This window comes from Rhizohabitans arisaemae (assembly GCF_025996515.1).
Taxonomy (GTDB): domain Bacteria; phylum Actinomycetota; class Actinomycetes; order Streptosporangiales; family Streptosporangiaceae; genus Rhizohabitans; species Rhizohabitans arisaemae.
On sequence record NZ_BLRH01000021.1, the window covers coordinates 238,361 to 295,623 of the forward strand.

The window sequence follows — 57,263 nt, forward strand, 5'->3', positions numbered from 1 at the left end:
GCAAACTGGTCAGTCACGCGTTCACCCCGAAGGTCGTCGCCGATCTGGAGCCGCGGATCGGCGAGGTCACCCGCGAGCTGCTCGACGCGGTGGCCGGCCGGGACCGGATGGAACTGGTGGAGGACCTGGCCTACCCGCTACCGGTGATCGTCATCGCCGAGCTGCTGGGAATACCCGCGAGCGACCGGTCCATGTTCAGGAAGTGGGTCGATCGGCTGTTCACCGACCCGGAGCAGTTCTCCCTCGCCGAGCCGACGGAGGAGCAGCAGCACAGGCTCGACGTGGCCCTGCGGGATGTGCGCAAGCTCAAGGCCTATCTGACCGAGCATGCGGCCGAGCGTCGCCGCAGGCCGCGGGCCGACCTGCTCACCCGGCTGGTCGAGGCGGAGGTGGACGGCGTCCGCCTCACCGAGGACGAGGTGGCGAACTTCGCCAATCTTCTCCTGGTCGCCGGGCACATCACCACCACGCTCCTGGTCGGGAACACGGTGCTCTGCCTGGACGCCAATCCGGAGCAGCGGGCCAGGGTCCGGGCGGACCGCTCGCTGGTGCCGGGCGCGATCGAGGAGTCGCTGCGGCTGCTCAGCCCGTTCGCGGCACTCTCCCGGGTCACCGACGCCGAGGTCGAACTGGGCGGACAGCGGATACCGGCCGGTCGGCTTCTCCTGGTGTGGATCGCCGCGGCCAACCGCGATCCCGCCTGGTTCCCGGATCCGGACGTGTTCGACCCGGCCCGGGATCCCAACCCGCATCTGGCTTTCGGCCGGGGCATCCACTTCTGCCTCGGCGCCCCGCTCGCCCGGCTGGAGGGGCGGGTCGCCCTGAACATCCTGCTAGACCGCTACCCGGGCCTGCGGACCGACCCCGGGGAGAGCCCGACCTTCAGCCCCAGCCCCGGTCTTACCGGGGTGAGCAGACTGCCGCTGCTGATCGGCGACTGAAGCCCCGGCTCTTCCGAGATAGGGGGGATGGGTACGGCCCGCGGATGCCCCTTCCGCGGGCCGTACCTTTCGTTCGGGACCGCGCCGTGTCCCCCGCCACCGTGACGTCGAGGGATTGTCGGGCTGAGAACGGGGGAGTACCGTCTTGGTTGACTTGACAATTTACTTGATGTAATCACGCGGAGGTGGGGGTCCTCGCGTGGCCGAGGGCCGACTCACTCCCTCTCCCGCCTTCCACGAGCGGATACGGCCACGGGTGGACAGCTGAGCGGAAGGGCGTGTCATGACCACGATCGCCGACAAATGGAATCTCCACGCGGATCATTTCTGGCTACGGGGCCGACGACCGGATCGGCCCGTGTGCTTCAACACGGTCACCGGGATGTGGAACGTCTACGGATACGCCGAGGCGCTGCGGGTCATCGGCGAACCGAGGACGTTCTCCTCGAACACCGGCAGGGTGATCCCGGAGCGAGACGAGTTCAGCGAGGGCAACCTCGTGCAGATGGATCCGCCGCTCCACGGCAAGCTGCGCAGACTGGTCAGTCACGCGTTCACCCCGAAGGTCGTCGCCGATCTGGAGCCGCGGATCGACGCGGTCGCCCGCGAGCTGCTCGACGCGGTGGGGAACCAGGGCCGGATGGAACTGATCGGCGACCTCGCCTACCCCCTACCGGTGATCGTCATCGCCGAGCTGCTGGGTGTGCCCGCCGACGACCGGTTCATGTTCAAGGCCTGGGTGGACAAGCTTTTCAGCAGCTCGGAGCAGTTCTCCCTCACCAACCGCACCGAGGAGCAGGAACGCAGATTCGAAGAGATCACCGGAGAGGTTCGCAAGCTCACCGCGTATCTGGGTGAGCACGCGGCCGAGCGGCGGCGCAGGCCGCGGGCCGACCTGCTCACCCGGTTGGTGGAGGCGGAGGTGGACGGGGTCCGCCTCACCGAGGCCGAGGTGGTGAACTTCGCGAACCTGTTGCTCATCGCCGGGCACATCACGACCACGTTGCTGCTGGGCAACACGGTGCTCTGCCTGGACGCCCATCCGGAGCAGCGGGCCAGGGTCCGGGCGGACCGCTCGCTGGTGCCGGGCGCGATCGAGGAGTCGCTGCGGATGCTCAGCCCGTTCGCGGTCCTCGCCCGCGTCAACGAAGAGGAGGTGGAGCTCGGCGGGGCACGCGTCCCTCCCGAGCAACTGCTGATGGTGTGGCTGTCCGCGGCCAACCGGGACCCCGCCTGGTTCCCGGATCCGGACGTGTTCGACCCGGCCCGGGATCCCAACCCGCATCTGGCTTTCGGCCGGGGCATCCACTTCTGCCTCGGCGCCCCGCTCGCCCGGCTGGAGGGGCGGATCGCCCTGAACATCCTGCTCGACCGCTACCCGGGCCTGCGGACCGACCCCGGGGAGAGCCCGACCTTCAGCCCCAGCCCGAACATGACCGGCGTGACCAGGCTGCCGTTGCTGCTCGACGACTGAGAACCGGGCTCGCGCCGCGATCGGTGGATGACGGGGACGGCCGCGGCCGTCCCCCCACGGCTTCACCGAGCCCATTTCCTCACGGTCCGGCCGACCTTGTGGCGTGCTCTCCACATGGCTGCGGTGACGCGTGCCTTGCGCAGCTGGGAGGGCCGGCGCGCTTCGCGTGCCGGTTTCGTGCGCGCCAGGTCGGTGAACAACTCCTCATATCTGACGGCGATCGGTTCCGGGTCGAAGCGGGTCGAGCCCTGGAGCGCCGCCTGGCCCATCCTTCGCCGCTCCCGCTCATCGCCGATCAGACGCAGCAGGGCCCGGGCGATCGCGTCGACGTCGCCTCGGGGGACCAGAAGACCGTCCACCCCGTGGTGGATGATCTCCGCGGGGCCGAGTGGGCAATCCGTGCTCACCACCGGCAATCCGCAGCGCATGGCCTCCACAATGGTCATGCCGAACGATTCGGCGTCCGACGTCGTGGCCGCGATGGAGGCGGCAGCCCACTCCGCTTCCAGTGAGCCGCGCACTCCCATCAGCTGAGCCCGGCCGGTAAGACCGAGGGCGTCGATCCGGCTGCGCAGTCTGTCCTTCTCGCCGCCACCCCCGTAGATTCGCAGCCGCCATTCGGGGTGTTCGCCGGCCACCTTGGCGAACGCTTCGATCAGCAGGTCGTAGCGCTTTCCCGGAGCCAGGCGCCCGGCTGCCATCACGATCGGTTCCCTGTCGGCATCGAGGGCGGTTCGCGGCCGCGGCACACTGTTCGGCACGGCCAGCACCTCGACTCCGGGCAGTCGCATCCTGCGACGGTAGACCGCGGCGTCCGCCTCGGTCGTCGTCACCAGCGCGTCGAGGGCGCGATAGCTGTGCGTCAGCACGGCCCTCAGCGCCCTCGAGTGGACGTCGTGGGTGAGGTGTTCCTGGCCGATGCGCAGGAGGCCCGCCGGCCCCATCCGCGCGAGGCATACGTTCAGCCCCGGCCGGGTGCCGATCACCACCTGCGCGTCCGTCGTCGCCAGATAGGCGGCGATCCTTTCGTCGGTCAGCCTGCTGTACTGCTGATACGGCTTGTCCGTCATGGGGAACACCACCGACGGCACCGCGTGGGCCGGGTCCCCGGCGTCGCCGGTCTCGCTGTTCTTGCGGAGGTCGATCAGGGGGTGCAGGCGTATTCGCGGATCGACCTTGAAGACGGGTTTGTCACGGCGTCGGAAGATCGAGGTGATGACCGTCTCATGCCCCCGCTCGGCCAGGGCCGTGGCGAGGTTGAGTGTGGCGCGGATCGTCCCTCCCACCCCGTATGCGTGATGCATCAAGAAAGCGATCTTCATAGAGGCCCCCGGAAGTCGTGGATGCGAGACCCCCCGCCCATGCGGGCGCACCGGTGGCCCGAAACTCAGGACGCCCTCGGGGAGCCGCGCCTGTCATGATCCGCTTGGGCTGATAACTCTAACTTCGACAGGGAATCGGCCAGTCAGAAAGTGTCGTAAATGTCATGGTTAAGTGAGCAAGGTCGGTAAACCGGTCTTGATTGTGCAAGCAGGCCGCCGCACCTTCCACCCGGAACGGGGTGTCGCGCCGATCCGCTGGTACGGCGTCCGTGCGGCCGGGTTCGCCTCCGACCTGGGTGCCCCCGGCACCCGTGGAGAAGTCGCTTCCCGGATCAACGGGAGATTCATCTCGGGATTGGGCTATCATCGTGGTATGGCGATGAATCGTGAAGGTGGTCGATGTGTGAGCGCCGACATCGCCGCCGGGGTCTCCCCGGCGGCGGCGCTGTTCCACTCCCTGGCCGATGAGACCCGGCTGCGCATCGTGCGGCGGCTGGCCCGCGGTGAGGTGCGCGTGGTGGACCTCACCGCAGAGCTCGGGCTGGCCCAGTCGACCGTGTCCAAGCACCTGGCCTGTCTGCGGGACTGCGACCTGGTCGACTACCGCGCCGAAGGCCGGCAGTCGTTCTACTCCCTGACCAGGCCCGAGCTGATCGATCTGCTGACCTCCGCCGAACACCTGCTGGCCGCCACCGGCCATGCCGTCACGCTGTGCCCCCGCCACGGCGCCGGGGCACCGGAACCCGGCAGGGAGCCGGTGTCGTGACAGTCCTGCCGAACCTTGGTCCGGCCCCGGCCCGCCGCGCCCTGCTGCGCCGCCGGATCCGGCTGCTGACGGGGGCAACCATCGCCTACAACACGGTCGAGGCCGCGGTGGCCGTCACCGCCGGGGCCGTCGCCTCATCCGCCGCCTTGATCGGGTTCGGCCTGGACTCGATCGTCGAGGTGACCTCGGCCGCCGCGGTGGCCTGGCAGTTCTCCCGGCCCGATCACGAGAAGCGGGAGCGGGCCACCCTGCGCGTCATCGCGATCTCGTTCTTCGCCCTCGCCGCCTACGTCACCGTCGACGCGGTGAGCGCCCTCGGCGGTGGCGGCGAGGCCGAGCACTCCACGCCCGGTCTGGTGCTCGCCGGACTGTCCCTGCTCGTCATGCCGTTCCTGTCGGCCGCACAGCGCCGCGCGGGCCGCGAACTCGGCTCGGCTTCGGCCGTGGCCGACTCCAAGCAGACGCTGCTGTGCACCTACCTGTCGGCGGTGCTGCTCGCCGGGTTGGCGCTCAACAGCCTGTTCGGCTGGTCGTGGGCCGATCCGATCGCCGCCTTGACGATCGCCGCGGTCGCGGTCAAGGAAGGCCGCGACGCCTGGCGCGGTAAGGCCTGCTGCGCCGTACCCGCCGCGGCCTCCGAGGCCGGTACCTGCTCGGACGGCTGCTCCACATCCCCTCAGGAGGTCAATCGATGATCGGTCGCCCGATGCCCGCCGCCGTGCGGGCCGCCTACCGCGCCGAGATGGGCGCGGCCCGTACCGCCGCCGAGCCGGCCGCGCGGTGGCGGCACCTGGAACGGGCCCACATCCTGTCCCAGCCCTGGCCGTGGCCGCACACCCGCAACCACGTCGCCATGTTCGCCCTTGCCCTGCGGCAGCGCGATCGGCGCGAAGCGCTCGGCCAGGTGGTCCGCATCATCGTGGCCGCCCCGGGCTCGGCACTGGGCCGTTACCCCGAAGGCAACACCGGCCGGGCCGGCGTCGGACTCACCGTGCCCATGCCGGTGCCCGAAGACCTGGCCGCGGTGCTGGCGACGGCCTGAGCCGGGCCGGTGCCGACCGGGACATCAGCTTTCGGTCGTGGCCTGGGCCTGGATCGGAATGCGCTTCCCCTCCGGCTTGGGCTCGCCGAGTTTGACGCTGACCTCAAGAACGCCCTTGTCGTAGGTCGCCCGGACATCCTCCTCGTCCACCCCGGCCGGCAGGGTGAGCGAACGCTCGAAGGATCCGTAGCGGAACTCGGTCCGGTGCGGGTCCTTGTGCTCGTCCCGCCGCTCGGCCCGGACGTTCAGCACACCGTTGGTCACGGTGATCTCGACGTCGCGTTCCGGGTCGATACCCGGCAACTCGGCTCGGAGCACGTACCGCCCGTCGTCCACGTAGTCCTCGAACTTGATGGGCTGCGTTTCGGCGGTCCGCATCGCGGCGAACGGAAATTCCAGCCAGTCGAACAGCTCGGGCATAAGTCCCCGCTGCTGACGAAGCATCGGCATACTCATGGGAACCCCCCCTGTCTCCTCGTGGTACTCCCACCTTCCATTACACCGCGCGACCCTCCTTGATCGCAGGGTCGGAGGTCCCGACCTCGGAGGACCTCCGACCGAGGGGCAAAGGGTGCCGCTCCCGAATCAGTCGTCGCCCACGAAGTTGGCGCCGATGTCGAGGGCCATGGCGCCGTTGCCGGCCAGGAGGCCGCCGTCGACGGGCAGGTCGATCCCGGTGATCCAGGAGGCGCGCTCGCTCACCAGGAAGGACACCGCCTGGGCCACGTCGTCCACGGTGCCCACCCGGCCCATCGGGTACCAGGCGGCGGCGCGGTGCAGGGTGTCCGGATCGATCGAGAGACGTGCCCGCCAAACCGGGGTGGCGATCGTGCCGGGGGAGACGGAGTTGACGCGGACGCCGTACCGGCCGTACTGGACGGCGAGGCCGCGGGTGAGGTTGAGCAGCCCGGCCTTGGCCGCGCTGTAGGTGTCGTTGCCGACGTACCGGTGGCCGTTGACCGAGGCGATGTTGACGACGGCGCCGCGCCGGGCCTGGCGCATGCCGGGCATGACCGCCTGGCAGAGCCGGATCGCGCCGCCCAGGATGACGTCCACGTCCGCCTGCCAGTCCGGCTCGGGCGACGACTCGAACTCCCCGTTGCTGCAGACGGCCGCGTTGTTGACCAGGACGTCCAGCGGACCGTGCCTGTGGATGATCGAGGTGATCGCGGCCCGCACCGACTCGGCGGAGCGGACGTCGAGCGCGACGGCCTCGGCGCCGTCGATCCCGGCGGCGACGGCGCGGGCCGCGTCCAGGTCGAGGTCGCTCACGAATGCCCGGTACTCGGGAGCGAGCGTACGGGCGATGGCCGATCCGATTCCGCCTCCGGCACCGGTGATCAAAGCGAGACGGGGGGAACCCGAGGTGGACATGGATCTCCTCTCCGCGGCTCAGCCTTGTGAGCGTGCCCGCGATCTGCCCCGTGGTGATCTTTCGATGATCGCAGATTGCGGCGCTTCGTGTCCTCCACGGCGGTGTCCCGGTCCGCAGACCGTCCCGAGCGGCCCTCACCCACCAAGACCGAGAGCAGGGGAATCCCCGTAGAGCGCGGCCAGGTCACCGGAAACGCGTCGGACCGCCACGCGGCGGCGGTGATGAGGTCCGGATGGAAGCCGTTCGCCGAGAAGCGCGCACGCATCGCCCGGTCCGTCAGATGCCCTTGGACCCTGGGCGAGGCGACGGGCTCCCTCCGGGCGGACGGTCAGGTCCGTCTCGGCGGAACCGCCCGGATGAGTGTGGCCGGCGAAGGCGTCTCAGTCGAAGTCGACGACCGCGGTGCCGATGTCCACGGCCATGGCGCGGCTGCCGGCCAGGAGGCCGCCGTCGACGGGCAGGTCGATCCCGGTGATCCAGGAGGCGCGGTCGCTCACCAGGAAGGCCACGGCGTCGGCGACGTCCTGGACGGTCCCGACCCGGCCCAACGGGTACCAGGGCACGGCTCGGTCGAGGGTGCTCGGATCGGCCTCCAGGCGTTCCCGCCAGACCGGGGTGGCGATCGTGCCGGGGGAGACGGAGTTGACGCGGACGCCGTACCGGCCGTACTGGACGGCGAGGCCGCGGGTGAGGTTGAGCAGCCCGGCCTTGGCGGCGCCGTAGGTGTCGTTGCCGAAGTACCGGTGGCCGTTGACCGAGGCGACGTTGACGACGGCGCCGCGCCGGGCCTGGCGCATGCCGGGCATGACCGCCTGGCAGAGCCGGATCGCACCGCCCACGATGACGTCCACCTCGGCCTGCCAGAGCGGCTCGGGCTGGGATTCGAATTCCCTGTTGCTGAAAACGGCCGCGTTGTTGACCAGGACGTCCAGCGGACCGTACCGGGTGTGGACGGATTCGATCGCGGCCCGGACGGATTCGGTGGAGCGGACGTCGAGCAGGACGGCTTCGGCGCCGTCGATCCCGGCGGCGACGGCGCGGGCCGCGTCCAGGTCGACGTCGGCCACGAAGACCGTGTGGCCGGTGCGGAGCGTGCGGGCGACGGCCGATCCGATCCCGCCTCCGGCACCGGTGACCAATGCGAGACGGGGGGAACCCGGGATGGACATGGATCTCCTCTCTGCGGCTCAGCCCTTGAGCGCGCCCGCGGTCAGCCCCTTGGTGATCTGCTTCTGCAGGAGGGCGAAGCCCAAGAGTACGGGGGTCACCGTGATCATCATTCCCGCGAAGAGGGTGGACCAGTTGGTGCCGTAGTCGGCGGCCTGGCCCAGCTGGAAGAGCCCGAGCGGCAGCGGCATCCTCTCGGGTGAGTGGATCAGCAGCAGGGCGTAGAAGAACTCGTTCCAGTTCTGCAGGAAGCTGATGATGGCGACCGAGGCCAGCCCGGGCCCCATGAGAGGGAGGATCACCGAGACGAAGGTACGGGCGGGGCCGGCTCCGTCCATCGCCGCGGCCTCCTCCAGCTCGTACGGGAGGGTCTTCATGAAGCCGACCAGGACGAACACGTTGAACGGCAGGTTGTAGGTCGCGTAGACGAGGATGAGCCCGAGGCGGCTGTCGAGCAGCCCGAGATCCTGCATGATCAGGTAGAGCGGGGCGAAGGTGACCATCCACGGGATCATGAGCCCGAGCAGGAAGAGGCCGAGGATCAGGCCGCTGAACCGGAAGGGGATCCGGGCCAGCGGATAGGCCGCGAACACGGCGAGCAGCACACCGATCACGGTCGAGGCGACGCTGACCACGACGCTGTTGCCGAAGAACAACCCGATGTTCGCGCGGTCCCAGGCGTCGGCGTAATTCTCCCACCGCCAGGACTCGGCGACCTGCCAGGGCGGGGTGGAGATGAATTCGGTGTCGGTCTTCATCGAGACGTTGAAGACCCAGGCGTAGGCGCTGATCGAGGAGAGCGCGACGGCGCCGAGCAGCAGGTAGAAGAAGAGATGGTACGGCCGGAACGGCGCGCGGGGTCGGGGTGGGTTCCCCTTCCGTCGCCGGCTGGGGGAAGGCGGAAGGGGCTTCGGGGAGACGGCGGGGCCAGGACCCTCGATCAGCTCAGTACTGGAGGTCATCGCGCTTCATCACCTTGTTGAGGAGCCAGGCCACCGACAACATGACCACGACGAGCGCGACGCCGATCGCCGCCGCGTAGCCGAAGTCGGCGCGGTCGAAGGCGACCCGGTACATCAGCGTGCCCACGGTGTCGGTGGAGCCGAAGGGGCCGCCGCCGGTCAGGATGTAGACGAAGGCGAACGTCTGCAGGCTCTGCACCGCCCACAGGATGGCGAGCATGCGCATCAGGTCGCGCAGCATCGGCAGCATGATGCTGCGGAACACCCGCCACTCGCCCGCCCCGTCGATCCGCGCGGCCTGCAGGACGTCGGTCGGCAGGCGTTCGAATCCCGCGCAGAGCAGGACGACCCAGATCCCGATGCCATGCCAGACGGAGACGAAGGTCACGGCGGCCAGCGCGGTGGCCGGGTCGCCGAGCCAGGTCTTGGCCAGGGCGCCCAGGCCCATGGACTCCAGGGCGGGATTGATCAGTCCGAGGGTGGGGTGGTAGAGGAACTTCCACATCAGCGAGACGACGGCGACCGACAGGACCACAGGGGCGAAGACCACGAACCTGAAGAAGCGTTCGCCGTGGATGCGCTGGGACAGGGCCCAGGCGATCGCCACCGCGGGTGGGAAGAGCATGCCGCTGCCGATGAGGGTGAGCAGGAACGTGTTCTTGAGGGAGTTGAAGAAGTCCGGGTCACCCGCCAGCAGACGGTACTGCTCGATCCCCGCGAACGTCGTCGCCCCGGTCCTGGAGAACTCGTGCAGCGACAGGTCCACCGTCTTGACCAGCGGGTAGAGAAAGAAGACGCCCAGCAGCGCGAGCGCGGGCAACAGGAACGGGACGATGATGCGTCGCTGGGCCGCCTTGTGCATGTGGCCTCCGGGGTCGGCGCCACCCGCGGGCTCCGGTACGGGCGGAGCCCGCGGGGTGGGCGTGGTTGACGGGGTTCAGTTGCCGTGGACCCGGCGCAGCCCCTTGTCCAGGTTCTCCAGGGTCTGTTTGGCGTCCTGCTTGCCGAAGAGCAGCTTGGCGATCTCGGGGTAGACGACGTCCTTCGCCTTGGACTGCAGCAGGCCGTAGTAGGCGGCCTGGAGCCGGTCGGCCTTGCCCACCACGTCGGAGATGCCGGGCAGTCCGGGCGGGCTCGGCACGCCCTTCACCGCGGAGACCTCGCCGATCCGCTCGGCCCGGCGGCTCTGGGTCTCCACACTGGTGACCCGGCGGATCCACTCCAGCGAGAGCGGGATGTTGCCGCTCTTGGCCGAGATCGACATGAGCTGGGCGGCGGCGAGCATGGCGGATTGATCGCCGGTTCCGCCGGTAACGCCGGGGAAGGGGAGGACGCCGAGCTTGAAGTCCGCCGGGATGGCGTCGGCCATCTCACTCACCAGCCAGCTGCCCATGAGGATCATGCCGGCTTTGCCCTGGAAGAACTGGGCCTGCGCGGCGGTGAAGTCGGTGCCCTCGAAGCCCTTGAGGAAGCTCTTCCTGTCGCGCAGGTCCTGGAGCATCTGGAGGCCGGTGAGGAAGCCCGGATCGTCGGTGATCGCTCCTTCGCCCTTGGTGAGGACGCCGTAGGCCTTCTCGTATCCGACGGTGCGCAGCCAGAGGTTGTCGCTCCACATACCCATGTAGGGCTCGAAGAGCCCGGTGACCGCGATCGGGTCGACCCCGGCGGCCTTGAGCGCGTCGGCCGCCTTGGTCAGCTCGTCCCAGGTGGCGGGCGGGGTGATGCCGTGCTTTTCGAAGAGTCCCGCGTTGTAGAAGAGCACCTGCAGGGAGAGTTCGGAGGGGACGCCGTAGATCTTCTTGGTCGCCGGGTGCTCCATGAACTGCAGGACCGCCGGGCTGAACTGCTCCAGCCAGGGCTTGCCGGTGGTCGAGTCGACCTGGTCCAGGTAGGGCTTGAGATCGAGCAGGGCACCGCTGTCGGCCCACTCCAGCAGGGCCGGGTTGGTGCCGTCGAACATCGTGTAGTCGACGTCGGGCGCGTCGCCGGCCCGCCACCTCTGCTCCAGGGCGGGGCGGGCCTTGGTGTTGGCGAAGGTCTGCTTGACGTCGGCTCCGGCGTGGTCCTTCTCCAGCCCGGCGGCGACCTCCTCCAGGAACTTCAGGGACGGGGTGCCGACGGCGGGGAGCACGCCGACCTCGATCGGCCCGCCTTTGATCTCCTGCTGCCAGGTCTTGGCGTCGGGGGCCTTCTCCGCGGCCGGAGCGGGTGCACCGCCTCCGCCGCACGCTGTCAGAGCCAGGCAGGGAACGACGATCAGACCGACCAGCAACTTGCGGGCAATTTCCACCACGGGACCTCCGTCCTTAGTGATATCGGGTTCTTTATCAGCATTTCTAGGGGTTTCTAGGGATCTGTCCTGTTGGTTGATCGTGTCAGGGCAGATCGGGCAAGAGGTCCGCGAACTCCGTGAGGAACACCTCGATGCGGCGGAGTTCCTCCGCGTCGAGCACATGGGCAGGCTTACGGCAGTAGGGGCTGGCGATGAGGCCCCGGCGGAACGAGATCTGCTTCTCCGCGGCGATGATGAGCTCGGTGTCGAGCATCCAGTACGAGATGTAGGGGAGCAGGCGCCGGTGCAGGTCCTCGCCGCCCGCCTCGTCGCCGGTGCTGAGCCGCCGCCAGATCTCGACGTAGATCTCGGTGAACGAGCAGCCCGGCTGGGTGCCGACCGCACCGCGCCGCCAGGCGTCGGGCAGCTGGACGCCGGCGTAGCCCTCCAGGGCGGTCACCGGCGGGTCGAGGGCGGCGAGTTCGGCGATGAGCCGTCCGGGCGGGCTGGACTCCACCTTGACGAGCCGCAGGTTGGGGTGGGCGGCGACCAGGCCCGCCACGGTGGCGGCGTCCAGGCTGCTCCCGGTCTCGGCGGGGGCGTACTGCAGGACCACGGGGGTGGGCGCCACGGCGGCCAGGACGGCGGTGATGTGCTCGATCTGGGACCGGCGCGAGGGGTTGAGGAAGTGCGGGGCGAGCAGATTGATCAAGTCGGCTCCGGCGTCGACGACTTCACGGGCCCGGGCGACGGCCATCCGGGTGGTGTGGTCCTGAACCGCGACGATCGCGGCGAAGTCGTCCCGGCCGGCGGTACGGCTCAGCAGGATCCCGGTGAGCTCGCGGCGTTCATCCTCGGTGAGCTTGTAGTACTCGGAGGCGAACCCGGGGAACATCGCGCTGGTCACACCGGTGCCGAGGACGTAGTCGACGACCCGGTGGAATCCCGCGACGTCGACGTCACCGGTGTCGGTGAAGGGGACCGCCAGAACGGGCGAGACCCCCCGGACCAGGTCCGAGGCGTCACCGCGGCCACCGCCCAGAGGGGTCGTCGCGGGAGCTGCACTCGTCTGGATGTTCATTCGCCCTCCTATCAAGATATCTACGAAATATCGAAAATATTTTTCTAATAATGAACGATATGTGCCCAGGTTCGGGGAAAACAAGGGTTCCGAGCGGACTTACCCAGGGTCGAGGCGGATGTCAGCCCAGCAGGCGCAGCAGGGTTCCGCCGAGCACCTCGCCCCGCGCGTGCTCGTCCAGCGGCCAGTCCTGTACGCGGCGCAGCTCGGCCGCCGGGACGGTGTACGGCGCGTCGGTGGAGAAGACCAGCCGGGAGGGGCCGATCTCCGGGTCCCGGCCGAGCTCGTTCAGCACGGTGTCCCAGGGTGCGTAGCAGGTGTCGCCGTACAGGTTGGGCGCGTACCGCAACGCCGGCGCCGCGTCGATCCAGAAGTCGGTGGCGCCGCTGCGGCCCATGATGAACGGGGTCTGCGGATAGCGCCGGGCCAGGCTCGCCAGTGGCATCGGCAGGGCGCTAGGCGGGGTGCCGGTGCGGACATAGACCGGCCAGCCCGCCTCGGCGGCGACCTCCAGCAGCGGGTCGATCAGCCCGTCCAGCAGGTCGAAGCCCTGGAGCACGCTGTCCACCGCGAGGGCCCGCGCCCCGCCGTCCCTGGCGCGTCTGAGCTCGTCCACGGCGTCGGGCCCGCGCCACGGATTGGCGACCGCGTACGGGATCAACCGGCCTCCGGAGGCGGCGGCGGCCCGGGAGACCAGCTCGTTGCCTTCGCGGTTGTCGTAGGCGAGGCAGCGTTCTCCCGGCGCCACCAGCGCCTTGTCGATGCCGAGCTCGTCCATGGTCCCGATCAGCCGCCAGGCGCTCAGTTCGACCTCGCGGCCCCAGCCCAGCCGCACGTGCGCGTCGACGATCATCGGGTTCTCCCGGCGGTCAGGCCGAGTGCGGAGAGCGCGTCGGCGTGGATGATCTGTTCGATGAGTTCGGACGGGACGCGCGGCAGCGCCGTACCCGCCAGGATGTCGTTGACCCGGCGAAGCCCGGCGATCGCCTCCCCGGTGTTCGCGATGGGAAAGTCCGAGCCGAGCAGGAGTTTGTGGGCGCACCCCCACTCGACCGCGGCCAGCAGGGACTCGTAGCACACCCAGGGCCGCAGGTAGATCGAGGAGACGTCGGCGTAGACGTGGGGATGTTTGCGGATCGTCGCCACGGTCTCCTTGCCCCAGGGATGGCCCATGTGGGCCATCACGATGCGCAGTTCGGGGAAGCGGAGCGCCACCTCGTCGGTGACCAGCGGATAGGTGTAGCGCAGCGGTGCCTCGCGGATGGGGGAGGCGCCTTGGTGGAACAGGATGGGCAGGGCGTTGCGCTCGCAGTAGGCGTAGAACTCCAGCGCGGGCTCGCCGAGCGGGTCGAAGTTCTGGTAGTTCGGGCCGAGTTTGACACCGGCCAGCCCCAGGTCGCGGCAGCGTTCGGCTTCGTCCAGGCAGCCGGGGGAGGTGGGGTCGACGGACATGAAGCCGATACGGCGTGCGGGGTCGTTCGCGACGAACTCGGCGGTGGCGTCGTTGGTCCGCGCCGGGTCGTGCGGGATGCCGGTCGTGGCGGCCGGGTCGGCCACCGCGATGTTGAACACGATCGCGATGTCGGCCGCCGCCATGGCCCGGTCGAAGTCGGCCCAGGTGTTGGTGACGACCACGGGCCGGTCGGTGCGCCAGGAGGTGAAGACCCGCCGCTCGTCCTCCGGTACCGCGTCCCGGTGTGTGGGTGTGTGGGCGTGCACGTCGACGATCATCGAAATTCCTTCAGCAGGTCTTCTTGGGGCCGGACCCCGAGGCCGGGCGCGTCGCCGAGCCGGACGCGGCGGCCGTCGCTCTCCAGCGGTTCGGCGAGGACGTCCTCGCTGTAGTAGTGGGCGCCGATGATGTCGGAGGGGAAGTCCCGCGACAGCGCGGGCAGGGCGCAGGCCACGTGGAGCTGCGCCGCGGCGCCGATGCCCAGCTCGCCGTTGGAGCCGATCAGGGTGTCGACCCCGAAGGCGGCGGCCAGCCGGCCCATCTCGACCGCACGGCCGGGCCCGCCGCTCTTGCCCACGTAGAGGCTGACGCAGTCGGCGGCCTCCGCCCGTACCAGCGCGGTCAGGTCGGCCAGGTTGAAGACGGACTCGTCCGCGATCACCGGGAGGCCCAGCCCGCGGAGTCCCCGCAGGCCGTCGAGGTCGTCCGGGGCCAGGGGTTGCTCGACGAAGGCGACGCCGTGGCCGACCAGCCGGGGGACGGCCCGGGCCGCCTGACTGCGGGTCCAGCCGCCGTTGGCGTCGGCGCCGAGGAACGCCGCGGGCCCGGCGAGCTCCCGGGCGCGGGCGACCCGGGCGAGGTCGCCGTCGACGCCGAGCCCGACTTTGACCTTGAACGCGTGGAACCCGGCGGCGACGGCCGTGTGGAAGACCGAGTCGAGGGCGGGGCCGTCCCCGGAGAGGGAGAGCTTGATCGGGATCTCGTCGTGGTATGGGCCGCCGAGGGCGACGGCGAGCGGGACGCCGAGGCTCTGCGCGTAGGCGTCCCACAGGGCGGTCGAGACGCCGGCCTTGGTGAAGGGGTTGCCCGCCAGGAGCCGGTCCATCAGCCGTTCCAGGGCGCCGACCGGGGTGAGGGACCGGCCGATCAGGGCGGGGGCCAGGATGTTCCGGATGAAGTGGTCCGCGCTGGCGCCGTCCTCACCGCTCCACAGCGGCGTCGCGCTGACCTCGCCGAAGCCTTCGAGCCCGGTGTCGGTCACCACCCGAACCAGCAGGAAGTCGGAGCGGTCGTGTGTGCCGCGGGCGCCGGCCACGACCAGCCCGGGATGGACCTCCAGGCTGAGCCGCGCGGTGTGGATCGCGGTGACGACCGGCCTCATCGGTCGGCCGCCAGCAGCGCCCGGGGGTTGTCGACCAGCATCGCCCGCCGCTGGGCGTCGGTGATCCCCCAGCCGTCGATCTCGGCGACCCGGGCCACCGCGTAGTCCTGGCTCTTGCGGTCGGACAGCCCGGCGTCGGTGCCGAACAGGACCTTGTGGCCTGGGGCGCGGGCGAGGATCTCGCGGGCGGCGTACGGCGGGGTGCCGCAGATGCACAGGTAGAGGTTGTCGGTCTCGACGGTGAGGGCGAGGGATTCGCGCCAGGTGTCGTGCAGACCGCCGTGCCCGAGGACGACGGGGAGGGTGGGATGGCGCCGGGCGAGGGCGGCGATCTGGCCTGCGGTGGAGTAGGGCGGGGTGCCGTCGTGGCTGAGCAGGATGCCGCCTCTGGCGGCGAGTGCCTCGCAGATCGGGTCGAGGGCCAGTTCGTGCATGCTGAAACCCTGGAGCCAGGGGTGGAGTTTGAGGCCGCGCAGGCCGAGCCGGCCGAGCATCCGGTCCACCTCGTCGGCCGCGTCCGGTTTGCGGGGGTGGACGGTGCCGAATCCGGTGAGCCGGTCGGGGTGGCGGGCGACGAACGCGGCGAGGTCGTCGTTGGTCTCGGGGGTGGCGTCGAAGAGGCCGTCGTGGCTGAGGACCAGCGCGTGCTCGATGCCGGCGGAGTCCATGAAGGCGACGAACTCGTCGGCGCCGAACGGGACGCCGCCCAGCCAGCTCTTGGTCCGCCAGGAGGGGGTGTGGGTGTGGAAGTCGATCACAGGGTGCTCGCAAGTTCGACCAGGCGGCCGGCCGCCTGGGTGATCAGCTGGTCGAGCCGGCGCTTGCCGTCGCCGGTCCGGGCCAGCTCGGGCCGGTCGGTGTAGCCGTCGATCCCCCGCCACACCGCCGCGGCGTGCAGGTCCACCCCGGGGACGGCGAGGGTCGCCGGAGCCCGTTCGCGGGGTGGGCGCGGACCGACCAGGTCGGGCCGGACGGCCAGGACGATCGAGGTCTCGTACTCCCCGGCGTGCCCGGGGACCGGTGCCTGCGCCTCGGGGGAGGCGAGCCGCCAGTAGTCCAGGTGGGCGACGGAGAGGCCGTGCCGGGTGGAGCCGGCGGCGGACGCGGCGTGGCAGACACCGGTGTTGCCGCCGTGGCCGTTGATCAGGACGACCCGCCGCCCGCCCTGAGCGGCGATCGAGCGGAGCAGGTCGTCCAGGACGGCGAGGAGGGTTCCGGGGGAGAGGGAGAGGGTCCCGCCGAACGCCAGATGGTGGTCGGAGGCGCCGAAGGCGAGGACGGGGGCGACGATCAGGGTACGGGCGCTGCGCCCGGCTGCGGCCTGTGCCGCGCCTTCGGCGACGGTCTCCGCGATCAGGGCGTCGGTCGAGGTGGGCAGGTGGGGACCGTGCTGTTCGGTGGCGCCGACGGGGATGAGGACGAGGGCCTCCGGGAGGTGCCGGTTCAGCCGGTCGCGGTCGGCCGCAGTCCAGTGGAGGGCGATCGACACCATTCAAGATCCTTCGATATATCGTATTTATTTCCGATGTATCGAATCTTAGGGAGTGGCGGACTCGAAAGGCAATGATCTGATCCGGGATCCGAGCCGCCGCGAGATGAGCAGACCGAGCCGGACCAGGCCCGCGGCCGCGGCCTCACGTCGCTCTCCTACCAGGTCCCGGGCGAATCCGGTGACCCCGACGGATCCGGCGACCCGGTCCTCCGCGTCGAAGAAGGGCGCGGCGGCGCACGAGATCTCCGCCTGGTCCTCTTCCTCCTCCAAGGCGTACCCGTCGGCCCGGACCCTCGCCAGTAGCTCCGTGAACGGCTCCGGGCCGGTCTCGCGGGCGCGCGGCCCCTGGCCCGGTGTGAGGCGCCGCAGCAGGGGTGCCAGCTCCTGCGGGGGCAGGTAGGCGGAGATCGCCCGGCCGAGCGCGGTCATGTCGAAGGGCGCGACCTTCCCCGGGTAGGTGTCGAACTGGATGAACCCCGGGGTTGCGGCCTTGGCCACGTAGACCACCGAGGCGCCGTCGAGCACCCCGATGTGCACGGGCATCCCGATCTCGTCGGCGAGCGCCCGCATCTCGGCGGTCGCGATCTGGGAGAGGTCGACCTTGCGGACCAGCTGGCTGGCGAGGCTGTAGAGCCGGAGCGTCGGGTGCCAGAAGTGGCTGCGCCCGACCACCCGCCGGGCGGCGTACCCGCGGTGTTCCAGGGTGTAGACGATACTCGCGCAGGTCGCCAGGGGGATCCGCGTCACCTTGGCCAGCGCCGTGAGGGTGAGCTCCTCCTCGGCCATGACCAGCTGCTCCAGGACGGTCAGGGTGCGGTCCACTCCGGGGGACGCCGGGCGATCCGACCCGCCATCGCTCTCAGGCATCGGCCTGTTCCACCTCTCGTTTCGTGTCTCCACCGTGTCGGCGACCCGCAATTGAATATTCTGGGATTCCGATAGTTTTTTCATCATATCGAAAAGATGGTGCTGTGGGCCCTGGATAGGAGACACCTCTGGCCGGTGTCGTGGCCATCGCCCGCCTCCGCGAAACCGAACCCGACGACGCCATTGTGACCGCCCTCCGGGACGGTGGTGTCCGGCTTGCGGAGATCACCCTGACCAGTCCCGGAGCGCTCGCCGCGATTCGCCGGTGGAGCGCCCGCGACGACGTGGTCGCCGGAGCCGGAACCGTGCGCACCGCCGCCGACGCGCAGGCGGCGATCGAGGCCGGAGCCCGGTTCCTGGTCACCCCGGTCACCGTCCCGGACGTGCTCCAAGCGGCCCGGGACGCCGGGGTGCCGGTCGCGTGCGGCGCGCTCACCCCCACCGAGATCGAGACGGCCTGGCGGCACGGCGCGGCCGTGGTCAAGGTGTTCCCCGTCTCCGCCCTCGGCGACGCCGCCTACCTGCGGGCCGTCCGCGAACCGCTTGACGACGTGCCGCTGCTGCCCACCGGCGGGGTGCGCTGGGAGGACGTCGCGGGCTACGCGCGGATCGGCTGCGCCGGGGTCGGCGTCGGCGGCGCACTCGTCTCCGAGGAACTGGTGGCCGACCGCCGCTGGGACACGATCACTCAGCGTGCGGCCGCGTTCACCGCCGCGTGGCGGGAAGGGCTGGTACGGCACGATGCCTGACGTCCTCACCCTCGGCGAGACCATGGCCTGCCTGCGGGCCGGCGGGCAGATCCGGCTCGGCGGAACCGCCCAGGTGAGCGTGGCCGGAGCCGAGGCCAACGTCGCGATCGGCCTGGCCCGGCTCGGGCATGACGTCGCCTACACCGGTGCCGTCGGCCCCGACCAGTTCGGCGAGCTCGTCCGGCGGACCCTGCGCGCCGAAGGCGTGGACATCCGCGCGATCCGGACCGACCCGGCGCCGACCGGCATCGTGGTGTTCGAACAGCGCCTGGCCGGGGTGGTCCGGGTCGACTACCACCGGCTCGGCTCCGCCGGGAGCCGACTCGGCGTCCCCGACGTGGAGAAGGCCTTCGCCGGATCCACCTGCCCGCCGCGGATTCTGCACGTCACCGGGGTGACCCTCGCCCTCGGTGCGGGACCGGCGGAAGCGGTGCGCACCGCCATCGGCCTGGCCCAGGCCGCCGGAACCCTGGTCTGCCTGGACGTCAACCACCGCAGCCGCCTCTGGCCCGAGGACCTGGCCCGCCGGACGCTCACCGAGGTGGCCGCCCAGGCCGACCTGGTCATCGCCTCCGAGGACGAGCTCGCCCTCGCCGCGCCGGGCCACGACGAGCCGAGCCGGGTGGCCTCCCTGCTCGCCGGGCGGGCCGGTCAGGTCGTGGTCAAACGAGGATCCGACGGCGCGACCGTCTACACCCCGGAGGAGAGGATCGACCTCCCCGCCAGGCCGGTCGTCGCCGTCGACCCGATCGGCGCGGGCGACGCCTTCGTCGCCGGGTACCTGTCCGGGCTGCTGGACGGACTGCCACCGCGCGGCCGGCTGGACCGCGCCGTCACCTGCGGAGCCTTCGCCGTCGCCGCCTCCGGGGACTGGGAGGGCCTGCCCACCCGCGCCGAGCTGCCCCTGCTCGGTCTCCCCGGCGGAACGGCACTCCGTTGACGGTACGCCGGGCCCGTCGGTTCCCTGGATCGCGGGACTCCGGAGAGGTGGCCGTATCTTGGGCCCCGCCCAGGTCTTCGCCCGCGTGGAACCGTACCCGGACGCTGTCCTGGAGGCCGGGTGACGTACGGCGACCGGAGCGTGCCTCGGGCGCGGCGCGCGACGTCGTCTTCGGCCGAGGGGGGCGTCGCCGGTCTCACCGGGGACGGCGAACGGCCGGTCGGCTGCGGCCCGTCGGCATTCCCGGTGGGAGGGCGCTCCGATGACCGGTACGGCGTACGTCGCGGCCGCTGCCGAGGAAGGGCGGGATAGGGCGATCTGGGTGCCTTCCGCTGTCAGAATGGTCCGATGAATGTGCGGCACACGATGTACGTCGCGGCTGCGGCGGGCGAGGCGAGGGACGGCGCGATCCATGTGCTCTCCCTGGCGGACGGGCGGATGACACCGGAGGGCGTGACCCCGGTGCCGGGACAGAACCCGACCTATCTCGCCGCGAGCCCGGACGGCCGGGTGCTGTACTCCGTCGACGAGAGCGGGTACGGGCGGGTCGCCGCGTGGGCCGTACGGCAGGGCGGGCTCACCGCGCTCGGCGAGCCGCGATCCACCGGGGGAGCCGGGCCGTGCCATCTCGCCGTCGACCCCACCGGGCGGTTCGTGCTGGTGGCGAACTACGGCGGCGGTTCGGTTGCCGTGCTGCCGATCCTCCCCGAAGGCGGGCTGGGCGACCCGGTGGAGACCGTCGTGCTCGGCGAGACCCGGCCGGGGGCGTCCCGGGCGCACATGGTGGCCTTCGACCGTGATCGTGATCAGGTCCTGGTGACCGATCTCGGCACCGATCTGGTGTACCGGTTCCGGCTCACCGGCACGGGCCGGCTCCACGGGCTGGGGGAGATCGCGATGCCCGCGGGTTCGGGGCCGCGGCACCTGGAGATCACCGGGCGGTACGCCTATGTCGCCGGTGAGCTGGACGCCACCCTCTCCGTGGTCGACCTGGACGCCGGAACTGTCCTCGTCGCTGTCCCGTCCACTGAGTCGGACTCAGGCGAGAGGTGCTACCCGTCGGCGATCCGGTTGAGCGACGACGGCAGGCTGTGCATCGTCGCCAACCGGGGACCGGAGACCGTGGCGGTGTTCCGGGTCCGCGGTCCCCAGGTGCAGCGGTTCGCCGAGTTCGGCTGCACCGGCCGTCATCCGCGGGACCTGACCCTGGGACCCGGCGGGCTGTACGCGGCCAACCTCGGCTCGGGAGAAGTTGCCGCCCTCGGGTGGCCGGCCTGCGGTGGTACGGCGACGATTCGCCAGGTTCTGCCGCTGCCGGGCGCGAGCTCGATCCTCTTCGCCTGACACGTCCGCGCGTTCCCGGGTCCGGGCGCCGGAGGCCGTACCGCGACATCGCCCAGGAGCCGGCCCTGCTGACGGCCGTCGAAGTGGGCATTCCCTGGCCGCCCTCCCGACGTCGCCGCCCGTCGGCGGAGGTGCGCATCCTGCACGGGCAAACACGGGTTTGCCTGAAGCGCCGCAAGTGGTGCTGCTAGCGTGACGGCATTCCCACCCGCCACAGTTGGGATCACCATGCAGCCTCTTCCCAGCACACACTCTCCGTCTCTGGAGACCCTCCAGCGTTATGTCGCGGAGATGGAGAAGGAACGCGGCTTCTCCGATAGCACCATTATCGAGCAGTGTCTGAAGCTCAGCGAGGAGACCGGGGAGGTGTGCAAGGCCGTACGCAAGCACACCTCCTTGTCGATCGATCCCACCAGTTCGACGGGGACCGTCGGCGCCGAGCTCGCCGATGTCCTCATCTACGTCGCGGCCATCGCCAACCGTGCGGGAGTCGACTTGTCCGAAGCTCTGCGGGCCAAGGAGCAGGTGAACGAGACTCGTGTTTGGACATGACAATGGGGCGTTGTCGCTATGAAAGCCTGAAGAAGGCAGTGGGCTGACCTGCCCGAGCAGGCGCTTCGAAGAAGTCCTGAAGCATCGAGGTGACCGCAGGGTCGTTCCTGGTCAGTTCGTAGCCGCCGAACCGGTCCACCTCATACCCCTTGAGCCGCAGCGCCCGGTCTTCGGCGGCCATCTTGGAGCACAGGTGAGGTATGGCGGCCGCGCCTGCCTCCATGCCGTCCACTTAGTGTTGCTGGCCGTCGACTTCCAGGACGACACGGGCACTTTGCGGCAGGAGCAGCAGGAAGTCCATGCGCTCGCGTCCCAGCATGCTGTCCTTGCCGCCTGCGGGTCTGCGGGTCGTAGTGCAGGCACACCTGCGGGATGAGGGCAAGGCAGCGGATGGTGTCCTCTCGCAGGAGGGGGCCCGGGCGTAGGCGGGGAAGAGGACCTGCTCGGGTTTGCTCGCCAGGGACCTCTACAACTGAGAGCACAGACGCCCCAGGACAGCACGCAGAGCCCTCAACGCGACGGCGATCTCGTCAATGTCCAGCCGGAGGTTCTTCCGCTCCGTGCCGTATTCCAGCAGCTCGTCCCAGGTCAGACGGGTCAGCACTGACGCGGCGTCCACGTCGGCGAGGTCGCCCAACGGCCCCTTGCGCAGCTGCTCCACCCGCGCGGAATCGAAGATCGTCCCGTTCGGCGTCTGGCTGAAACCCTTCAGAAAGGGGATACCGGGGCATCGCCTCATAATCCGCTGGCCGCTCTGATCTCGGGTGGAGGATTGCTGAACTGCGCTATTTGAGCACCTGAACCTGGACGCAGGTCCCTCCAGGGCGACTCCGCTAACTCGGCCACTCCTGCCTTACCCACCTAGGCGAAGACGGCTGGTCAGCCGCCATACTCATGGCTGAGCTGGGCGAAGATGCCCTGGTCGCGCCATGCGGCGTAGTAGGAGTAGACGGTGCCGTGGGGCGGGAAGCCATGCGGCAGGTAGGCCTAGGCGATGCCGGTACGGTTCACACAGAGGATCGCGTTGAAGATGTCCCGCAGATCGGTGGGAGCGGGCGCGCCGGTCGGCGGCGGTCGAGCCGGGCCTGCCGCCAGGCGGTGAGGGTCGGTTCGATCAAGGCCCAGGGGGCGTCGGAGATGTCGGAGGGGTAGCTGCGTCGAGGGTGCACACCCGACGTTTACGCTGTCCCTTCCAGGCCGCCGCGCAGCCTCGGGAACCATGACATCCCTACGCCAAACGGAATCCGGGACCGATTGTAGCGCGAGACGGACATCAGCCCGCCGGGAAGCCGACGTCCATGCCAGGAGATACCTCGCGAAGCTCACGTATCACCCAACTGTCAACGCGACTCATGCCCACACGCCATCCCCGAACACCCTCTCAGAGGATATCTGGAGAAAGGGGCTACGAAAACAATTTACCAGACCAAAAAGCATTGGCTGACTGCCAGGCCTTCTACTAGCGTGACACGCATGACCGAAGAATCACTAAACGATCTCCGACCTCTAGATGGGCAGCTTGCTACCAGCCCTGCGGTCGATGAAAAAAGAGCGTTTCGCGGCCCCCATGTCTGGCTTAACTGGCAGGCTTAGCGTTTTGGGCAGCCAGCGCGCACAAGCTCCCGCACTCAAACGACACTCGTTCAACCGCTTTGGCAAGAGTTCGGCCTCTATTCAGATACCCATATAGTGGGAAATCTTGCTGTTGGTCCATATCGGGTAATGCATGCGTTCCCGGAAGGACTGCCCGCCCCTGGTAGATCGCGCATGGTGCTTGTGCTACGGGCACACGATCATCTCCTAGATCCGAAGCCTGGGCTGGGAGACCCTGAAGAGCAGGAGATCGATGCCTACGCTGGGGGTGACCTTGGTCAGCAGATGGCTTCGTTGTTGGCTTTAGCAATCGCCCAGCGCATCCGTTCTGGAGGCGTTATTCGCCATGCTTTCGAGGATGACCCACTGGGCTCACCTCTTGCTCTAGACCACTATCCGCCAACGCTAAGTATGCCTCGCAGCCGGCAGCTACTTCCCCGGGTCGCTAACGATGCGAATCTGCATGATAGCGAGCATTATCTGAACGTGTTCGCTCGCTTCCCTGCGCATGATGCAGTTGCGGTCATGCGCGCGGCTCATCAATACGCGGATGCGCTTTGGTGGGCCGACCTTGATCCTCGCATGTCTTGGATCAAGCTGTTTGGTGCACTAGAGGCTGCGGCCGATAATTGGGATTCTAGCGTCCGGCCGGACCCTGTCGCGCAGCTTAAGCGTCGGCATAAAGGTTTGCATGACAAGCTGGAAAGAAAGCACCCCGAAGCCCTCCAAATTGTGGCGAAGTCTCTGTCACGAATCTTGGGGGCCGAGAGCAAGATGATCGATTTTATTCTCAATTATGCACCAGACCCACCAGCGCAGCGTCCTGAGTTTGGCCAAATAGACTGGACGCAACTAGAGCCTGCCCTACATGTGCTTTACGATCATCGCTCCCGCGATCTTCATGGGGGTATCCCTTTCCCTGAGCCACTGTGTAGCCCACCGTTTTTTGATATCAATGGTGTGCCCACCGAAGCGTTCCCGGGCCACAGTGCCTCAAGTGGTGGTGCCATCTGGCCAGCACATCGACTCCCGATGTATCTGCACACCTTTGCGTATATCGCTGGCGAAGCCCTGCGGCGCTGGTGGCTCAGTCTAGACAAAGATAAGGCACCTCGGATGCAGTAACCGAGAGTGCGCTTCGCCCCATACATACCCCAAAGAAGCTCGTATCATTCACCCATTTTTGGCGGCGGCAAGGAGCGCTTTCAGCCTCACATAATGATTGACCTCCCAACGGGTAGGAACGGAGACGGCGGAGTGCTTTAGGTGCAGCCAGAAAGCTATACGCGGTGGGTAGGCGGTGCGGCGGGCGGCCCGTGTTCCCGCTGTCGACCGGGACCGGCTTCCAGGCCGCATGACGCGCGTGCCGCACTCCTCGGCGAGCACTCCGACTTGCTGACCTTTCGCTTGATCATGAGTGCCCGGGTACCAGTGAATTTCACATGTAACACCGGGCCCGCTACCTACGCGGTCAGCGGAGATCCCGGAAATGTCGTACCCCCGCTGTAGTGTCACGGCCGTGAACGATGCTCTCGCGCATGAGCGCCTGGTCGGTGTACTTCAACTCATCGACCGTTGGGGCGGGCTGTACGAACGGCGGTGGGGTAAGCAGGCGCCTTACCAGGAACAACCCGAGCTTGCTTCACAAGTGGATGCGCTCATTGATGAGGTCCGAACAAGGACGAAGCTGGCCCACGATGTGATCACAGTGATGGGCGAGAAGGAGCTGGCGGCGAAGGTCGTTGAACACGAGGAGGGCCTTTACGGAGGCCATCCATTCACGCAAGCGCGCGTCGCGATAGTCGAGGCGGTTGCCATCCTGGCTCAACGGGAGGAATTGGCCGAGATAGTGGGGCCTATCGGGCCTCGGCTCGTGGCCTCTGAATTACATCCGAACATCTGGAGCGCGGCTGCGAAGCTGTGGGACGATGGTTATGTCCGCCCAGCGGTCCAGACCGCCGCAACGGCACTCGAAGGGCTCTTGCAGCGCATAGCTGGGCCTGGCTTGTCGGGTGAGAATCTCGCCATCCTATTCTCGATCAACGATCCTACAATAGGATCACCTCGTCTTCGGCTTCGCGATGTCGACCCTACCTCGAAGACGTGGAAGTCAGCGCATGAAGGTGCTGCTGCGCTGGTTCGTGGTGCGTTCATGGGCGTGCGCAACCTCGTATCTCATCCCGGCTGGCCCGACCCGAGTCCTCGCGAGGCCATCGAGATGTTGGCCGTACTGAGCTATGTGGCGCACCTTATTGACCGATCGGATGTTGTGAACTCTTCGTGACTACCTCGATCTGGGCGGGTATCTCGGCGATGCAGCTTGAGGACGACGGAACCATCTCGATCGTCCTCGTGGATGGACAATGCATACGTTCATCGTTGGGGCGCACCCCGTTTGAACTCACCAGTGCGGTTGCCTCCATGATCTTCCTTCCGCAGTCATATCAACTGAAACTCCGCACCACACGTGGACATGACATCGTTGTTGACCTCCCGCAGCCCACGGACCTCGCGCCCTTGCGCGGACGACCGGCGATCTACCTAGATCAGAACCACTGGAGCACCCTCACCAATACGATCCACCAGCCAGATCGTGTCCAGAATGAGCACGAGCGCAGCGCAGCGACACAGCTCATCGAATTCGCGAAGGCTCGCGAAGTACTTCTACCCATGTCCGCGGCGCATATGGCTGAAACGGCCAAGCAGGTCAACCATGAACAGCGCTACCAGCGAGCGCTCACAATTGCCCAGCTTTCAGGCGGCTGGCAACTACGCGATCCACTCGACTTGCGCCGATTTGAACTGCGGCAAGCATTGACGATCCGCTATCGCCGACGCTGCCTCATTCCACCTGCGGCCATCACTCTCGAACCGAACGCCGTTTACTTGGGTCGAGACAGCACGCTCCCCAGTGTTGGCCCCGACCTGCCTCCACCAGTTCAATGGGTCCTTCATGCCATCCGCTGCATCGGCGGAACCATCGATACGCTCCTCGACGCAGAACATGTCCCAACGACTCCTTCCTCTGGGTGGGCAGTCGGCCTTCAGCAGTTCGCGACGTTCTTGCGGAACAACCCGACTGGCAAGGAGGTGAAGCGGAAGCGGACGCATGCACGATTCATCGCTGACCTCGGACTAGAGTTTCCTGAGGAGGCACACCGAGCTGACGTCACACCTGCGGAAATGTCCGACTGGGTGCTCAACCACAGCGAGAAAGACCTACCTACCATGCCAACGTTGGGCCTTTTCCGGGAGGTTCTCCATGAGAAGCTCTCCGACGGCAAGCTGCACTGGGCAGACAATGACCTCATCGACATGACATACCTGACCGCCGCGGCCGGCTACTGCGACTACGTTGTGGGTGAGCGCTCACATGCTGCCCACATTGGAAACGCAGCACGACGCCTAGGCAGAGCGAATAAAATTCACCGCAGCATCCAGTCACTTATGAAACAGTTCTGAGAGGGCACCGCATTAGGAGAGCGGTGGCTGTACAGCCACCTTATGAGCTTTGAGCTGCGTAAACGGTTCGTATAGCCTGTGCCACCTACGAAGTCTCCCGCGCATGACCCGCATCCGTTCAGTGGGGTCGTTAGCAGGATGACCATCCGCATTTTAGGCGGAGCAATCACCCTGCTTGGCTGATCGAAACCATGGTCAGGCGCGTGTGGACGGTGACGCGGATGCCTCGACGTGTGGGGGCGTTGTTGTCAGCACTGCTATTACCTCAGCCATAGTCATCCGATGGCAAGCCGACCCGGAGCGCAGGGCCGCCAGGCCCGAGCACCGGACGCGGCGTGGCAGCCTCTTGCGATCTCACGGCGGCCGATATCTGAATTGCTGTGCCTTGTCACGCTCTGTGGGAGGACAATACGAGGATGACGGCTCGACGGTGGGTTCTGGTGGGAACGGCTGTGCTGGTGGCCGGTGTAGCCGTGATGCTGGTCTGGCTGCGCTGGGAGAGCGCAAACAAGGTCGCGACGGCGGTGTCGGCGCTGGCGGGGCTGGCGGCGGTCGGGGTGGCGGTATGGGTGGGCTGGACGGCGGTCTCGGCCGGTGGCGGCCGGGTGCGTGTCAGGAAGACGGGGGCGGCGACGGCTTCGGGGGCAGGGGATGCGAACACCGGTGTGGTGGGCAAGTCCGTAGCTGTGCCTGGAGATTTGGTGGTGGACGGGAGCGGGGATGCCAGGGCGTCGGGTGAGGGCGATGCCAACTCCGGTATCCGGTTGAGCTGACGCCGTTCGAAGGGCGGGCGCGGGTATGGACGGCGGGCGCTGGAAGGGCGGTGTCCGAGAGAGCGGGGCGGCGTCGGCCGAGTCCGGCGGGTATGCCAACACAGGTATCCATATCGGGGATGTCTATCGGGAGCCGGTGGCGCGGTCGGCGTACCTGGAACAGGTTGAGCAGATCTTCCCGTGGACGTTGGAGGGCCGCTCTGCGGAGCTGGCCGAGCTGGCGGCGTTCTGCTCGGGTGAGGGCGGGCCGGGTTATGTGTGGTGGCAGGGGCCTGCCTGGGCGGGTAAGTCGGCGTTGATGGCGACGCTGGTGTTGCATCCTCCGGCGGGGGTGCGGGTGGTGTCGTTCTTCATCACGGCACGGTATGCGGGGCAGAGTGATCGTCAGGCGTTCTTGGATGTGGTGTTGCCGCAGTTGGCGGAGCTGCTGGGGCAATCGCTGCCGCCGTTGCTGGGGGCGTCGACGCAGCAGGGATGGTTCAACCGGTTGTTGAAGGAGGCCGCTCGCGCGTGTGCGGGGGCGGGTGAGCGGCTGGTGTTGGTGGTGGATGGGCTGGATGAGGACCGGGGGGTGACGGTCGGGCCGGGGGCGCACAGCATTGCAGCGTTGCTGCCGCCGGTGGTGGCGGAGGGGTTGCGGGTGGTGGTGGCCGGGCGGCCCAATCCCCCGGTGCCCTCAGATGTGCCGGTGGGACATCCGTTACGGGACGCGCGGATCGTGCGGGCGTTGACGCCGTCGGCTGCGGCGCAGGTTATCCGTGATGACGCTGAGCGTGAGCTGGAGCATGTGCTGCATGGGGATACTGCCGGTCGTGACCTGTTGGGCTTGTTGGTGGCCGCCGGTGGTGGTTTGAGCATCGGAGATCTGGCGGAGCTGACCGGGGCGCCGGTGGGTGGGGTGCGCAAGTGGTTGCACGCGGTGTCGGGGCGGACGTTTACTGGTCTGGAGAGCCAGTGGCGGCCGGGTACAGGGGCGCGGGTGTTCGTGCTGGCGCATGAGGAGCTTCACACCGCCGCAGTGGAGTCGCTGGGGGCGCAGATGCTGTCGGGATGTCATGACCGCATCCATGCGTGGGCGCAGGGCTATCGGGATCGGGGGTGGCCGGCCGAGACGCCGGAATATCTGTTGCGGGGTTATCACCGGTTGCTGGGTTCGGTGGGTGATCTGGATCGGATGGTGGCGTGCGCGACTGATAGGGCGCGGCTGGATCGGATGCTGGACATCAGTGGGGGCGACGTCGCTGCCTTGGCCGAGATCACCACCGTCCAGCAGTTCATCTGCCACCAGGACCACCCGGACCTGACCGCCATGCTGAAAGTGGCTGTCACCCGCGATCGCCTCATCAGACGCAATAGCAACATTCCGCCCCATCTACCCGCTGCCTGGGCCTATTTAGGGAATCCCAATCGCGCTGAAGCACTCGCTCGCTCCATTGCTGATCCATCTGAGCAAGTAAAGGCGCTGAGTTATCTAGTGGAAGCCTTTGCTAATACCGGAGATCTGAGTCGGATCCGTCATATTGCTGCAACTGCTGAAACCAGCGCACTTTCTATTTCACACCCAACTGAGCGGGCAAAGGCGTTGGGATTGTTGGTGGAGGCCCTAGTCGACGCTAAAGATTTGGACCAGGCAATGCGCATCGCCCACTCCATCACCGACCACTCTGCACAGGCAGGCGTGTTGGGCTTGTTGGTGGCGGCTCTGGTCGACGCTGAAGATTTGGACCAGGCCATGAGCATCGCTCGCTCCGTCACTGAGCGCTCTGGGCAGGTACTGGTATTGAGTTACTTGGCAGGGGCTTTGGCTAAGGTCGGGGATCTGGATCGAGCCCGTGAGACTGCCGCCACCGCTGAAACCATTGCCTACTCCATAACCTCCTCCACAACCTCCTCCGCCGCGCAACCATGGGCGTTGATCCAGGTAGCGAGGGCTTGGGTATGGATAGAGGATCTGGACCGTGCTCGTGAGATCGCGTCGGCGGTGGAAGACATCACCAACTCCGTCGAACCCCCTTACTGGCAGGTACGCACACTGTGTCAGCTGCTGAACCTTGTGGTCCAACTCGGGGAACAGGAGGGGGTCCGTCGAATTGCCGCCACCGCCCAGAACATCACGCGCTCCATGTTGGATCTATCAAACAGGATAGAGGAACCGCATTCTTTCCAGACTGAGACGCTGAGCATTCTCGTGGGCTCCCTCGCTCATGCAAGGGACCTAGACAAGGCTGAAACTATCGCCCGGTCAATCACCGACCCCACTTCCCAGGCAGAGGTGTTGAGCATCCTCGTGGGCTCCCTCGCTCATGCAAGGGACCTAGACAAGGCTGAAACTATCGCCCGGTCAATCACCGACCCCACCTCCCAAGCCAAGGCGCTGAGCCACCTGGTTGGAGCTTTGATTCAGGCCGGGGATCTGAACCGAGCTCGTCAGATTGCAGCGACTGCTGAAACTATCGCCCGGTCAATCACCGACCCCACCTCCCAAGCCAAGGCGCTGAGCCACCTGGTTGGAGCTTTGATTCAGGCCGGGGATCTGAACCGAGCTCGTCAGATTGCAGCGACTGCTGAAACTATCGCCCGGTCAATCACCGACCCCACCTCCCAAGCCAAGGCGCTGAGCCACCTGGTCAAGGCTCTCGCAGAAGTTGGAGACTTGAATAGGGCAGAGACCATCGCACACTCCATCACCGATCCCTCTTCGCAGGCTGCAGCGCTGAGCTACCTGGTAGCAGCCTTGACTCAGGCTGGGGAATTGGACGAGGCGGAGACCATCGCACGCTCCATCACCGATCCCAACTGTCAAGCACAGGCATTGAGCCGATTTGTAATGACCTTGATTCAGATCGGTGATATAGATCGAGTCCGTCAGGTTGCAGACGCCGCTGAAGCTGCTGCGCACTCAATCTCTGATCCCGCCGGACGGGTTTGGGCGTTGAATAGTCTGACGGAAGTCCTAGCCCAGCTCGGGGATTTAAACCTAATCCGCCAGATTGCGGTTGCCACTGAAGCCGCCGCCCGCTCTATCGACTTTCCTTACGGAGTGGCCTGGGTATGGAGTAGCGTGGTGAGGGCAGCTGCTCAAGCGGGAGACTTCGACTGGGCTGAATCCACTGCTCGTTCCATCTTCAGTCCCCGCGCGCAGGCAAAAGCGTTGGGCCACTTGGTGGAAGCCCTCACTCGAACTGGGAATACAGACAGGGCTGAAGAAATCACTCGTTCCCTTGCGATTGTTCCCTCTATCCAGGCAAAGGCGTTGAGCCACTTGGTGGAAGCTTTTGTTCAGTCCGAGGACCTAGACCAAGCTGAAGCCGTTGTCCGTTCCATCTCAGAACCTTCCATCCAGGCAGAAGCGTTAACGATTATTTTTGGGAGATCAGATCTCGATAACTCTCGGCGGATCCTTGCGGCAGTTCTGGCTAATACACAGCCAATCGCGCTACTAAAAGCGGTAGCCATGGTGGCGCCAGAAGCAGTTATCTACAACGCAGACTATGTCTCCCAGCCATAAGTTTTTGCTTTTGCCAGTTGGGTGGTGCAGGATCGCCCAAAGAGCTCACTCCACCGGACCGGATCCCCACCGAAGGCACACACTGGCCAGTACCGGCGATGGCAGGCACAAATTGCCGGTCCGTAGTCTGTTGCGTCCCTTGATCGTCTGCCTGTTTGCCTGGTCGTCATGGGTGCGTGGGCGGCGCTGGTCGGCCAGCACGATAGAGAACTCCTGCCGGGCCTCGCCGTCGCTGATGTAGAGGATCACGTGCTTAGGGTCGGTATACGTCCCGGTGAGGCCGGTGATCTCACACCTGACTCCGGTCTCCTCCAACGTCTCGCGAATCGCCGCCTCGGGCAGGGGCTCACCGAGGTCGATCGCACTGCCGGGAATGGCCCAGTTGCCGTTGCGGCGGATCATTAGGATCTCGCCCGCCTCGTTGGTGACCACGACGTTCACCGAGGGAACCAGGCTGTTGGGCCTGGGCGCGACAGGGTCGTCGTAGAAGTCGATCCGGCGGCCCATGCTTAAGACTCTACCGGCATGACGCTGCGGACCATTGTGACGCCTGCCTGTAGTTATTCCAACAAATTCGGTCAAAATAGAGAGTCCGGGTTGTGCACCGTATGAATGTAGCGCTTGGCCTTGGAGCCGCGGCTGCGAGTGCGTTTTTGGCGAGCGCGGACCGATTCGCGACTGCGCTCCGCAGCTAGAACGATGCTCTGACCCCTCTCGATGCGGTCTTGCACCAGAGAGTGCAATTCCTCGGCGGTGGTGCCGACCGTGCCGGCCAGCCCGTGCTTGACCAGCTCGATGAATTGCGTGTTGATCAGATAGCGCTCTACCTGTTCGTAACCGAGGAGCCGTGCTTGGCTTCCAGCTTGGACGCCGCGCGTGCAGTCGTCCTTCAAGAGTAGCCGAACGTAAGAGACGGGTAGGTACATGCCGGGGACCAAGCAGAGAGCATAGCTCGCTCGATTAATGAATAGCGCTGAAGAGGTGGTCCTTTTTATAGATCACGCATATCGACAAGGAGTGGCACTCGGTAGATTGTCGGAAGCTACCGCAGAGTCGGGAGATCTCGCTCGCACTGAATGTATTGCCCGCTCGAGATCCGGGGGAAAATATTATACATTAGCTATGCTATCGGCAAGGATTTGGCAATCTGGCCAGGCCACCAAAGCCAAGAGAATGCTTGTTGAAGCATTAGCTCAAACAGGCCCACTCAGGACTCTCCCTGCAATCGCCATACTCCATCCTCCGGTTGTGGACTTCACGGCGATGCACTTTTCAAGAGGTTAGGGCAAGTTACTGGATATCCCGGCTCACCCGAGCCGCTGGCATGGCACGATCTTCGAGGTTCCAGAGCGCGATAGTCCCCTCATCCCACTTCAGGGCCCGCCGGGCCAGCACCTGCACCGACCAACCATGCCCATACTGTGGGCGTCAACTCCCGCGCCACCTCAGCCATCGCCATCCGATGGCAAGGCCCGACGAAGGAGGGCTGCGGCAGCGATCGCCCGAGCCCCTAAGGTGAGCACCGAAGTCGGCGATCGTCACGACCTCAGCCCTAAGCGACCTTAGAGGTCCTAACAGAAAGATCAGCGAACGAGGCGTCGCCAGCAGATGATCGCCGCGGCCAACTTCATGAACGCTTCGTGGATGTCGTCGCGGACCTCCCAGCGGATGCGCAGGCGGCGGAACCAGTGCAGGAGCGCGATCGTCCGCTCCACCACCCATCGGTGGACGCCCAGGCCGGAGCCGTGCGGGATGCCGCGTGGGGCGATGACGGGCTTGATGCCGGTGCGCCGGACCAGGCGGCGGTACTTGTCGTGGTCATAGCCGCGGTCGGCATACAGGCGGTCCGGTCGCCTGCGCGGTCGGCCGACGCGGCCGCGTATGGGCGGGATGGCCTTGATCAGGGGCATGAGCTGGGTGACGTCGTTGCGATTGCCGCCGGTCAAGGAGACGGCGAGGGGGATGCCGCCTCCCTCGGTGACGACGTGGTGCTTCGAGCCCGGCTTGGCACGGTCGACCGGGCTCGGACCGGTTTTGGGCCGCCCTTGAGCGCCCGGACGTGCGAGCTGTCGATCACCGCCTTGGACCAGTCGAGCCGGCCGGCGGCGTGCAACTCGGCGAGCAGCAACCGGTGCAACCGGTCCCAGACACCGGCCGCGTGCCAGTCCCGCAGCCGCCGCCGGTAGGTCATCCCCGAGCCGAAGCCCAGCTCCTGGGGCAGGAACTCCCACGGGATCGCGGTGTAGAGCACGAACAGGACGCCCTGCAACGCCAGCCGGTCGTCCAGCCGTTTCCGGCCCGGATGGCGTCGGCGCCGCTCCACCTTCGGCAGCAGCGGCTCGATCCGCTCCCACAGGCTGTCCGCACGATCCACGGCAGTTGCTCGCCCTTCTTCACGCGAAGATCAACGACCAGCCGCGCCATGGGCACGGCTCTAGATCATTTTGTTGGGACCTCGTATTCGTAGCCAGTTCGAGATTGTCCACCGCTGACCGAAACACCTGCTCAGGGACACTCTCCTGGTGATCATCTTCTAGGGATGTCCATCGACGTCCAGGGATGTTACTGGAGGGCGTTTAATTTATAGCTGTTCGTCCTAGTGCGTCCCGCGCCAGGTTGGTGTGGTTTCGTCGGTAATGCGTTTGCTCGTGTTGTCGATTATCGCGATGTAGATCATGGCTTCGGAGCTGGCCAGCGCGCTCTCGTAGTCGCGGGCGAGACAGCGGTGGGGCATGAGCCAGCCGAGGGTGTGCTCGATCACCCCGCGTCGCCGGAGGATGTGGAAGCCGCAGGTGTCGGGATCGCGATGGACGACTCGGACATGGATGCCCAAGGTGACGGTGTGGTTGGCGAACTGTTGCTTGAAGCCGGTGTCGACCCAGGTCAGGGTGATGGTAGGGTGACCGGTCCCGGCTTGGTTGAGAACGCGGATGTCGGCTTGGTTCTCCGAGACCGAGGCGGCGCAGACGGTCACGATCAGTAGGCCGAGTGTGTCGGTGACGATGCCACGCTTGCGTCCGACGATCTTCTTTGCGGCGTCCGTACCCTGGGTGGCGAGGGGCGGGTTGGTGGAGGTCTTGATCGCCTGGGTGTGGATGATCGAGCCCGTGGGTACACCCTGACCGCCTGGCGGCAAGCTCGCCTCGACCGGCGCCCCACCGGGACACCCGCTCCCACCGACATGCGCGACATCTTCAACGCGATCTTGTATCTAAACCGGACCGAGATCGCCTGGTCTACCTCCCGCACGACTTCCCGCCCCACGGCACCGTCTGCACCTACTACGCCACCTGGCGCGACGGAGGCGTGTTCGCCCAGCTCAACTACGATCTGACCGGCCTGGCCCATGCCAAAGACGGCCGCGATCCCGCCAGCTCCATATTTCAGCACGAGTCTTCGTATGAGCAGGCGCTGATCATCGCAACCGGTCTCATCGACGCTGACTTGGTTGCCCATTTCGACCTGCCCGACCACGAGCAGACCCTGCTCTGACCGAGGCAGCTGCTACGCCCCTGGCGAAGACCACACCCCGCGACCACCCAGAAGATCCACCCACTCGCGTGTTACTTGTGACAGCTTCTTAACGACAAGCCGTGACTCGATATCACCGCAGGTCAGCTACAGATTCGTGGGGTTCTCTGTGATTGCTGCAGGCACCCTTGGAAATCCCGGAGTTCACGCGAACTGAAGGCTCTCAGGATGAACCCAGGGAACTTCAGTCTCCATGGAACGGCTCTGGCCCTTGGATTCCGGGGAACCGGCGTCCGAGCCGCCGGAGGCCGTACCGCGTCATCGGGTTTCCGGCTTCTTCGCGGTGGCCGCCGGATGGCCGTACGGGACTCTCCGCATCTGACTCCGTCGAGTGTGCGTTCGCCACTGTTCGCCTGACAAATCCCCTTTCGTGGGAAATGTCGCCTCTAGCAATCATGAACTCTTGTCTTTCCCGGGTGCCGATGCCACAGTGTCTTCATTATCGATACTTCGTATATGTCTTCGAAATATCGAAACTTCTACTCGACCCCCTTGTCGTCACGACCGGTGTGAGCGCTGCGCTCCCGCCGTTCGAGGAGGCTGTTCATGAGTGACACGTCCAGGCGCCGCCTGCTGCTGATGGCCGGCGGTGCCGTCGCCACCGGGGCGGCGCTGGCCGCGACATCCCCGCTGACCGGGCTGGAGAGCGCCCACGCCGACACCTTTGTGCCGACGCCGCTCGCCGCGACCGACCCCGAACCCAATATCGAGATTTCCAAGCACTGGTGGCCGGCGCAGCGCAACGTGTGGACGCCGATCGGGTGGAAAGGCCACCTGTTCCGCTTCAACGTCGTCTACAACGGGGCGCTCATCTGCGACCCCAGCTGGGTTATGGCTGCCAAGCCCAACACCCAGCCGTGGCACGGGAAGAACTTCCAGACCACCGTCGTCATGCCGATGCGCGGCGGCGGTTTCCGCGACTTTCCCACCGTGATGCGCGAGGTCTGGGACGACGACCTCGGTCAGGGCAAGCAGGGCTGGGAGGAGGACAGCGACGCCCCCGTGCTGTGGACCGAGCACCGGCGCCAGGAAGGCCTGGTCATCAAGCAGTCGGTGTTCGCGCACGTCCCGGGTGAGCAGCCCGTGCAGTCGGCCACCGAGCCGATCTACGCCTGGACGCGCTTCGAGGTCGTGCACGTCGACCCGGTCAACGCGGTGAAGGACTTCGTGTTCCAGCTGTGGCTCAGCGGGTCGTACATGAAGCCCGCAGGGCCGTACCAGGACGAGAACGGCGTACCGCTCACGATCTTCCCGAACACCGCGCCGATCGCGGGCGGCCTGACCATGCAGCGGGTGTGGAACCCGAGCGGCAAGCCCATCACGGTGCCGATCACCGACTCCGAGGGCAACGTCAAGGTCATGGTGACCACCGCCGACAAGGGCTCGATCGCCATGACCGAGAACCCCAAGGTCAAGGGGGTGTACGACCTGCGGCTGGGCCTGCCCGCGACCGTGGGAGCACACGTCGACGTGCTCATCCCGATGATCCCGCAGCCGCTCGCCGACGCGAAGGCCGAAGCCGCGATCGGCCGCGACGCGGCACTCGCCAAATGCCAGGCGTTCTGGACGGAGGACGCGGCGACCCTCGCCGTGATCGACACCACGGAGAACCACGTCAACCAGGTCATGCGCCGCTCCCCGCAGCTGGCCCAGGTGGTCGCGGAGAAGAGCCCCGACACCGGGCTGTTCACCTTCCTCTCCGGCTCCTACGCCTACGACGTGCTGTGGAGCACCCCGACCTCCATGGTCAGCCACATGTTCCTCGACCGGCTCGGCTACCACGACGTCGTGGAAAAGCACATCGAGATCTACAAGGTCACCCAGGGGACGCGCACCCCACCCGGATCGGCGTTCGCGGGCGGCTCCTACCCGGGCTACCTGTCCACTCCCAAGACGCTGCAGGCCGTCGACTGGATCAGTGACCACGGCGCGATCCTGGAGATCCTGTCGGTACACGCGCTGCTCACCAACCGGCCGGCGTTCATCGCCAAGTGGACCGACGTCATCGTCAAAGCCTGCGAGTACATCGTGCAGGCCTGCGCGCTCACCGGCCACACCGGTGTCAAAGGCATCATGCCGCCCGGCCACTCCACCGACGAGGGCGTCGAAACCCAGGGCTTCATCAGCCAGTGCTTCACCTACAAGGGGCTCGCCTCGGCGGTGGAGTTCCTGCGGCGGATCAAGCATCCCCGGGCCGAGGAGTTCGGGGAGTTCGCCGACACTTTCCGCACCACCTTCGTGCAGGCCGTCCGCGACCTGGCCGAACGTTCGCAGAAGTGGACCGACGCCGAAGGCAGGCAGTGGCCGGTGTTCCGGCCGCAGTTCGCGGGGGAAGGCGTCTGGGACGCGTTCACCATGCTCGACACCGGTGCGCTCATGTCGGTGTGGGCCGGGCTGATGCCCGCCTCCGACCCAATGATGAAGTCCTTCGTGGAGTTCTTCCGGGTCGGGCCCAACACCAAGCTGTTCGACCCGGTGCACCACAACGCGCTGTATCGCGCCGTTCTGGACCACGAGCAGTCCTCGGCCGAGCCCTGCTACAGCTGGAACATGTTCCACACCTGGCAGCTGGGGGACCGGGCCCCCTTCATCGAGGGACTGTACGGCCTGCTCACCGGCGGCCTCTCCCAGGACACCTACATCTCCAGCGAGCACCGGAACGCCATCTACGGCAACCTCTTCTCCCACCCCATCATCACCTGGTGCCTGATCCACGCCGTCATCGACGACAGCCTCGTCCCCGACCAGGTGCAGCTGCTGCGGCTCTGCCCGCTGGAGTGGCTGTCGGCCGAGAAGCAGACCCGTTTCGAGAAGGTGCCGACCAAGTACGGCCCGGTGACGCTGCGGATGAAGCTGGAAGGCCGCCGCAAGGACACCCTCAAGGTGGAGTTCCGCGGCGACTGGCACCACAAGCCCAAGCGGGTGGTGGTCGAGACACCGCCGCATCCGGACCTGAAATGGGTCGTCGTCAACGGGAACAGGTACCGCGCCGGACGAAGGATTGTGCTCTGATGACGGCGTCGATACGGGCGACCGCGGTCGCCGCGGCCCTCGCCCTCGCGGTCCTCACCGTCGCCCCGGCCGTGCAGGCGGCGCCCGGGGACGACCGCAGGCGGCTTAGCCCCGGCCCCACCCCGATCTACCACACCGGCAAATCTGGCAAACCCAGCAAGCCCGGCAAATCCAAGTCCAAGGCCTGGGATATCAGCCGCATCCGCGCCAAGGCTCCGGCCGTGGCCCCCGAGGCGACCGCCCGGTCCGGCTCGTCCCGCGCCGCGACGGCGCCGGTGGCGAACGACGTCACCGGGGACGGCCGGGCCGACCTGGTCGCCCAGCTCTCCAGCCCCGACGCCGGAGCCCTGCGCGTCTACGCCGGCAACGGGTCCACCACGTCCAACCCGTGGGAATCGACCTTCACGACAACCCCGCCGCAGTGGGAGTTCGCCGACACCCTGCTCGTCGCCGACGTCACCGGCGACAACCGCGCCGATGTGGTCGTGCGTGACCCGAGCGTGAGCAACGGCACGCTGTACATCTACCCCAACGACGGCTCCGGCTCGGCGAACCCGTGGCCAAGCCGGTTCAGCGCGGGCGCCGGGTGGAACATCGTCGACCGGATCCTCGTCGGCGACGTCACCGGGGACGGCAAACCCGACCTGCTGGCGCGCAACCCGAGTGAGGGCGACGGCACCCTCTACGTCTACCCGAACAACGGCTCGGTCACCTCGAACCCGTGGACCCAGTCGCCGATCTGGTCGGGCAACGGGTGGAACCTCGCCCAGATGATGATGCTCGACGACGTCACCGGAGACGGCAAACCCGAGATCGTGGCCCGTGACCGCGTCGGGGCACTCCTGGTCTACCCGCACAACGGGTCGACCACGTCCAACTTCTGGACCTCCATCGTGTACGGGAGCACCGGCGGCTGGAGCGGTACCGACCGGTTGACCATGGACGACGTCACCGGTGACGGGCGCCCGGACGTGATCGCGCGGGACACCTCCGGCGCCCTGTGGATCCACCCTTGGCAGAGCGCCACGGCGGGCTCGATGTGGTCGCCGACGACCCGCTTCGCCGCGGGCACCGGCTTCGCGTACGCGCTCGACGTCGTGACCGGCGACGTCAACGGCGACGGCAAGCCCGACCTTATCGCCCACGTCGCGCGCAGCGGCGACCTGTGGCTTCTGCCCAACACCAAGGCGGCCACCGGCAACCCCTGGCCAAACCGGGTCGGAGCCGGCACCGACTGGGGGTTCGCCTCCCAGGTCCTGCTCGCCGACATCAACGGCGACCGGCTCCAGGACCTGCTCGCCGTCGACAAGCGCAGCGCCAACGGCACCTTGTGGATCTACCTCAACAACGGGTCCACGACCGGCCTGCGCTGGACGAACCGCTACTTCGGCGGAACCGGCTGGAACATCTTCAACCATCTGATGGCCGGGGACGTCACCGGGGACGGCCGCGCCGACCTGGTCGGACGGGACGGCGGCGGCGACCTGTTCGCCTACCCGGGCAACGGCTCCAGCACGGCCTTTCCCTGGGATCCGCGCGCCTGGGTCGGCAGCAACTGGCAGACCGCCTCCCGGCTCACCCTCGGCGACGTGGACCGCGACGGCATCGCCGACCTGATCGACCTGGAGAACGACGGCTCGCTCTGGGTCTTCCCGACCGGCGCGTCCACCGACCCGATCCCGGTGCCCGGCGGCTGGGCGGGGACCAGATCGATCGGCCTGGGGTACGTCACCGGGGCCGCGGGCCCCGACCTGGTCGTCGGCAACGCCTCCGGCGCGGTGTCGATCTACCCCCACACCGGCTCCACCTCGGGCAATCCGTGGTCGGGAACGGCCAGGCCCGGCGGCACCGGCTTCCAGAACGCGGTCTCCCTGGTGCTCTGACCCCATGTTGTGGCGTCCGCGCGGGAACGTCCCGGCTGCGCGGACGCCGTACCCCTGCCGAACGGGAACCCGGATCGGCGCGGGTTCCCGCCGTATCGCGGGCCGGCCGTGCATACCGGCCCCGGACATTCCACCTCATCAATAAGGATTCGGAAATGACGCGACCCACCAAGGTTGGCATCAGCACCGACCAGGCCCCGCCGCCGCGCGGTGCGTACTCCCAGGCCGTCGTGGTCGGAGACCTGGTCTACACGGCGGGTTTCGGGCCGGTCGACCCGGTGACCCGGCAGATCGTCGGCGACGACGTCGCCGAGCAGACCCGCCGGACGCTGCGCAACGTCGCCGCCGCGCTGAAGACCGCCGGAGCCGATCTACAGGATGTGGTGAAGGTGACCGCGCATCTGGCCGACATCGACAACGACTGGGATGGCTTCGACACCGCCTACCGCGAGTTCTTCGACGAACCCCGTCCCGCCCGCACCACCGCCGGATCCAATCTGGGCGGCATCCTCGTGGAGATCGATGTGGTGGCCGTCAGAGGCTGCGGCCTCCGTCCCTAGCCGTTCGGCGGCGGCTGATGATCCGCTTCCGCAGCGGGGCGAGGTCCCACAGTACGGGCGACAGTGATCAAGCAGTTAGACTCGGGCGCGCGCCGCCGGTGGGGAGGTCGACGATGACGTCGATCTCGGCCGGGATCCCCGCTTCCTGCCCGGCGGCCAGGAGCATGTCGCAGGAGGACGCGTGTATGACTCCGCTTGTGCACCCGTATGAGTCGAGTTTTACGCCACCGATCGAAAAGATGATGCCGTGAGCGTTCAACAGCAGGGCCCGCTGACCGGTGTGGTGGCCATCGTCCGCCTTCGTGAGACCGAACCCGACGACGCCGTGGTGGCCGCACTGAGTACCGGCGGGGTACGGCTTGCGGAGATCACTCTGACCAGTCCGGGGGCACTCGCGGCGATCCGGCGGTGGAGTGCCCGGGAGGATGTGGCGGCCGGGGCCGGGACGGTTCGCACCGTCGCCGACGCCCGGGCGGCGATCGAGGCCGGAGCCCGGTTCCTGGTCACCCCGGTCACCGTGCCGGACGTTCTCGCCCTGGCCCGGGACGCCGGGGTGCCGGTCGCGTGCGGCGCGCTCACCCCCACCGAGATCGAGACGGCCTGGCGGCACGGCGCGGCCGTGGTCAAGGTGTTCCCCGTCTCCGCCGTAGGCGGCGCCGCGTATCTACGGGCCGTCCGTGAACCGCTTGACGACGTTCCGCTGCTGCCCACCGGCGGGGTGCGATGGGAGGACGTCGCGGGCTACGCGCGCATCGGCTGCGCCGGGGTCGGGGTCGGCGCCTCGCTCGTGTCGGAGGACCTGGTGGCGGCCGGCCGCTGGGAGACGATCACCGAGCGGGCGAAGGCGTTCACCGCGGCCTGGCGGGACGGGCGGGGGCTCGATGCCTGACGTCTGGACCCTCGGCGAGGCGCTGGCCGCCCTCCGGGCGGACGGTCAGGTCCGGCTCGGCGGGACCGCCCGGGTGAGCGTGGCCGGGGCCGAGGCCAACGTCGCGATCGGCCTGGCCCGGCTCGGGCACGACGTCGCCTACACCGGTGCCGTCGGCCCCGACCAGCTGGGCGAACTCGTGCGGCGCACCCTCCAGGCCGAAGGCGTCGGCATCGGCACCGTCAGGATCGATCGGGCGCCGACCGGCATCATCGTGTTCGAGCAGCGCCTGGCGGGGGTCGTCCGGGTCGACTACCACCGGCTCGGCTCCGCCGGGAGCCGGCTCGGTGTCGCCGAGGTGGAGAACGCCTTCGCCGCCTTCCCGTCCCAGCCGCGGATCCTGCACGTCACCGGGGTGACCCTCGCCCTCGGCGCGGGCCCGGCGCAGGCGGTGCGCGCCGCGATCGGGCTGGCCCGGACCGCGGGAACCCTGGTCTGCCTGGACGTCAACCACCGCAGCCGCCTCTGGGACGAGGACCTGGCCCGCCGCACCCTCACCGAGGTGGCCGCCGAGGCCGACCTGGTGGTCGCCTCCGAGGACGAGCTGCCCCTCGCCGCGCCGGGGACGGATGAGCCCGGCCGGGTACGGTCGCTGCTCGACGGGCGTGCCGGGCAGGTCGTGGTCAAACGCGGGTCCGCCGGTGCGACCGTCTACACCGAGGGGGAGCGGATCGATCTGCCCGCCAAGCCGGTCGTCGCGGTCGATTCGATCGGCGCGGGTGACGCCTTCGTCGCCGGTTACCTGTCCGGGCAGCTGGACGGGCTGCCGCCCCGCGACCGGCTGGACCGCGCGGTCACCTGCGGGGCCTTCGTCGTCGCGGTCTCCGGCGACTGGGAGGGCCTTCCCACCCGGGCCGAGCTGCCCCTTCTGGGACTCCCCGACGGGACGGCGGTCCGATGAACCTGCTGTCCAAGACGGACATCTCGGTCGGCGGCGTTCCAGACAGGTGATGCGGGTGCCTTCCGCTATCAAAACAGTCCGACGAGTGTTCGGCACACGTCGGATGCGTGGCCCTGCGAACCACGGCAACTGCCTGAGCGACGCCTTACGGTCTGGCGATGCTCATCCGCCGAGGCCGAGGGCCTGGGTGTCGCCGTAGAGCGCGGCCAGGTCCACCAAAAGCACGTCGGACCGCCGGGCGGCGGCGGTCAGGAGGTCCGGGTAGAAGCCGTTCATCGAGAAGAGCGCGAGGACCGCCCGGTCCGTCCGATGTCCTTGGCCCGCCAGCACCGTGCGCAGGTGTTCCAGGCGGGCGAGGTCGGCGCCGCCGCGGCGGTCCAACGTGGCTTTGGCCTCGCCGATGACGGCGATCTCGGCCCGGGGATGCTGCGGGTTCTGGCCGAGGGCGAGCGCCAATACGTCGATCTCATGTTTGGCGCGGGCGTTCTGATCGGTGAACTCGCAGGTGCCGACGGTGCCGGGGAGTCCGTCCGGAAGTATCTCGTGGGCGAATCTGCGGGTCCAGTCACGGGAGAGCGACTCGAAGTGCGGGCCCAGAATCTTGGAGTTGAACGTGGGGGTCGCGCTCTTCCACGCCTCGGCGGAGAAGCCCTGGTCGATGACCGACGCCTGGGGCATCGTGACAAGCTGGTTGAAACGGATCACCGGGTCGGTGAGGGTGATGTGCGGGCTGCGGGTTCTGAGCAGATCCTGCTCCCGCGTTACGTATCCGGTCTTCTCCAGCACCTCAAGGGGATAGGTGACCGCGCCGCGTTCCCTGCCGAGTGCGGCGCCGATCTTGCTGGGGGTGCCCGCCCCCTGGGCGATGGCCGAAAGCATGTCGTAGTAGAGCGTGTGCTGGGTGATGCGCGGGTCCTCACGGAGGAGGAACTCCGTCTCGGACCTGGAGAACACCGCACGGCCTGGGTTGAGGACGGTCTGGGTCACCCACGCGTCGAAATCGGCCGCCCGGGTGACGGCCGGGCGGCCCGCCAGCGGAAGGTAGCCGGGCGCGCCGCCCAGGACGGCGTGGACCCGCAGTGCGGCCTCCGGGGACTCGATTCCCCAATGTGCGCGCATCGTCCGAAAGTCGAACGCTTGCAGCCTCAAGTCGATCACGGCTCTACCGCGGAGCGGCTTGGTGCCGGAGAGCAGTTCATGCATGATGCTCATCGCCGAACCACACAGGATGAGACGGATCGGCGGATGCTCACTCAGCTGGGTTTCGTCGTACAAGGCCTGCAAGATGCCGGGCACCTCGGGTGAGTGCTGCATCAAGTAGGGAAGCTCGTCGATGATCAGCAGAGGACGCCTGAGGGCGTCCCTTGTGGTGACGACCTGCAGGGCGTTGCGCAGCAGAGCCCACCAATCCTCGAAGCGCACGCTTTCCGGCTGAAGCCCGGCATAGGCTGCGATCTCCGCGGAGAGCCTGCGCAGCGCCGGGCCGCGGCCTTCCTCACGCACCGCGGTGAGATAGAGCCCGCCCGCCGCCTCCGCAAGGGCGTGCAGGAGGAAGGACTTGCCGTGGCGGCGGCGCCCGGAGACGACGCCGATGCGCATGGCGGGCGCCGGATCGGCGAGAAAGTCGCAGAGCAGTGCCCACTCGCGGTCCCTGGCCAGAAGTCGGGCCGGTTTGTCCATCCAGAGTCACCTCCATTCGGAGTAAGTCGAGTTAACAAATTCTGTATAAGTTTATTTATACCTGAACACCTTCCTGGAAACGAGCACGATGACGCCGGGACATGCGGAATCACCTTGGCCGGCTTCGGACCTCGCGCCGCGATCCGGCCGTGAAGTGCGCCCGTACCGGGGAGCACTCGTGAGTTCCTCCGACCGGTTCGACGAGCCTCCGGTCGGCCTGCTCATGGGTCGCCGCGTGGCTGTACGGGCTGCTCCGGGTCCGATTGTTCGCCTGGGCGGGCCGGGTCGGCCAGGGTGGTCTCGGCTCCCGGCTGCGCCCGCGGGCCGTACCGGCCCTGGATGGTCTGAACCGTGATGGGAGTAGTCCCCGCTTCGGGGGCCTGAACGATGAAGCGGGACGGCTGCTTTGCGGGGACTGCGATTTCTTTCGATTCCCTGAATCGACGGTTCGCCGCCCCCGACAATCAGCGCAAGATCTATATAGTGACCGATTGTGCGTATGTCGCCGTTTGAGCCATTGCGTGAGTTCGACCCGCAGGTTGTCGGGGGCTATCGGCTGCGGGCTCGGCTGGGTGCGGGTGGGATGGGGCAGGTGTTCCTGTCCTTCACGCCGGGCGGGCGGGCCGTCGCGGTCAAGGTGCTGCGGCAGGAGTTCGCCGACGACCCCGAGTTCCGGGCCAGGTTCGCCCAGGAGGTGCGGTCGGCTCAGCAGGTGAACGGGGTGCACATCGCCCAATTGCTGGACGCCGGGACCGGGGACGACCAGCCGTGGATGGCCACCGCCTATGTCCCGGGGCCGTCGCTGGGTGAGGCGGTGCGGCTGGCCGGCCCGCTGCCCGTCCCTCAGGTGCAGGCGCTCACCGTTGTGATCGCCCGGGCTCTGCAGGCGATCCACGAGGCGGGGATCATCCACCGGGATCTCAAGCCGGGCAACGTGGTGCTCTGCTCCGACGTGGCTCGGGTGATCGACTTCGGGGTGGCCCGCGCCGCCGACGCCACGGCGCTCACGGTGAGCGGGATGCGCGTCGGCACCCCGCAGTACACCGCCCCCGAGCAGATCCAGGGCCGTTCCGCCACCCCCGCGGCCGACGTGTTCGCCCTCGGCGCTGTGGCCTACTACGCGGCGACCGGGAAGCACGCCTTCGGGGAGGGCCCGGAGTTCTCCGTCGTCCACCGGGTCGTTTACGAGGAGCCGTCGCTGGAGGGCTGCCCGCCCTCGCTCCTTGCGCTCGTCCGGTCCTGCCTGAGCAAGGATCCCGAGGCGCGGCCCGCCCTGCAGGACGTGATCGACGTCGGCGGGTCCGCGGAGAACAGCGGATTTCCCCCTCCGGTTGTCAGGCTCATCGAGGAACGGCAGGAGGCCGTCGACTCCCTGTCCGCCACGACGGCACCGTCCGAGCGGGCTCCGGCGGCACAAACCGGGGCGCGTCCGGAACCTCGGCGGGAGCCCGGGAACTCCGGCCCAGCACGCCGCGCCGGATGGCTTCCGGTGGTGGTGACCGCCGTCGTGGTATCCCTGATCACGGCGTTGACCGTCACTCAGCTCGGCGGAGGCGACCCCGAGAGGGACCCGCAGGCGGTACAGACCGGGCAAACGGTGTCGACCACCTCCGCCCCGACCACGGCACCGCCGCCTTCGACGACACCGCCGGTGAACGGAGAGCCATCCGTTCCGCCCACCCCCACGCCGTCCCCGTCGCCGGGTGACGTGACGCAATGGACGGGGCGGGTGAAATTCGACTTCGACGGCATCGACCTCGATTCGGTCCCGCCGAGCCGGCAAGAGGAATCGTTCGGAGCCTTCGACATCGAGGTCGCCCTGGCCTGTGGCGGCAGTTGCGCGCTGTCCGATGAAACCGGGAGGCAAGGTCTCGCGCGCTGGCCGACCTTGGAACCTCCGACGCGGGCCAAGTGTGCCGAACTCGTCTCGACCCAAGGAGACAGCCAGCTCGGGGGGATCAAGCGGGGCGATCTCCTCTGCCTGCGGACGTCCATGAACCGGATCGCGCTGGTCGCGATCAACTCCTTCGTCGACGAAAACGTCGACGCCACGGTCATAGTCTGGGCGGCTACCGACGAGAGCGGGTGACCTCGCCGAACCGTTCGATCGCCTGGGTCAGGGGATGCGTCGGTCCCAAAGTCTGACGGGCCTGCTCGACGAGCCGGACCCAGCGGATGGCCGCCTCCGCCTCACGGCCCAGGGCATGTCCGGCGCGTACCCGGCCGAACTCCGCGGTGAGGTACTCCGGTGTCCGCTCGGCTTGCCGCTCGCGCGCGGCGCCGAAGGCCGCATACGCCTCCGCGGTACGGCCGGAGGTCAGCAACCGTTCCGCGGCGTCGATCCCGCTTGCCGGCGGTGGCGGCGGCGGGGCGACGGTCGGCGGACCGGGGATCTCAGGACGCTCCCGATCGCCCGGCTGGACGATCTCCCCCAGTTCCCGCAACACCTCGGCGGCGGTCGGACGCTCGTCCACGGATTTGGCGAGCATGGCGTGGACCAGCGCCGAAAGCCGCCGCGGGACCTCCGGCCGGAAGGTCTCCACCGGCTCGGGCGGTCTGCCGAGGATGCGCACCAGGTAGTCCGCCCCGTCCTGGAACGGCGGTCCGCCGGTGAGCAGGGCGTACAGCACCGCCCCGAAGGAGTAGACGTCCGAGGGCGGGCCGGCCTCCTCGCCTTGGAACTGTTCGGGTGACATGTACACCGGTGTGCCGATGACCGCGCCGACCCTGGTGTACCGCTCCAGGTTCGAGCCTGGCGCGATCGCGATCCCGAAGTCGCAGATCTTCACCGTCCCGTCCTGGTTGAGGAGGAGGTTGGACGGTTTGAGGTCGCGGTGCACGATCGGGATCGGCAGGCCGTGCAGAAAGGTCAGCCCGGCGGCCACCTGAGCGCCGTAGGTGATGACCTCGGCGACCCCGAGGAAACCGTGCTGGGAGAGCAGGTCGCCCAGGTCGGGTCCGCGGAGGAACTCCATGACCACGAAGAGGGTGCCCCCGTGGTCGCCGCGGTCGTACACGGTCACGATGTTCGGGTGCTGCGTCATGGCGAGCACCCGGATCTCGCGGTTGAGGCGGGCCGTCGCGGCGCCGTCCATCGCGGCGATGTCCGGGGGCACCAGTTTGACGGCGACGTCGCGTTCGAGGATGTGATCCCGGCCGCGGAACACCATTCCCATCCCGCCTTGGCCGATCAGCTCGTCGAGGCGGAACCGGCCTGCCAGCACCACGCCGACGTCAATCCCGGCCATCGAACACCCTGGTCTGCTCCGACGCCTGGCGGCGCAGGACGTTCGTCGGGACATGCGGATCGTCCGGCTCGTCGATGACGTACTCCCGTCCGCTGACCACCAGTTCCACCCGGTCGTTCAGGATGACGCTCTCGTGGGTGCGCAGCCGGCGGGTGCCGCCCGGCGGCAGCCGGAAGGGCGGGCCGGTGGGCGGGCGGATCATGGTGCCGTTGCTGCTGGTGTCGGTCACGGTGAGGCTCCGGCCGTCCCAGCGCAGGATGACGTGACGCCTGCTGATGCTCTCGTTCCCCTTGGTCGGCAGGGCGATCCCCGGTGGCTCCGGCGCGCGCCCGACCCGCACCTGGTGACCGGCGTCGATCACGAAGCGCCGGTACACGGCGTCGCCGACCCTGATCTTCACCTGCACCCGGCGGAGCTGGTGCCCGAGGTCGTCGAGGGGGCGGCGATGGGTGGGGCAGCTTACGGTCCCCGATCGGTTGTCGGGCAGCGCCCGGCCACCCGCCCGGGCCGGGCCGAACAGCGGGCAGTCGTCCTCGGGGCAGCGCCATCGCCGGCTGAGCAGATCCCGCCGCGGTCCGCGGGCGTCCCTGCGGTCGTACATGCCCCACTGCAGGAGCAGGCTCTCCTCCTCCTTCTTCGACATCTGGGACTCCGACGGCGTCGGCATGATCCGCGGCACCACGGTGACCGTCCCGCCGCGTCCGGCCACATGGCGGAGGAACCGGTCGCGGTTTCCGGACAGCCAGGGGTAGACGCGATGGTAGTCCGCGAAGGAGTCCCTGCTGACGATCTTCATGTCGGTGCCGTCGGCGATCTCCAGCAACCGGTCGTCGGCCTTCTCCAATACCTCGATCAGGCCCTGCCGGTACCAGCGGTGCAGGACGGCGCGCTCCCGGTCGGCGAGGAGGTGGGTGTTGCGGAGCAGCGACTCGTCGGCGACCCCGTAGACCATGACCGATTCGTCGTTCGAGAAGACGGCAAGCCCGTCCACGAGCTTGGTGAACCTGCTCAGCTCCGCCGCACGTGTCCCGCCGAGGTCCCGCTCCCGGATCACGTTCGACATGTCCACGGCGAAGTCGGCCAGCTCGTCGGTCCAGAGGTGCTCCTCAACCCCCATAACGCAGGAAGTTAGCAGGATCTAGTACAGCGTCAACCGCGCGTGCGGCGAAATCCTCGCTCAGGGGCAGACCGCGGAAGACGGCCCGGATCCAGACGGCGCCGGCGAGGAGGTCCACGAGCAGCATGGGGTCGGCGGCCGGGGTCGGTTCGCCGCGTTCGGCGGCCCTTGCGAAGATCGATTGTTCCGGGCGAAACGGTCTGCGAAGAAGCCCCGGATGCTGCCGGCCGGCTCCGGGCCGCCCACGGCCGCCCTGCGGGTGGAGCGGACCTCGGAGATCACGGAGGCGGGGCTCCCCCGCTGGACTGGCGGACGATGAGCTCGGGCTGGAAGACGATCTGCTTGTGCCTGTGCTCGGGTTCCCGGGCGGAGTGGGCGAGCAGGAGCTGCCCGGCCCGGTAGCCGAGCTCGTAGGTGGGCTGACGGACCGAGGTGAGCGGGACGATCCAGTCGGCCGCGAACTCGATGTCGTCGTACCCGACCAGCGCGATGTCCTCGGGGACCCGGATGCCGCGCCGGGTGAGCCCCCGGTAGACGCCGAAGGCGAGCATGTCGTTGGCGCAGAACACGGCGGTGGGGCGGGCGCCTTCGTCCAGGAGCCGTTCGATCGCCGCGGCACCGGCCTTGATGTTCATCCCCTCGTTGTGGCTGACGGTCAGCGCGTCGGCGGGGGAGAGCCCGTGCCGCTGGAGGGCTTGGCGGGCGCCCTTGAGCCGGTCGGCGTGCTGGCGGATGCTGGGCGGACCGCTCACAAAGGCGATCATGCGGTGGCCGAGGCCGGCCAGGTGGTCCAGGGCGAGGTCGCCGCCGGTGACGTCGTCCACGGAGACCGAGCATTCGCCCGGGCCGCCCTTACGGTCCAGGTAGACCAGCGGAATGCCGTGCGCGGTGAGGATCTGGTGGGCCCGCCGGGTGCCGCGGGCCGGGGTGAGCAGCACGCCGCGCACCCGGTGCCCGGCGAGGAGCCGCAGGTGGTGCTCCTCCTGGACGGTGGAGTCGTCGGAGTTGCACAGGATGACGACGTGCTCGGCTTCCCGGGCCGCGGCCTCCACACCGCGGGCGGCTTCGGTGAAGAACGGGTTGGACGCGTCCAGCACGACGAGCCCGATGACCCTGCTGCCGGCCCCGCCGAGCTGCCGGGCCTGCTGGTTGGCGACGAAGCCGAGTTCGGCGATGGCGGCGTGCACCCGGGCCCGGGTCTTGGGGGAGACGATCTCGGGCCGGTTCAGGGTGTTGGAGACGGTGCCCAGGGAGACCCCGGCGCGCTGCGCCACCTCTTGGATACTCACCACGGAACCGCTTCACCTCCACGTGACACACCACTGGTCGCCGTCAATCCCCGGGAGTCCACCGCGGACAGGAACGCCGCCGTCGCGTTCTCCGGCAGGTGCGCGGACACGGTCCGGTCGTCACGGTGAGCGGGCACGACCTGCCAGTCACGACTTTCCCGGCCTGTCGTGTGATGCAGCGCACAGGACTCTATCGTGATCTCTCCCCGCAGCCGGGCGGAAATCACACCCTGGTGAATCAGTGCTCCGTCAAGTGCCGGAAGGGACGGTCGGCCGCGCAGGACCGCGTCGAGGAAGGCGGGCGTCTCCGCGATACCCCAGCCCGCCGGGTGGCTGTGCTCCAGGCCGGGGACGATCCGGATGTCCGGCGCAGACGGCAGGAGGTCCAGCGTGGACGCGAACGCCTCCAACGGGAAGCACGGGTCCTCGGTCCCGGTGACCCAGAGGGTCGGTACGGCGATGCGGCCCGCATGCCGGGTCAGATCCAGCTCGCGCTCCCAGACGGCGGCGTCGCCGGGGGGCATGGCGCGCAGCCGGGGTACCCAGTGGCCGTGCTCACGCAGCAGGCCCGCCGCGTAGACGACGGCCGCGCAGCGCACCCGTGGGTCGGCCGAGGCGTGCAGCGCGGCCAGGTAGCCACCCCAGGAGATCCCGGCGACGCCGATCCTGCCGGGATCCACGCCGTCCAGGCCGGTCAGCAGGGTGACGGCGTCGACGCAGGCCCGGACGGCGCGGGGCAGCCAGGTGCCCGCCACCCCGCCCGCGACCGCGTCGAAGATGTTCTCGTCGGTGAGCCGGACCCCGAACGCGCCGCCGCCTCCGGCCTGTGGCTCACCGCTCAGGTCGAGCGCGAGGGCGGCATACCCGCGATCGGCCCACGTCCGGGCCCATTCCGGGAACGACCGGCCGCCGCCCCCGTGCAGCAGCAGGACCGCGGGCAGCGGCCCGTCACCCGTCCCGGTTGTTTCCGGCGTGGCGAGCAGAGCCGGTACGGTGCCCGGCCCGCTGGTGTAGGACAGCACCTGCAGGCCGGGCTCCTCCCCGTGCCAGGTGAGGAGGGGCGCTTCGTACGGCGGCCGGGGCACCCAGTCAGGGATCACCTGTCGGCTCAGGCCTGCGCCGGCAGGCGGCGGGGCTTGCTGTGGGGTGGGCGGTGGCATACGGGGTCCTGCTCTACGGGTTCAGGTGGAGGGAGGATCGAGTCGTACCAGCGGGCCGGAGGCAGGCGGCGGCCGCCTCGGACGAGCACGGAGAGTGGCCGGCCTGCACCCGTACGGAATCCCGCTTACGGCTCCGGACCTGGGCGCGGGTCGGGGCGCAAAGGGGCCACGCCGGATGACGGGCTCTTTCATCCCTCCTCCGTTGTACGGGTGACCGGGGGTCATGGCCGGGCTGCATCCGGATGGAATCCTGCTCGCGAATCGTGCCGTTCGACGGTCGGATGCGGGATCGGCGAGAGGCAGGGCTGCGCCCTGTACCGGCCGCCAAGACGATCACGAGGCCACCTGGGTGCGCTTGGTCAGGTGCAGGAAGCGGGTGCGGGCCTCCTCCAGGCCGGGGTGCGACCCCGGCTCGTAGGTGATGGGCTCGTCGGATCGGGCGACGAGCTCGCGGATCTCGGCGAGGGTACCCGGCCCGGACCGGCCGCGCGCCTGGATCACCAGGTTGCCGAGTGCCGTCGCCTCGGCGGGGCCGGCGACGACCGGGAGGCCGGTGGCGTCGGCGGTGAGCCGGCAGAGCAGCTCGTTGCGGGAACCGCCGCCGACCAGGTGCACGACGCCGACGGGACGCCCGGAGAGCTCCACGGCCTGCCGCAGGGTGTCGGCGAAGGCGAGCGCGAGACTGTCCACGATGCAGCGCACCAAGCCCGGTTCGTCGCGTGGGACCGGCTGACTGGTCGCGGCGCAGTGGTCGCGGATCCGGCGCGGCATGTCGCCGGGCGGCCCGAACGCCGGGTCGAACGGGTCGACGACGCTGCGGAACCCGGGTTTCCCGGCCGCCGCGTCGAGGAGTCCGGGCAGGTCGGCGGCCGACCGGCCCCACGTGCGCAAGGACTCGGAGAGCAGCCACATCCCGGGGACGTTCTTCAGGAATCGGATGGTCCGGTCCACCCCGGGCTCGTTGGTGAACCCGGCGAGGCGGCTCTCCTCGGTGAGCACCGGCGCGGGGAGTTCCAGCCCGACCAGCGCCCAGGTGCCGCAGGAGATGTAGGCGAAGTCGGGCCGCCGCGCCGGGACCGCGACCACCGCCGAGGCCGTGTCGTGCGAGGCCACCGCCCGTACCCGCAGGTCAGGACTGAGGCCGCGGTCCCGGTGCAGGTACGGCAGCAGCGGCCCGATCGGCTCGCCGGGGTCGTGCGGCTCGGGCAGGAGCCCGGCGGGCGGCCGCAGCCCGTCGGGGAGGTCGCCGGCCCAGCCGCCGTGCGGGGCCAGCAGCTGGGAGGTACCGGCCAGGGTGCGTTCGGCGCCTTCCCTGCCGGTGAGCAGGTAGCCGACGAGATCGGCGATGAGCAGGAGCCGGCGGGCCCGGTCCAGCCCGCCGGTACGCCGTTCGGCGCGGAGCTGGACCAGGGTGTTGATCTCCAGGGTGGCGACGCCGGTGGCCCGGTAGAGCGCGGCGGCGTCCAGGTCGGCGGTGAGCCCGGCGGTACGCCGGTCCCGGTAGTGGTAGGGCAGGCCGAGGAGCCGGCCGTCCTCGCCGACCAGGCCGTAGTCGACGCCCCAGGAGTCGACGCCGACGCTCGCGGTGCCGTCGGGGAGGGCGGCCAGCCCGTCCAGGATCTGCTCGTACAGCCAGGGCAGGTTCCAGTGCAGGCCGTCGGGCCAGGCCAGCGGGGGGTTGGTGAAGCGGTGCACCGTCGTGGTCCGGATACCGGTCGCGTCGATCTCACCGTGGATCACCCGCCCCCCGCTTGCGCCGAGGTCGACGGCGGCGTAGGCCTCGCGCACTACTTGGCCCAGCTCTCGTCGGCGTAGGCCGGGTGGTTGCGCAGGTCCTCGGCGACCCGCTCGTCGTACAGCTTCTGCAGGGACTTGGTCTGCTCCGCCAGGGACTTGGTGCCGAGCAGGTAGCCGCCGAAGGCGTTGCTGTTGGTCGTGGTGGAGGGCATCTGCAGGATGCCGTAGCTGATCCGCATCGGCTTGGCCCAGTCGCCCTCGAAGAAGCCCTTGACGGTTGGGCTGAGCGGGATGTCCTTGACCGCGGGGATGCCGCCGGAGGCCTCCAGCCACGGCTGGATGTGCTTGGGCGCGCTGACGAACTGGAGGAACTTGATCGCGTACTCGAGGTTCTTGCCGGAGGTCTTGGCCGGGATCATGTAGCTGGTGCCGCCGAGGCCGGTGCCGAAGCGGTTCGGCTCCCCGCTGGCCACCGGGGTCGACTCCTTGGTGATGGTCGGGAACGGCATGCTGCCGACGGTGAAACCGGTGTCGCCGAGCACCGAGTAGCCGAAGTTCACCCCCCAGGCCATGGCCGCCTTGCCGGAGGCGAACTCCCGCAGGCCGACGACCGAGCCGGAGGTGCCGGCGATGCCCGACCAGTCCTTGGCGACACAGTTGTCGAAGAGCTGCTTCATCAGCTTCAGCGACTCCTGCACCTCGGGCAGGGAGGCGTTGAACGCGCCGGTGGCCAGGGCCCGGGTGAGGCTTTTGGCGGCCAGCGGGTCGGCCTTGCCCGGCTTGCCCGCGGCGTCGTACACGTTCCAGGCGTCGGCGTGGTTGGCGACCAGCCCGGCCGAGATGGACGCGGTGGCCCAGCCGAGGCCGAGCGCCGAGTTGTCCATGGCCATCGGGGTGTATCCGGCGGCCTTGAGTTTGCCGCAGGCGTCCATCAGCTCGGCGAAGGTCTTGGGGGCGCCCGCCACGCCCGCCTTGGTGAAGGCGTCCTGGTTGAAGAAGAGGGCGACGCCGACGAGGTTGAAGGGGATGAAGTCGATGTCACCCTTGTCGTTGGCGACCTTGTCGCGGTTGAAGTACTCGGGCAGGAACGCGTCCAGCCACTTGGTGTTGCCCTCGATGTAGGGGTTCGGCTTGTTCAGCGCGTCGGTGAGCGGGTGGACCATGTGCGGGTCCCGGGTCACGGCGGCCATCACCAGATCGGGGGCGCTGCCTGCGGCGAGCTGGGTGGAGATGGTCTGGTAGAAGCTGTCCAGCGGCAGCACGGTGGTCTCCAGCTTGACGCACGGCTCGGCCTGCTGGAACCGGTTGACCAGGTCCTCCCAGGCGGGTCCGAAGCTGCTGCCGGAGTCGGTCCACTGGTTGGGCCCGGCGAGCCGGATCGTGGTGACCTCCCCGGGGCAGCCGGGGCCGGCGCTGCCGCCGGCGGACTGCTGCGGCGCGGTGCTCGTGGTGGAGCAGGCGGCGGTGAGCAGCAGCGCTCCCGCGGCGAGCCCGGTGGTGAGGCGTCGGGCGATGGCGGAGTGGGGGGACATCGGGGATTCTCCTTGGGGTGGTGCCTACGGTCAGCGGTCGACGGACAGGCCGCCGCGCATCCCGGCGAGGAACTGCTTGGACAGGAAGGTGAAGAGGAGGAGCATCGGCAGGCTGGCGATGAAGAAGCCGGCGAACTGGGCTCCCCAGTCGGTGGAGGTCTGGCCTTTGAAGAACTGCAGGCCGACCGGGATGGTCCGCAGGGAGTTGTCGCTGATGATGAGCGACGGCCAGAAATACTCGTTCCAGACGTTGATCACGCTGATCAGCGCGACGGTGCCGATGGCGGGCCGGATGACCGGCAGGACGATGGAGAAGTACATCCGGATTCCGCCGGCCCCGTCGAGCATGGCCGCCTCGTACATCTCCCGGGGGATCTGCTTGATGTAGTTGTGCAGGACGATCACGGCGAAGACCACGCCGGCCACGGTCATCGGGATGATCAGGCCGATCACCGAGTCGAGGAGCCCGAGGTCCCGCATGAGGACGAAGAGCGGGATGATGCTCGCGATGGAGGGGACCATCATCAGGGCGCTGATCAGGCCGAGGATCACCTTGTGCCCGGGGGGCCGGTGCCGGGCCAGGACGGTGGCGGCGACGCTGCCGAGCAGGATGGTCGCGGCGATGGTGCCGGCCGCGACGATCAGGGTGACCGTCATGTAGGGCTGGATCTGCTCCCAGGCCCGCGCGTAGTTGTCCAGGTGCAGGGGGAACGCGGGCAGCCAGTAGTTCTCGTAGAACTGCTCGGTGGACTTGAACGAGGTGATGACCATGAACAGGTAGGGGAAGAGCCCGAGGAACGCGATCACGGTCAGGGCGATCGAGATCAGCAGGTCGTTGCGGCGGGTCCTAGACACGGTTCCTCCGGCGCTGGGTGGCGAGCACGAACAGGCCGAACACGAGGGTCACCGCGAACAGGGTGGTGGACAGGGTCGCCGCGTACCCCCAGTCCCGCCCGGAGAAGGCGGCGGCCAGCATACGCAGGATGGGGAACTGGGTGGCGTTGTCCGGTCCGCCGCCGGTGAGGACGAAGGCCGCCATGCCGTACTGGAGGGTGGAGATGACGGCGAGGAAGAGCAGCAGGGTGAACTGGCTCGCCATCAGCGGGATGTCGATGGAGAAGATCCGGCGGATCCGCCCGGCTCCGTCCAGCGCCGCCGCCTCGAAGATCTCCTGAGGGATGTTCTGCAGCGCGGTGAGGAAGATCAGGAAGGGGAGCCCGGCCACCCAGGGGAAGCCGATGACCAGGAGCGAGAGCAGGGCGAGGCCCGGGTCGCCCAGCCAGTTCTGCCGGAGTCCGTCCAGACCGATCCCCGACAGCAGGCTGTTGAGCACCCCGTCCTGCGGGTGGTACATGAACGACCAGATCAGCAGCGTGACGATCTGCGGGAAGGCGATCGGCAGGATAAGCACGGTCCTGAAGACGAACTGCGCCCGGCGGCGGGAGAGGGAGATGACGAGCTGGGCCGCGATGAACGGGACGATCCAGGTGAAGATTCCGAACACGAAGACGTAGCCGAGGTTGGCGACCGAGGACCACCAGAGCTCGTCGGTGAGCATGCGCTCGTAGTTCGCCAGGCCGGTGAAGGTGGAGGTGAAGCCGGGGCGCCAGGTGAAGAACGAGTGGATGATCCCGTTGATCGCGGGTTCGTAGGCGAACAGGCCGATGAGGGCGACGGTCGGCAGGAGAGCCAGGTAGGCGGCCCAGTAGCGGTGTCTTCGCCGAGGCGGCTCCGCGGCGGCGGGCGGTGTCTCGCTCCGGTCGGCTGCTCTGGGGAGCACGTCTTGCCGCACGGCGCTCACCTCCTCTGATTCGGGTGGTTGGGGTGGGGGTGCCACATTCTGGGTCGTCATTCTTCGCAGGGGTCAACAAATTGGCCGATGGTGGACACCTTCTCGGCGGGTCGCCGGGTCATGTCCAAACCTGGACATCTCTAGATCGGGACTGTTGATGTCCGGCGATGCCTGCTCTAACGTGTGGTCGCAGATTGAAGCGTTTCAAAAATGACCTGGAGGGGGCGAGATGTCAACTGCTCAGGTTGCCGGGATACACCGTCCGGTCCATTCGCCAGTGGGGCGGAGATCCCGGCGCGCATCCTCTGACCTGCGGATCGCGCCCCCGCCGATCTCGCGGGAGGACATCAGGCTGCTCGGCATCCTGGCTACCGGCCTGCCGATCCCGATGGTCGCCCGGCACCTGTCGGTCAGCGACCGCACGGTCCGGCGCAGGATCCGGTCCATCTGCGACGAGCTGGAGGTCACCACCGCGATCGAGGCCGTCGTCTGGGCCGCCCGGCGTCGGCTGATCTAGAAACACCCGGTTCCGCTACGGGGTGCGGGACCTGTCGAATGAGGATGAACATGCTGAAAGTCCCCCGGCTCGCCGCGGTGTTCGCCACGCTGTGCGTGGCCGCGCTGCTGCCGCTGATCACCACACCCCCCGCCGCCGCCGAGCCCCCCGAATGTCCCACCGGGATCAGCAAGGTCGCCGTCGGGAAGAGAAAAATCGAGTTCTCCGGGACCGCCACCTCCGGATGTACGGTCGTCCCCGGCCGCAAGGTCGAGATCTACGCGAAGGGGTCGGACACCCCGCTCACCACGGTGACCCCCGGTGCCGACGGCGCATTCCGCGCTTCGGTCAAGCGATACTCCGGAAAGGCCGACCGGCTCAACGCGACCTTCACCGCCGTCGGAGTGGACGGCGCAGCCCGTACCGCGCTCGGCGGACCGCGGCACGTCGACACCTGGAAGGCCCGGGCCGCCAACTCCGCGCCGCGGCCGACGCCGACCACCCAGAAGGGGTTGTCGGTCAGCATGACCAGCGACGCCGAAGAGCTCGGAATCGGGCACGCGGCGATCTCCGTCGGGGTGAACTACCTGATACGGCAGGGTCCCGGCGACCCGGCGGACACCATCGAGTTCCAGTCGGGCGGCCGCACCTTCTACTTCGACAAGTCCTACGCCGAGTGGCTGGACCACTCGATCAAGCCGCTCTCCGACAACGACACCCTCGTCTACCTGGTGCTGGTGATCGTCTACGACGACAAGCCCAACTCCGGCTTCCCCGTCCTGGTCCACCCGGACGCGCCCACCGGGCCGCCGCCGTCCTTCATGACCTACGCCTTCAACACCGTCACCCCGGACGGCATCGCGCACTACACGGCGCTGATGGAGTTCATCGCCCAGCGCTACTCGCGGGACGACGAGAAGTACGGCAAGGCGATCGACTACATCGTCGGCAACGAGATCAACTCGGCCGGGGTCTGGCAGCGGATGGGCGACAAGACCCTCCCGCAGTTCCTGGACAACTACGTGCCCGCGCTGCGCATCGGCCACAACGCCGCACGTAAGTACCACAGCGACGGCCGGGTCTACATCTCGCTCGACCACTTCTGGAACTCCGCGGCCCTGCCCTCGGAGCCGCTCAAGTTCTACAAGGGCAAGGAGGTGCTGGACGGGCTCGCGGCGAAGATCAAGGCCGAAGGGGACTTCCCCTGGCACGTCGCCCACCACCCCTACCCCTCCGACATGATGGACCCGCGGACCTGGAACGACCCGGTCACCGAGGACCCGAGCACCTCGAAGATCACCTTCAAGAACATCGCCACACTGTCGCGTTACCTGGAGCGGCCCGAGCTGCGCCACAACGGCGAGCCCCGGCGGATCATCCTCTCCGAGCAGGGCTGCCAGAGCCCGACCAACGGCGCGGCCGACCAGGAGCTGCAGGCCGCCTGCTTCGCCTACTCCTACTACAAGATCCGCGCCGCGGGCGGGATCGACGCCTACATCTGGGACCCGCAGGTGGACAACCGGGAGGCGGCCGGGCTGCGGATCGGCCTGTACACCTGGGACGACAAGCGGCAGGACTTCGCGGCACCGCCCGGTGAGAAGAAGCGGATCTACAACCTCTTCCGCGACATCGACACCGCGGACTCCCTGGCGCTGACCGAGTTCGCCAAGCCGATCATCGGGATCGGCGACTGGACCGAGGCGATCCCGAACTTCACCCCCGCGATGATCGACCGCAGGCGGACCGCGACCCAGGTTCCCGCCTACGACTACGCGGCACTCGGCGGATCCCAGCAGATCTCCGGCTTCGAGAGCGGCGTGAACGGCTGGCGCACCTCCGACCACACCCATGCGATCGAGTCGGTCGCCGACCCGCAGGCAC

The 57,263-nt window shown here is 68.1% G+C and carries 51 protein-coding genes and 3 pseudogenes (2 of these 54 running past the window's edge); 23 read left to right on the plus strand and 31 right to left on the minus strand.

What is annotated here, in order from left to right; translation table 11 throughout:
• A protein-coding gene (locus RUR_RS09470; protein WP_283134572.1) for a cytochrome P450 crosses the window boundary here: on the plus strand, positions 1-941 show its 3' portion. The gene continues 250 nt to the left of window position 1, outside the view; only the last 941 of its 1,191 coding nucleotides appear in the window; the start codon falls outside the window, past its left edge; the stop codon is at positions 939-941.
• A 283-nt stretch (positions 942-1,224) separates the two neighbouring features.
• The gene (locus RUR_RS09475; protein WP_283134573.1) at positions 1,225-2,415 is read left to right on the plus strand and encodes a cytochrome P450; all 1,191 of its coding nucleotides are present in this window, start codon (positions 1,225-1,227) and stop codon (positions 2,413-2,415) included.
• A gap of 62 nt (positions 2,416-2,477) precedes the next feature.
• Here RUR_RS09475 and RUR_RS09480 read toward each other — a convergent pair whose 3' ends face one another.
• Entirely contained in the window at positions 2,478-3,719 is a 1,242-nt protein-coding gene (locus tag RUR_RS09480) for a glycosyltransferase family 4 protein (protein ID WP_283134736.1), read from the minus strand.
• Between the two features lie 397 nt (positions 3,720-4,116).
• Here RUR_RS09480 and RUR_RS09485 point away from each other — a divergent pair, with 397 nt between their 5' ends.
• The 3 genes from RUR_RS09485 to RUR_RS09495 are packed head-to-tail and all read left to right on the plus strand — an operon-like array spanning position 4,117 to position 5,545.
• Positions 4,117-4,503: an ArsR/SmtB family transcription factor gene (locus RUR_RS09485; protein ID WP_428846988.1), complete on the plus strand. Its 387-nt coding sequence runs from the start codon at positions 4,117-4,119 to the stop codon at positions 4,501-4,503.
• Entirely contained in the window at positions 4,500-5,198 is a 699-nt protein-coding gene (locus RUR_RS09490) for a cation diffusion facilitator family transporter (protein WP_283134575.1), read from the plus strand. Before RUR_RS09485 ends, RUR_RS09490 begins: the two co-directional genes overlap by 4 nt.
• Complete coding sequence (locus RUR_RS09495; protein WP_283134576.1) at positions 5,195-5,545, plus strand: DUF3703 domain-containing protein; 351 nt, start codon at positions 5,195-5,197, stop codon at positions 5,543-5,545. The genes RUR_RS09490 and RUR_RS09495 overlap by 4 nt, the downstream gene beginning before the upstream one ends.
• 24 nt (positions 5,546-5,569) lie before the next feature.
• Here the strand turns inward: RUR_RS09495 and RUR_RS09500 are convergent, their stop codons facing one another.
• From RUR_RS09500 to RUR_RS09560, 13 genes are all read right to left on the minus strand, one after another.
• A complete protein-coding gene (locus RUR_RS09500) occupies positions 5,570-6,001 on the minus strand; it encodes an Hsp20/alpha crystallin family protein (RefSeq protein ID WP_283134577.1) in 432 nt (143 codons plus the stop codon).
• A gap of 129 nt (positions 6,002-6,130) precedes the next feature.
• Positions 6,131-6,919: an SDR family NAD(P)-dependent oxidoreductase gene (locus RUR_RS09505; RefSeq protein WP_283134578.1), complete on the minus strand. Its 789-nt coding sequence runs from the start codon at positions 6,917-6,919 to the stop codon at positions 6,131-6,133.
• A gap of 381 nt (positions 6,920-7,300) precedes the next feature.
• A complete protein-coding gene (locus RUR_RS09510; protein WP_283134579.1) occupies positions 7,301-8,089 on the minus strand; it encodes an SDR family NAD(P)-dependent oxidoreductase in 789 nt (262 codons plus the stop codon).
• An 18-nt stretch (positions 8,090-8,107) separates the two neighbouring features.
• Positions 8,108-9,049, minus strand: a complete 942-nt coding sequence (locus RUR_RS09515; RefSeq protein WP_283134580.1) for a carbohydrate ABC transporter permease — start codon at positions 9,047-9,049, stop codon at positions 8,108-8,110.
• Positions 9,033-9,911 (minus strand): carbohydrate ABC transporter permease, encoded by an 879-nt coding sequence (locus tag RUR_RS09520; RefSeq protein ID WP_283134581.1) that lies wholly within the window; start codon positions 9,909-9,911, stop codon positions 9,033-9,035. Before RUR_RS09520 ends, RUR_RS09515 begins: the two co-directional genes overlap by 17 nt.
• A 75-nt stretch (positions 9,912-9,986) precedes the next feature.
• Complete coding sequence (locus RUR_RS09525) at positions 9,987-11,342, minus strand: ABC transporter substrate-binding protein (protein WP_283134582.1); 1,356 nt, start codon at positions 11,340-11,342, stop codon at positions 9,987-9,989.
• 82 nt (positions 11,343-11,424) lie between these two features.
• The gene (locus tag RUR_RS09530; RefSeq protein ID WP_283134583.1) at positions 11,425-12,402 is read right to left on the minus strand and encodes a dihydrodipicolinate synthase family protein; all 978 of its coding nucleotides are present in this window, start codon (positions 12,400-12,402) and stop codon (positions 11,425-11,427) included.
• 121 nt (positions 12,403-12,523) lie between these two features.
• A complete protein-coding gene (locus RUR_RS09535; RefSeq protein ID WP_283134584.1) occupies positions 12,524-13,255 on the minus strand; it encodes an amidohydrolase family protein in 732 nt (243 codons plus the stop codon).
• Positions 13,252-14,133: an amidohydrolase family protein gene (locus RUR_RS09540; protein WP_283134585.1), complete on the minus strand. Its 882-nt coding sequence runs from the start codon at positions 14,131-14,133 to the stop codon at positions 13,252-13,254. Before RUR_RS09540 ends, RUR_RS09535 begins: the two co-directional genes overlap by 4 nt.
• A complete protein-coding gene (locus RUR_RS09545) occupies positions 14,130-15,236 on the minus strand; it encodes a mandelate racemase/muconate lactonizing enzyme family protein (RefSeq protein WP_283134586.1) in 1,107 nt (368 codons plus the stop codon). Before RUR_RS09545 ends, RUR_RS09540 begins: the two co-directional genes overlap by 4 nt.
• Positions 15,233-15,994: an amidohydrolase family protein gene (locus tag RUR_RS09550; protein ID WP_283134587.1), complete on the minus strand. Its 762-nt coding sequence runs from the start codon at positions 15,992-15,994 to the stop codon at positions 15,233-15,235. The genes RUR_RS09545 and RUR_RS09550 overlap by 4 nt, the downstream gene beginning before the upstream one ends.
• The gene (locus tag RUR_RS09555; RefSeq protein ID WP_283134588.1) at positions 15,991-16,728 is read right to left on the minus strand and encodes a creatininase family protein; all 738 of its coding nucleotides are present in this window, start codon (positions 16,726-16,728) and stop codon (positions 15,991-15,993) included. Before RUR_RS09555 ends, RUR_RS09550 begins: the two co-directional genes overlap by 4 nt.
• A 45-nt stretch (positions 16,729-16,773) precedes the next feature.
• On the minus strand, positions 16,774-17,595 hold the full coding sequence (locus tag RUR_RS09560; RefSeq protein WP_283134589.1) for an IclR family transcriptional regulator: 822 nt from the start codon (positions 17,593-17,595) through the stop codon (positions 16,774-16,776).
• A 140-nt stretch (positions 17,596-17,735) separates the two neighbouring features.
• Here RUR_RS09560 and RUR_RS09565 point away from each other — a divergent pair, with 140 nt between their 5' ends.
• From RUR_RS09565 to RUR_RS09580, 4 genes are all read left to right on the plus strand, one after another.
• Entirely contained in the window at positions 17,736-18,344 is a 609-nt protein-coding gene (locus RUR_RS09565; protein WP_283134590.1) for a bifunctional 4-hydroxy-2-oxoglutarate aldolase/2-dehydro-3-deoxy-phosphogluconate aldolase, read from the plus strand.
• Positions 18,337-19,284, plus strand: a complete 948-nt coding sequence (locus RUR_RS09570; protein WP_283134591.1) for a sugar kinase — start codon at positions 18,337-18,339, stop codon at positions 19,282-19,284. Before RUR_RS09565 ends, RUR_RS09570 begins: the two co-directional genes overlap by 8 nt.
• A 348-nt stretch (positions 19,285-19,632) precedes the next feature.
• Positions 19,633-20,628 (plus strand): lactonase family protein, encoded by a 996-nt coding sequence (locus tag RUR_RS09575; protein WP_283134592.1) that lies wholly within the window; start codon positions 19,633-19,635, stop codon positions 20,626-20,628.
• A gap of 291 nt (positions 20,629-20,919) precedes the next feature.
• On the plus strand, positions 20,920-21,180 hold the full coding sequence (locus RUR_RS09580; RefSeq protein ID WP_283134593.1) for a MazG nucleotide pyrophosphohydrolase domain-containing protein: 261 nt from the start codon (positions 20,920-20,922) through the stop codon (positions 21,178-21,180).
• Positions 21,181-21,196: 16 nt separating this feature from the next.
• On the opposite strand, the gene RUR_RS09585 is transcribed toward RUR_RS09580, so the two are convergent.
• The 3 genes and pseudogenes from RUR_RS09585 to RUR_RS09595 all read right to left on the minus strand — a co-directional run.
• Positions 21,197-21,412 (minus strand): hypothetical protein, encoded by a 216-nt coding sequence (locus tag RUR_RS09585; protein ID WP_283134594.1) that lies wholly within the window; start codon positions 21,410-21,412, stop codon positions 21,197-21,199.
• Positions 21,413-21,646: 234 nt separating this feature from the next.
• Complete coding sequence (locus RUR_RS09590; RefSeq protein WP_283134595.1) at positions 21,647-21,841, minus strand: hypothetical protein; 195 nt, start codon at positions 21,839-21,841, stop codon at positions 21,647-21,649.
• A gap of 230 nt (positions 21,842-22,071) precedes the next feature.
• Positions 22,072-22,349, minus strand: a pseudogene (locus RUR_RS09595) (transposase); the annotation flags it as partial.
• A 598-nt stretch (positions 22,350-22,947) separates the two neighbouring features.
• Between RUR_RS09595 and RUR_RS09600 the strand changes: the two are divergent.
• From RUR_RS09600 to RUR_RS09620, 5 genes are all read left to right on the plus strand, one after another.
• On the plus strand, positions 22,948-23,898 hold the full coding sequence (locus tag RUR_RS09600) for a hypothetical protein (RefSeq protein WP_283134596.1): 951 nt from the start codon (positions 22,948-22,950) through the stop codon (positions 23,896-23,898).
• 394 nt (positions 23,899-24,292) lie between these two features.
• Positions 24,293-25,057, plus strand: coding sequence for a TIGR02391 family protein (locus tag RUR_RS09605; RefSeq protein WP_283134597.1), 765 nt, complete (start codon positions 24,293-24,295; stop codon positions 25,055-25,057).
• Positions 25,054-26,235, plus strand: a complete 1,182-nt coding sequence (locus RUR_RS09610; protein WP_283134598.1) for a hypothetical protein — start codon at positions 25,054-25,056, stop codon at positions 26,233-26,235. Before RUR_RS09605 ends, RUR_RS09610 begins: the two co-directional genes overlap by 4 nt.
• 416 nt (positions 26,236-26,651) lie before the next feature.
• Positions 26,652-27,008 carry a hypothetical protein gene (locus tag RUR_RS09615; protein ID WP_283134599.1) on the plus strand — a complete coding sequence of 119 codons (357 nt, stop codon included), beginning with the start codon at positions 26,652-26,654 and terminating at the stop codon, positions 27,006-27,008.
• A 25-nt stretch (positions 27,009-27,033) separates the two neighbouring features.
• Complete coding sequence (locus RUR_RS09620; protein WP_283134600.1) at positions 27,034-30,516, plus strand: P-loop domain-containing protein; 3,483 nt, start codon at positions 27,034-27,036, stop codon at positions 30,514-30,516.
• A gap of 45 nt (positions 30,517-30,561) precedes the next feature.
• Here RUR_RS09620 and RUR_RS09625 read toward each other — a convergent pair whose 3' ends face one another.
• From RUR_RS09625 to RUR_RS09640, 4 genes and pseudogenes are all read right to left on the minus strand, one after another.
• On the minus strand, positions 30,562-31,023 hold the full coding sequence (locus RUR_RS09625; RefSeq protein WP_283134601.1) for an NUDIX hydrolase: 462 nt from the start codon (positions 31,021-31,023) through the stop codon (positions 30,562-30,564).
• Positions 31,024-31,094: 71 nt separating this feature from the next.
• Positions 31,095-31,409, minus strand: coding sequence for a hypothetical protein (locus RUR_RS09630; RefSeq protein ID WP_283134602.1), 315 nt, complete (start codon positions 31,407-31,409; stop codon positions 31,095-31,097).
• 690 nt (positions 31,410-32,099) lie between these two features.
• A protein-coding gene (locus RUR_RS09635; RefSeq protein WP_283134603.1) for an IS5 family transposase occupies positions 32,100-32,890 on the minus strand; the annotation gives its coding sequence in 2 pieces (ribosomal slippage) (positions 32,100-32,554 and positions 32,554-32,890; 792 coding nt in all).
• Positions 32,891-33,112: 222 nt separating this feature from the next.
• Positions 33,113-33,658: pseudogene (locus RUR_RS09640) on the minus strand (transposase); the annotation flags it as partial.
• 164 nt (positions 33,659-33,822) lie between these two features.
• Between RUR_RS09640 and RUR_RS36770 the strand changes: the two are divergent.
• The 6 genes from RUR_RS36770 (at position 33,823) to RUR_RS09670 (ending at position 41,331) form a co-directional block, all read left to right on the plus strand.
• Positions 33,823-34,008 carry a hypothetical protein gene (locus tag RUR_RS36770; RefSeq protein ID WP_428846987.1) on the plus strand — a complete coding sequence of 62 codons (186 nt, stop codon included), beginning with the start codon at positions 33,823-33,825 and terminating at the stop codon, positions 34,006-34,008.
• Between the two features lie 585 nt (positions 34,009-34,593).
• Positions 34,594-37,059: a hypothetical protein gene (locus RUR_RS09650; protein ID WP_283134604.1), complete on the plus strand. Its 2,466-nt coding sequence runs from the start codon at positions 34,594-34,596 to the stop codon at positions 37,057-37,059.
• Positions 37,059-38,942, plus strand: a complete 1,884-nt coding sequence (locus tag RUR_RS09655; protein WP_283134605.1) for an FG-GAP repeat domain-containing protein — start codon at positions 37,059-37,061, stop codon at positions 38,940-38,942. The genes RUR_RS09650 and RUR_RS09655 overlap by 1 nt, the downstream gene beginning before the upstream one ends.
• A 155-nt stretch (positions 38,943-39,097) precedes the next feature.
• On the plus strand, positions 39,098-39,502 hold the full coding sequence (locus tag RUR_RS09660) for a RidA family protein (RefSeq protein ID WP_283134606.1): 405 nt from the start codon (positions 39,098-39,100) through the stop codon (positions 39,500-39,502).
• A gap of 247 nt (positions 39,503-39,749) precedes the next feature.
• Positions 39,750-40,391, plus strand: coding sequence for a bifunctional 4-hydroxy-2-oxoglutarate aldolase/2-dehydro-3-deoxy-phosphogluconate aldolase (locus RUR_RS09665; protein WP_283134607.1), 642 nt, complete (start codon positions 39,750-39,752; stop codon positions 40,389-40,391).
• Positions 40,384-41,331, plus strand: a complete 948-nt coding sequence (locus RUR_RS09670) for a sugar kinase (protein WP_283134608.1) — start codon at positions 40,384-40,386, stop codon at positions 41,329-41,331. The genes RUR_RS09665 and RUR_RS09670 overlap by 8 nt, the downstream gene beginning before the upstream one ends.
• A gap of 162 nt (positions 41,332-41,493) precedes the next feature.
• Here the strand turns inward: RUR_RS09670 and RUR_RS09675 are convergent, their stop codons facing one another.
• Positions 41,494-43,011 carry an AAA family ATPase gene (locus RUR_RS09675; protein ID WP_283134609.1) on the minus strand — a complete coding sequence of 506 codons (1,518 nt, stop codon included), beginning with the start codon at positions 43,009-43,011 and terminating at the stop codon, positions 41,494-41,496.
• Between the two features lie 499 nt (positions 43,012-43,510).
• On the opposite strand from RUR_RS09675, the gene RUR_RS09680 reads away from it, so the two are divergent.
• A complete protein-coding gene (locus RUR_RS09680; RefSeq protein ID WP_283134610.1) occupies positions 43,511-45,100 on the plus strand; it encodes a serine/threonine-protein kinase in 1,590 nt (529 codons plus the stop codon).
• Here the strand turns inward: RUR_RS09680 and RUR_RS09685 are convergent.
• The 9 genes and pseudogenes from RUR_RS09685 to RUR_RS09725 all read right to left on the minus strand — a co-directional run bounded on the left by RUR_RS09685 (position 45,081) and on the right by RUR_RS09725 (position 54,886).
• Entirely contained in the window at positions 45,081-46,259 is a 1,179-nt protein-coding gene (locus RUR_RS09685) for a serine/threonine-protein kinase (RefSeq protein ID WP_283134611.1), read from the minus strand. The genes RUR_RS09680 and RUR_RS09685 overlap by 20 nt on opposite strands.
• A complete protein-coding gene (locus tag RUR_RS09690; RefSeq protein ID WP_283134612.1) occupies positions 46,246-47,376 on the minus strand; it encodes an FHA domain-containing protein in 1,131 nt (376 codons plus the stop codon). The genes RUR_RS09685 and RUR_RS09690 overlap by 14 nt, the downstream gene beginning before the upstream one ends.
• Positions 47,366-47,575, minus strand: a pseudogene (locus RUR_RS09695) (TetR-like C-terminal domain-containing protein); the annotation flags it as partial. The pseudogene RUR_RS09695 and the gene RUR_RS09690, both read right to left, overlap by 11 nt.
• 79 nt (positions 47,576-47,654) lie before the next feature.
• Positions 47,655-48,668, minus strand: a complete 1,014-nt coding sequence (locus RUR_RS09700) for a LacI family DNA-binding transcriptional regulator (RefSeq protein WP_283134613.1) — start codon at positions 48,666-48,668, stop codon at positions 47,655-47,657.
• Positions 48,662-49,765 (minus strand): alpha/beta hydrolase family protein, encoded by a 1,104-nt coding sequence (locus RUR_RS09705; RefSeq protein WP_283134614.1) that lies wholly within the window; start codon positions 49,763-49,765, stop codon positions 48,662-48,664. Before RUR_RS09705 ends, RUR_RS09700 begins: the two co-directional genes overlap by 7 nt.
• A 393-nt stretch (positions 49,766-50,158) precedes the next feature.
• The gene (locus tag RUR_RS09710; RefSeq protein ID WP_283134615.1) at positions 50,159-51,613 is read right to left on the minus strand and encodes a rhamnulokinase; all 1,455 of its coding nucleotides are present in this window, start codon (positions 51,611-51,613) and stop codon (positions 50,159-50,161) included.
• Complete coding sequence (locus tag RUR_RS09715; RefSeq protein WP_283134616.1) at positions 51,613-53,094, minus strand: ABC transporter substrate-binding protein; 1,482 nt, start codon at positions 53,092-53,094, stop codon at positions 51,613-51,615. Before RUR_RS09715 ends, RUR_RS09710 begins: the two co-directional genes overlap by 1 nt.
• A 30-nt stretch (positions 53,095-53,124) precedes the next feature.
• Entirely contained in the window at positions 53,125-53,949 is an 825-nt protein-coding gene (locus RUR_RS09720; RefSeq protein ID WP_283134617.1) for a carbohydrate ABC transporter permease, read from the minus strand.
• Entirely contained in the window at positions 53,942-54,886 is a 945-nt protein-coding gene (locus RUR_RS09725; RefSeq protein WP_283134618.1) for a carbohydrate ABC transporter permease, read from the minus strand. The genes RUR_RS09720 and RUR_RS09725 overlap by 8 nt, the downstream gene beginning before the upstream one ends.
• A gap of 277 nt (positions 54,887-55,163) precedes the next feature.
• On the opposite strand from RUR_RS09725, the gene RUR_RS09730 reads away from it, so the two are divergent.
• Both RUR_RS09730 and RUR_RS09735 read left to right on the plus strand, forming a co-directional pair.
• Complete coding sequence (locus RUR_RS09730; protein WP_283134619.1) at positions 55,164-55,403, plus strand: helix-turn-helix domain-containing protein; 240 nt, start codon at positions 55,164-55,166, stop codon at positions 55,401-55,403.
• Between the two features lie 50 nt (positions 55,404-55,453).
• Positions 55,454-57,263 carry the beginning of a DUF5722 domain-containing protein gene (locus RUR_RS09735; RefSeq protein ID WP_283134620.1) on the plus strand. Its footprint extends 2,834 nt past the window's final position, so only the first 1,810 of its 4,644 coding nucleotides appear in the window; its start codon is at positions 55,454-55,456; its stop codon lies off the right edge, out of view.

Coding starts and splice junctions, on each gene's coding strand:
- RUR_RS09685 (WP_283134611.1), bottom strand. CDS start 46,259: ATGGCCGGGATTGACGTCGGCGTGGTGCTGGCAGGCCGGTTCCGCCTC.
- RUR_RS09620 (WP_283134600.1), top strand. CDS start 27,034: ATGGACGGCGGGCGCTGGAAGGGCGGTGTCCGAGAGAGCGGGGCGGCG.
- RUR_RS09580 (WP_283134593.1), top strand. CDS start 20,920: ATGGAGAAGGAACGCGGCTTCTCCGATAGCACCATTATCGAGCAGTGT.
- RUR_RS09530 (WP_283134583.1), bottom strand. CDS start 12,402: ATGAACATCCAGACGAGTGCAGCTCCCGCGACGACCCCTCTGGGCGGT.
- RUR_RS09540 (WP_283134585.1), bottom strand. CDS start 14,133: ATGATCGTCGACGTGCACGCCCACACACCCACACACCGGGACGCGGTA.
- RUR_RS09545 (WP_283134586.1), bottom strand. CDS start 15,236: ATGAGGCCGGTCGTCACCGCGATCCACACCGCGCGGCTCAGCCTGGAG.
- RUR_RS09510 (WP_283134579.1), bottom strand. CDS start 8,089: ATGTCCATCCCGGGTTCCCCCCGTCTCGCATTGGTCACCGGTGCCGGA.
- RUR_RS09495 (WP_283134576.1), top strand. CDS start 5,195: ATGATCGGTCGCCCGATGCCCGCCGCCGTGCGGGCCGCCTACCGCGCC.
- RUR_RS09680 (WP_283134610.1), top strand. CDS start 43,511: ATGTCGCCGTTTGAGCCATTGCGTGAGTTCGACCCGCAGGTTGTCGGG.
- RUR_RS09660 (WP_283134606.1), top strand. CDS start 39,098: ATGACGCGACCCACCAAGGTTGGCATCAGCACCGACCAGGCCCCGCCG.
- RUR_RS09515 (WP_283134580.1), bottom strand. CDS start 9,049: ATGACCTCCAGTACTGAGCTGATCGAGGGTCCTGGCCCCGCCGTCTCC.
- RUR_RS09625 (WP_283134601.1), bottom strand. CDS start 31,023: ATGGGCCGCCGGATCGACTTCTACGACGACCCTGTCGCGCCCAGGCCC.
- RUR_RS09690 (WP_283134612.1), bottom strand. CDS start 47,376: ATGGGGGTTGAGGAGCACCTCTGGACCGACGAGCTGGCCGACTTCGCC.
- RUR_RS09535 (WP_283134584.1), bottom strand. CDS start 13,255: ATGATCGTCGACGCGCACGTGCGGCTGGGCTGGGGCCGCGAGGTCGAA.
- RUR_RS09655 (WP_283134605.1), top strand. CDS start 37,059: ATGACGGCGTCGATACGGGCGACCGCGGTCGCCGCGGCCCTCGCCCTC.
- RUR_RS09615 (WP_283134599.1), top strand. CDS start 26,652: ATGACGGCTCGACGGTGGGTTCTGGTGGGAACGGCTGTGCTGGTGGCC.
- RUR_RS09600 (WP_283134596.1), top strand. CDS start 22,948: ATGGTGCTTGTGCTACGGGCACACGATCATCTCCTAGATCCGAAGCCT.
- RUR_RS09570 (WP_283134591.1), top strand. CDS start 18,337: ATGCCTGACGTCCTCACCCTCGGCGAGACCATGGCCTGCCTGCGGGCC.
- RUR_RS09715 (WP_283134616.1), bottom strand. CDS start 53,094: ATGTCCCCCCACTCCGCCATCGCCCGACGCCTCACCACCGGGCTCGCC.
- RUR_RS09555 (WP_283134588.1), bottom strand. CDS start 16,728: ATGGTGTCGATCGCCCTCCACTGGACTGCGGCCGACCGCGACCGGCTG.
- RUR_RS09505 (WP_283134578.1), bottom strand. CDS start 6,919: ATGTCCACCTCGGGTTCCCCCCGTCTCGCTTTGATCACCGGTGCCGGA.
- RUR_RS09675 (WP_283134609.1), bottom strand. CDS start 43,011: ATGGACAAACCGGCCCGACTTCTGGCCAGGGACCGCGAGTGGGCACTG.
- RUR_RS09560 (WP_283134589.1), bottom strand. CDS start 17,595: ATGCCTGAGAGCGATGGCGGGTCGGATCGCCCGGCGTCCCCCGGAGTG.
- RUR_RS09575 (WP_283134592.1), top strand. CDS start 19,633: ATGAATGTGCGGCACACGATGTACGTCGCGGCTGCGGCGGGCGAGGCG.
- RUR_RS09520 (WP_283134581.1), bottom strand. CDS start 9,911: ATGCACAAGGCGGCCCAGCGACGCATCATCGTCCCGTTCCTGTTGCCC.
- RUR_RS09485 (WP_428846988.1), top strand. CDS start 4,117: ATGAATCGTGAAGGTGGTCGATGTGTGAGCGCCGACATCGCCGCCGGG.
- RUR_RS09670 (WP_283134608.1), top strand. CDS start 40,384: ATGCCTGACGTCTGGACCCTCGGCGAGGCGCTGGCCGCCCTCCGGGCG.
- RUR_RS09480 (WP_283134736.1), bottom strand. CDS start 3,719: ATGCATCACGCATACGGGGTGGGAGGGACGATCCGCGCCACACTCAAC.
- RUR_RS09500 (WP_283134577.1), bottom strand. CDS start 6,001: ATGAGTATGCCGATGCTTCGTCAGCAGCGGGGACTTATGCCCGAGCTG.
- RUR_RS09475 (WP_283134573.1), top strand. CDS start 1,225: ATGACCACGATCGCCGACAAATGGAATCTCCACGCGGATCATTTCTGG.
- RUR_RS09650 (WP_283134604.1), top strand. CDS start 34,594: ATGAGTGACACGTCCAGGCGCCGCCTGCTGCTGATGGCCGGCGGTGCC.